Source organism: Massilibacterium senegalense (assembly GCF_001375675.1).
Taxonomy (GTDB): Bacteria; Bacillota; Bacilli; order Bacillales; family Massilibacteriaceae; genus Massilibacterium; species Massilibacterium senegalense.
Window position 1 is genome coordinate 173,015 of the sequence record NZ_LN831785.1, and the last position, 57,671, is coordinate 230,685.

Consider the following 57,671-nt stretch of genomic DNA (forward strand, 5'->3'; position numbering starts at 1 on the left):
TAATTTTTTCCTTTTCCCTAGTTGAAGAAGCCCATTTTTTCAAGGAATAGAAGAGTGATTTATATAACTCTAAACTGGTCTCTTGGCTAACGGAAAAAATATTTATGATTTTCCCCAATATTTTTTTATCTAGTTCTAGAGTATTAGGATGTTCTATCTCTACTTTGAATTTTTGAATAAACTCAATTGTTTCATTTTCATCCTCGAATACATCGATTTCCTCAAGCCAAGCTTCAAGTACATCAGACCATTCCTCATTCGGAAGATGCTCTCGCAAGGAATTTATAGACTGGATTGAACTACTAGTTTGTTGGAACCAAGTAAAGAATTCTTTAAATGATGGAACTTTTATTTTTACCTCACCTCTACTTATAGAAGTAGCACTTGTAACAGGTTCTCTATTGGTAAGCAAAGTGGCATAGCAATCTTTATCGCTTTCGCTTTTTACTTTCATCCAGCCTTTGGCAATTTTCATAAGGAGGGAATCAGATTTTTTGTCCTTTGTTAGTAAAAAAGAAAATCCTATTTTTTCATCAATTCTCGTATGTTTTACTTGTATATATTCAATCTTTTCACAATATTCACAGACCACATCATCTAGCGTATCAATACTAGCTTGAAGAGTAACCGACTTTATCTCTTCTTCGGGTATAAGCATTGAAGTGATTTTGTCTAATCCAACAGTCCATTCATAAAAATATGGATCTCCAATTCCTGAACTTATATTCATATTTATTTCTCCTTGTTTTTATTTAGTTAAACAGGGTTAGCAAGTAATTAAACGTAATAAGAATTGGTTTAATAGTAATTTTGGCCCCATGCTCGAATCCATTACTGTTATGTTTCAGCTTTGCAATTCTAATTCCTTTTGCATAAAAGAAAACGCCGCTCTGCATATCTAACCTTTTGTTCTTCTGAAATAATATTTTACTTCTTTAGATTTCCCTTGTTTTGTATCTCTAGATATGAAATCAAAATATATTTATAAGATATGTTGATTCTTCACATGAACAATTCGTAAGATTTTTATTATTGTACTTTTACACAGGTATTTACAGTGATCTGTTGTGTAAAAGTACAATTAAACTACAATGACTTTATCTGTACCTTATTAATGCAAAATTGTCCATTTACGAAAATACTATCTTAAAGGATTATTTTTATCAAACTTTTTTCAAAGTAACAAATAAAGTAAGGATACCTTAAAAAGGGTTACCCTACTAATCAAACGTTATTATGTCTAGGACATAATATTTGAGACAGTCTGCAATAGTATAAAACTTACTTCTCGTCAAAACACTGTATCGATAAAACTGACTTATTTCTTCTACAATCATCCAATTTGTATCCTTTTCTAACGTGAGTATATATTGTGAAATCTGTACAGATTTCGTTACTTCGTCAATATATTTAACAGCAACCCATACTTTTATTTGATGATCTGCTGTCTGAAATACTGGATTACTAAGTTCTGAAAATGTATAATCCTTTCCGATTACTGGTAATGCATTGTTTTTCACATAATAAGCAAGCTCTTTCTCTGTCGCAGTCGGATAAAATATAAAGATTGTCTCCAAAAACTCTGTCAATTCTTGCGCTGTATCAGAATCGACTGTGCCATTACTCTCAGGTTGTTGTGGTTCATAATCTGATTTATTCGGTATACTCCATAAAGTAGGATTTTGTGTAATAACTAAATTTCCTACATTATCCTGATGAAGCAAAATCCGATATGTGGAGCGAACCTTATCGCTATTCTTATCTTCTGTAATTTTTTGTTCTACCGAATAAACAACTGCATAATCATCATCTTCTTGTGATATCGACCAAATATCAATAGCACTTACACTCGAACTAGTAGGAATATCTGCTCTTACTGTATCAGTATTTAAAGCTTGCAATTCCTCTGTTAGATAAAGGCTTAACTTTTCTTCTCGTTGTTCAATAGACTCTTTATTATTTTGCCATGTATAGTAATCTTTCACAAAGCTTTTCGTAAAGCTTTCAATTGCACTTGTGTCCACAAGCTTTGTTTCAATGACTTCTTTTTCATGAACTGTATGCTGATCAATTGCCGTAAAGTTCTTATAAATCCCAAAGACAAGGCTACTGATTAATACAATCCACAAAACAGTCACCGATTTCTTACGTTTTCCAAAACTTTTTACTTTTGATTTCGATGACTTTGTTTCCACCGTTTTTTTTCCACTTTTTATAAATACGTTTTTCATCTATTCCAACCCTTTCTATTGTTTCATGCGTCCAGCTCCAATTAGATGTTTTTGCCAATAAGCAGTCGTTAAATCGGCATATCCAATCGGATCACCTGCGTTGTACATTTGATTGTCTCCTAGATAAATTCCAACATGGGTAACATACGTTCCAGAGTTATACGTTGAGTGGAAAAACACTAAATCACCTGGCTTTGCTTCAGATAAAGGGATATGTTCTGTAAAGTCATATTGTTGTTGTGCTGTTCGTGGTAAATTGATTCCGGCTTTTTGATAACTCCATTGTGTAAGTCCACTACAATCAAAAGAAGTGTTTGGGTTATCTCCACCAAATACATAAGGATAGCCTTCGTACTTCAACGCTTCATCCATCACTAGTTGCACAAGGTCACCATCAAATTGTGGGGCATGAAAATACTGATTGACTAGATCGACATAAAACATATTGCCATACAGGTATCGCCAACCCCCGTTCTTTTTTATGGCAATCGGATTGGAATAGGTCGTTTTACTTCCACCTGAATGTTTTTTCGCAAAGCTTTGTGCTAAGTCAAAACTATATTTTTTTCCTCTTTGTGTAACATAATCAATAAACCCACCGCCATAGTTATAAGCCTGTATGACCGTATTTCCATCTACCCCTTTAGATTCTGCTAATTGAATTAAGTCTGCAAAGTATTTTACCCCTTGCTTTATAGATGCTTCTTCCGAATCTAAAGTATTTGGTGGTAGCCCCATGGATTCACTTGATTGCATCACATCGATTAACCTTCCACCACTCTCCACTTCCATGATTGCGAGTAATGTTGACACATATTCACTAACGCCATATTCTTTCGCATATTTCTCTACCATTGGTCGGTACTTTAATACATCTGCTGACACAGAAACACTTCCCCCGCCATCCATGTCAGAATAATTTCTTCCTGATGAATCATCTTCATTAGTAATAAAGAGTGCCACAAAAACCAACAATCCAAAAAAGAGTAGAAAGCCTACTCCATACGTAATGAGCATTATTTTTAATCGCATGACCTTCATTGACGTTCCCTCCTATTTGTAGGAGCAGAACGTTTCTGAAGCTGTCTCTTCTTCATTACTTTGATTGGTTTATCTGGATACTTCATCACTTTTTGTACTTTTTGTTTACGTTCCATTTCAGGACGTTCTTTATAAACTGATATTTTTCTATTCAACTTCGACTGTATGAATTGGTCCTGCATCCCACGGGTTAAATTTTCTTGAGCGTTTATTGATGTCTTTTGTTGCTGTATAATTCTCCCCACAATCGGTTCTCTTTGAGTTACTGGTCGTATATGAGTAGACTGATCACGAGAAGGTGCACGCTTTTTATCCAATGCTCGTCGTTTATCTGCAATTGTTTGTCGATATTTCACTGTGCGTTCTTTTGCTGCTTTATTTCTTTGTTCTTTTGCCTGCACAACACCTTCTTTAAAATCATGAACAGGCTTTTTTAACTGTTCTTTTCCTTGCATCACTGCATATTTAGTGTTCGTCGGTAAATCAACCAATTGTTCTTTTCGATGTTTGATATTTTCTCGAACCTGACTTTTTACACCAAGTACCTTCCCCGTTACTTGACCAAACTTCTGACTTAATGAAGTTGGATTCGCTTGTTCGTTCGCCTTTTCCCGATTCTTTTTTGGTGATGATGTGAGTCGTTGTAATGGGCGATGTGGCGATGAACTCCCTTTTGTTTTTTTAGATTGACCAATTAATGCGCCAGCTGTCGCCCCTGCCGTTGCACCTGCAAGCGTTCGCGTAATATTACGGTGTAATCGACGTCCCCCGCGATTAAACATCCGATAAGGACGACGCATCACTTTACGCCCAACGTTTTGTGAATCATTACTTTGTAAGCTAAACATACTCATGATGTCGCCAAGTTTCATGTAAATGCCTGCAAACGTGACAATCTGCAAAAAGGCAATTAAGAAAAATGGGTAGCTCGTTGTTAAACTGTACAGCATTGATGAAATACTGAAAGCAACTGTTATGATTAACGTGATACCTGCACGAAGCATAATCACATTAAATAATTTCATAATCGCTTGTTTCCCCATGTTTTCAAAAGTTGGTATCATAGATAATAGGAAGCTAATCGGTAAGAACATCGCATAAATAATAAACAGAATTTGCGAGAAAATCATAATGCCCGATAATAAAAATACGAAAATGGATATTCCAATATTAAATAGAAACAAAAAGAAGACCATGCCTAAACGTGTCGTGGTCTTCGTAATCGTTAAATTTTTATTGTCATGATCTTCAATTTCTGCTTTAACCGCATCTTCACGGTCTTTTCCGTTATTGGCATCTGGACTAATAGAAACTAATGTATCAACACGATCTTCACCAATTGTTTCTTTATCCGAATCATCAAATTGCAACAACAACCAAGGTTGCTCCACTTGAATAGAAAAGAGATTATTTCGTATCATATCCACACTATCTCTTCCTTGACTAGTGGAACTTGGCATCAAGATTTTTGTTCCTAAATCTAAACTTGCTTGACTAATATCTGCTGAAAAATCATTGATTTTTGTAATATAAGTTGGTGCGTAAGCGATAAAGGAAGCTGATAATAGAAACACGACTAAAAAGTTTAGAATAGCTCTTAGCGCTTTCGTTGTTTCTCGTTTCATTAATCCTGTATAAGCCACGTAAATCCCAATGACTAAAATAAACAGAAGCAAGAATCCGACATAAAATCCTGAACTACTAAAACCACTTGCTGTAATCCCCGCCAATGTTTGCATATTCTTCCCAATCGCATCTGCTGTTTGAGAAATGAAATCAAGAGAATAAGCTTGTTGGATTAAGTAACCTGTGGCATTTGATAAATACAAACTGATAATCCAAATGAAGTTGGTAATCGTATAAAGTCCATACATGACTTGTTTACCAATTCCATCATTCCAGTTCCACGGCAACCAATCCCAACCTGTATCGACATAAAAATCGAGTTGGTAATGGTCAAGGGCATATTTAGAATAAAGATTGTCTTCCGATACCGTATCATCTACCAATCCAGCTGCATGTGCCAAAGTGCCGAGTAAAAGAAAACATAGAAAAACGGCAGCACCAATTAGTACTACCGTTAAAATCACTTTTTTCAATTGTCGTTTCTTCACAAGATCACCTCGTCTCTTTCTCATTTGTAGGTGACCGAGTATCAAAAGCATCAAATAAATCTTCAAAAACAGGATGGACTTGAATAATCCCCACACGTCCATATAAATCTTGAATCAAACATTGGCCGTTTTCAAGTTCACGAAGTCTTCTTTGATTTCCTTCATCTTCTTTATCGACGCCAAAAAACTCCAACGTCTTTTTAATTTCATTAATATCCCTAGAACGAAAGGCAAACTTTACACCGATATTGTTTTTTAGTTTCTCATCCGTTAAATCATCTGCGTTTTGCGTTACAAAATATACACCGGCATTCATGGCACGTCCTGCACGAACCAATTTATTCGAGAGCGTTTTCCCTTGTGCGACTTGTAAAAAACTCCAAGCTTCATCCAAATCAACAATTTTAAATATGCTTCGATCTGAATGGATAAAGTCTAATGCGAACGTAGAAATTACAATCAACATCGCGACACTAAGCAGTTCCATCGTTGTGTATTCTTCAAAACTCGTTTCCGCATCAGGTAACACTAAATCAGCCACTTGAATAATGTTTAACTGTTTCTCTAAACTAATCGAATTTTTTACCGTTCCATCTGAAAATAGAAGGTGAGCAAAATCATAATCCGTAAAACTTTCAATATGATCTGCGATGGGGCGTGCTAATGGATTAGGATCACTTCTTAATTCATGAATCACAAGAAGCAAGCCCCGTTCTTCCTGTTGACCAACGGCCCGAATCGCACGTCGCAATACAGGAAATTTTTCACCATCACGACTAGAGATACCTGTAAGAAACGTAAGAATATCAATCGCCAGACTTTCCGAATCCTTTTTCTTATTCATGATGACATACGGATCAAGCAATCCTTTATTTTTGTCATCACTTGATAAATTTACCACGTTAATTTCATGTACCATTTCCGGCAATGTTTCTTTCCAATTACCGCGTTCTGCTTTTGGATCAACGATCAGTGCTTGTCCGCCAAATAGCACGGCATAATAAACGAGTAAGTTATTTGAAAATGATTTCCCACCACCAAGTGAGCCTAAAAATGCAGAAGCAAGCGCATTGGTGACAGAACCTTTTACCCCTTGACTCGCTAAACTCGGATTCAAATAGACATTGCGTCCCGTATCTAAGTTATATCCGATGTAAATACCTTCCGTTTCGCCAAGCATTTGTGTCGCACCAAACCCGAGCCCTGCAAGAAAATCAGAAGTAACATACTGTATATAATCATTCATATACCGTTTACTAGCGGGAATAAATTCACTGTGTAAACCGATCATATCCCCAAATGGACGAACGAGTTTCACGTTTAAATCGTCATAAAAATCTTTCACTTCATTACAACGTTGTTTTAGTTCATCTAAAGTAGGTGCAGAAATGCGAATGACATAACTTAACTTATACATCGATTCTTTACTTTGATCGAGTACATCCTCTAATTCATTCACTTGTTCCAACGCTTCTAACACATTGCTTCCTGTTTCATTGTTGGATTCCCACGCATGATTATCTAAATCTTTCAGCTCTTTTTTCTTATTCCGCACAGTCGATAATGCTTTTTTATTCGTCACGATTTCCACATTCATGGATGTATCAATCGGAAAGGTGAATTGTTGTTGTTGATAATAAAAGATTTCATCTGATGGAAACTCCAAATCGCCCACAATTGAATTAATGGTAAAATAAGCAACATATGTCGTTTGTTTTTCTTGTTCGATTTTTAAATAACGTTGGTTTTCTTCAATAAGACAACGTGTTGGTTTAATGATGTCATAGCGCTTCACTAAAGTTTCCTGTTTTAATTTTTTTAGGGGAAGCACATAGTCATATTCCTCATAAGCAATATCTGATTGACCATGTAGATGTTCAATTAAATACCCAAAATCATTTTTCTCTAAAGGACGTATTTTGAAACGCCTTGAAATTTTGTTTTGCAGCAAAGATTCCATTTTAGAAAAGCGTCTCATTTCATCATGAGGCATGGAAACAAAATCACCCATCAAATGATGGTTCACATCACGAACAAAAGAAGATAGTGAATTTTTAATCGATTTCCCCATAGATTTCATACTAACCTCTTCTTCATTCAAGAGCAGTTTAAAACCGATAAAGAAACGATAGTCTACTTGATGTTCGCCAATCATCGAAACAAGCGCTTCCGTTTGATCATCAATTCGTGCATAAGCAACATCTTTTAATCGACCAGTAACTAAGTCTTTACTTCGTTCTTGAACGGAACGAATACTACTGGCCGTACTAATTTGTAGGGCATGAATTTTTCCGTCTTGATTTTGTGCAATCAATTGGCGAAAGTGATCATGAACTTGGATTTTTTCATCGGGTGATAAAAAAGAATAATTGTAAGGAAGCAATTATACTGATAGGTAATCCTTTGATGTTATCTCCAAATTTTCCCCCAGTTCACACCGTACGTGAGACTTTCACCTCATACGGCGTTCCAACAACAGTTATCTTATAGGGTTATCTCTAAATTTTCTGCGAGTAGTCTTAAAGAATTAACTTTTCTCATACCGTTTTTATCAAGGTTAAGCTCGTTTAAATATTTATTGATTGTCTTTGATTGAGTAGCGTGAACCAATTTATGAACATTGGTTTGAAGCCAAACGAGATTGGAATGTTCATCTGTCCCTCCTAAATGTATCGGGTGCTTGTGATGACATTCCATATTCCCTATCACCAAAGGTTTATTTGTGACAAAACATTTGCCTCTTTGACCAGCGATAAGGGAGATAGAGTTGTCTTTATACTCAACTGATTTATTATAGGATTTTTGTTTTAATAGATAATAGATTAAATGCCTATAACCGTTCAATTTGTCGTGAATGAGTAATCTTCCACGTTTGGTATAATTATTTATCTCCTGAGAAAATCTAGGAGGGGATAAATACTTACAGCCAAAAATAGGAAACAGGGCAATTCCTTTTATCCCTTTTGCTGGTGTATTGTAACTTCCATAGAGCTTCATATAGGTTTTTGATTTATTTGGTATGACTGTTAATTGCGATTTAAGTCTACATTCAAGGCTCTTATTGACAGAGTAATAAATTTCTTTGAAATCCATATTGCACAGCGTGGCAGTTCTATAATAGTTGTGCATGCCTAGTATCATGGCATTAAGCCGATTGGCTTCTTTTTCACTTGGATTTCGTTGAATAGTTTTAACCTGCTCTTTGAGCGTTTTCTTCATTGTTTGTTTTGCTTTATCTGAGATATTACTTCTTGTGACGTATTTATTGCGTTTCTTTTTAACGTATAATTTGAAACCGAGAAACTCAGTCTTTCCTTTTCTCACATTGGTTATTTTAGATTTTTCAGGACTAATTTCTAGTCCTAATCTTTCTTGTAACCATTGCTTAGTGGCAATAAATATCTTTTGAGCTGTTTGATAGTCTCTACAAAATAATTTAAAATCGTCCGCATATCGGACAAAGAAAAATTCTTTTAGATTTGTCGTTTTTAAAGCTCTTGATTTATTTTCCACGTTGCTATATTGGTGTCTTGGTTTAAAAGTTTCCCACTGATTGCTTAACCACCAATCTAATTCATTCAATACTACATTAGAAAGTAAGGGACTGATAATTCCTCCTTGCGGAGTTCCTTTTTCGGGAACACCTAATCCTTGTATTTCAGATTTTAGAATTTTCCTGATGATACTCAACAAGTTTTTATCTCTAATTCCAATCTGCCATAATTGCTTTGATAATTTCCCATGGTGGACATTATCAAAGAATCCTTTAATGTCAATATCTACAACATAATGCAGTTGGTTTTTCCACATAAGATAATTTGCTCTAGCTATGGCATGACTAGTTGCTCTGTTAGGGCGAAAGCCATAACTATGATTATGGAATTTTGCTTCACATATTGGTTCTAAAACTTGTTTGATACACTGCTGAATAATTCTATCGTCCATACAAGGGATACCAAGGGGTCTTATTTTTCCATTTGGTTTCGGAATTTCGACTCTTCTTACACTTTTTGGGAAATAGTTTGAAAGTTTATTTTGAAAATAGTATATAAACTTTTCTTGCCCCCAATTTTTGTAATAGGTAATATCTCGTCCGTCTGTTCCTGGCGTAGTTGATCCCTTATTAGTTTTGATGGTTCGGTAAGCTAGTAATATGTTTTTCTCAGAAGTAATTATTCGCATTAAATCACGAAAATAGTACTCATTACTGGCTTTTTCATGTAATTCATCAAATACGTCTTGTAAGTGGTAATACTCATTATTTCGCAAAATTTGTTTCTTCTTTAAGTTTCTACTGACAGTCAAGTCAACTAATCGCTTTCCACAGAAGCAACGCCTCTAATCATTAAAAGTTTTCGTTTCTTTTAGTCATACAAGAACCTTGAGTTATTTAGAGATAATTCTATTTAATAACTGTTGTCTAGTGGCTGTTACTCCATTCTCATTACAAGAACTTCATCGCTCGTGCCACCACTTTCACTAGAGTAAATGTAAGTTATAGTACAACTTTTCCTTACAAACACAACATCGGTCTGCTACCACTTTAATATTTGTGTCTCTAGCTTCCGACGTTCCAATAAATCTATCTGTACATATATCCGTAGGTGCTTGCTATGAGCCTGTATACTGGATAGTGCCTTTAACACTATAAGGTGTTTCATAATTACGAGTTTTACTCCACCTCATATACTTCACGAATGTGACCTACGCATTTCTACGTAATCGCCTTATAGACCCGTACATTCACAAGTTCGTCAGTTCCGTAAGAACATTCTCACCATAGATATTTTATAGACCCCCGGCATATAGGATACACAGACTACCTCTAGTCCGTTTTCGATTGTTACATAACTTTCGGTACCTCTCTGCCGACTTCACCTAGCTTTACACAATAATTTAGTAGCAGTAATTATTGCATATAGGAGTATCAGGGAGAGCGTTTCAAGACGTTACTCTATCATTCCACTCCTCGATTTATCAGTTCTCACAATAATAATTGTGAGTTTCATTTCCTGCTTTTAGGCAGTTATAGAAAAACATCTCACACCATAATAGGCAAAACATTCTCCGTCATGATTAAAGACAAGATTGTTTTCCATATATTTAATCGGATAACGCATGGACTTCACTCCTCACAGCCGTAATACTCTCATTCACTTTTACCCGTTTTAATTTGATTGGCTTCCCTGCATAAGTCACTTTGGAACGAAAAAAGTAAGTGATGACGGATTTCAGAAAGCTATATGGCTTTTTGCCATCAAACGTTTTTTGACTCATAAACCATGTTAAGCCAACAGGAATTCCCACATATTTTAATAACGCCCCATTGATCAATGAGAGTGGCGGAAGATTCCCAAGTAACATGACAAGTAGTAAAGAAAGTACAAACCAAGACATTTGATTGAATGTCACAGGAAAGGGTAAACGAAAATCATTAATCGCATAAATCACTTTTTCAACCGACCAAATACGTGTATAACTTTTTAATTTTTTCATAGGTTTTCCTTTCAAGAAGAAAACAGCCTGCATGTACACAGACTGTTTTCGCATTTTTATATTTATTTATCCAACATATTCAAACACACCATGTGATGTAACAAGAAAACTCCCGTTTATTTCTAAATCTCTCCCAAGCGCTTGATAATCAATATAGTTCTGTAAATTAGTAGGGACTTCGCCAAGCATACCTGTTTCTTCAACATAGTAACGAGCCACATCTTCCATGTCTTCACAATCTGCATAACAGATAATATCATCTTGATTCTCTAGCAATTCTTCTAAGCTATCAAACCAGTAGCCTTGAATTTCGGATAGTTCATGATAAATCGGCGATCCTTCTAATTCTTCTACCATCGCACATAACCGGTTAATTTCAGAGATTGGAGTGTATTCACCAACCTCAAATGGCAATTCATAATCATGTATGGCGTATTCTTCATATTCACTATTTAAGCCAATTCGTTCTTTCATATCTTCCATATCAATCGGTGGTGTAAACCAATCTCCAACCAATTCACCCTCATTATATTTTCCAAGATTGGCGATATATACTTGCATGTCCATTAATTTTTCACATCCGTTTTATTAAAAATGGGCATAAAAAAACAGCAGACAATAAATGTCCACTGGAAAATTTAACTTATCTCTTTGCAAATGTCCTCTTAATTTCTGGGTCGCTTTTACAATCAGCTTTTTCTGTTGAAAAGTAAAAGCTCAAATTAGTATCTTTACGAAATGTTTCATATAGTTCTGGTCGAAGCATTTCTGCTTTATTACTATTAGCAATAGTGCGCTTTTTCGATGTTCCATCAGCTTTTTTACCATTACGACGAACATCATAACAATACACCGCTTTTGGATTATTCCCTTCTGCACGACTACCTATTATTTTTTGTATCCTCTCACTTTTCTTTATTATTTTTTCTTCAGGTATAAAATTAGAGAATATATCGGCAAAATCTACAAATAAATTTCTCCCCGCATTTCTACTTTCTACACCGAAAAAGTCACAAAATTCTTTAAAATCATCAAAATGAACTTCATAAAAGTCAATAAATCCTTTAATTGAGTGGTCCGTATTGTTATCTTTTATAAATTCTACTTTAGCTTTAGCATACTTATCTGGTTTTCTTTCTTTTTCATTATACAAAGTTAATATAACAATATATTGTTCACTTTTATATTCAAAGAAAAAAGAGTCTATCATCCATTGTTTTTTCTCCATATCCTTTAATAAAAACGGCAATTTATTAAAACGTATTTTCGTTTTCTTATTCGTCAAAATTACCAAGACCTTTCCACTTTTAAATCTATTATATCATCCTCCATTCTCTAAATCTAACTACCACATTCAGAATAATGATTCTACTATTTGAATAAACCAATCCAGATATCACGCTCCAATAATCCGATTGAATAAGTTTAACAATACATCCTTCACGCCGCTTGCATTAAAGACCAATCCTACTGCAACCAACGCAACAATTAAAAATCCAATCAATTTGGAGAACTCTCGTTTAAAGCCTAAATAAATACCAATTACTACGATTGCCATTAATACCAATGACTGTGCATTACTTAAAAACCAGTTGTATAAATTTTGTCCAAAGTTCATCTCTCATTCCTCCTTCCATCTTCTAATACTTCGTTACTTGCCGCATGCATTCGATGAACCATAATACGATACCGCCTATGATGGTAATAAAAATGAATTTTACGAATTTCATGGAAGTCCTCCAATCCGTCATTTAATGACATCTTCTGTTTTAAGCGCCTGTTGCATTAATAATTGTTGATGACGTTTGGTTAATTTCGCTTGATCTAACATATCTTTAATCACTGTTGTTTGATTGATTTCATCAAGTTTAGTTGCAAGTTTCCAAGTAGGGGCTACTTGACGAGCCAACCACCTAAGTGTTTTATCGAATGTGTAAGGTTCAGGTTTTGTTGTTAAATAAATTTTTCTGTTTTCACCTAAATCTAAAAAACGTTGCCATTCCGCATTCATTGGCCAACTACTTCGTCTTTTTTTCTCATCTTTATCAACAAATCGAATGTAGCGATTAATAATAGAAAAAGCTGTTCGTCCCGCATCCTCATACGTCATTAAATCAACAACTGCATGGTATGCACGGTCATTTTTCAATCGAATTTCAAAACGATTTTTAATGTCTGTATCTTCAAGTGATGCTCCATGTTTTACATACTGTTCATAATCTTTTTCATACACGCAAAAATACACATCACTTTTCAAGGAACCAATATATAACGTATTTCCCATATCACGTTTTTCTTCTCCATGAACCAATTCGCCAGAACGATAACTTTTAAAGCTACGAAAAACGGAAATACATTCTTCATTTCGGCATTTGTTCGTTAGAAATGGAATATCCAATATGCCTGTCTTATCATTGATTGCTAAGTCAACTCGCTTAAAGACACCATTCACTCGAAATACATCCATAAAGAAATCAAACCATGTACGTTGCTGGACTAATAAAAAGTTTTCAAATTGACGGCAACCCTTGCCTTTGAGTTCAAGTAAACAACCTTTATCTTCATCTGGCGAAACCATGACGACAATGTCACCAAAAACATATTGTTCCAAGTAAGAATAAAACGCATAATCTTCATGGATCATATACTCCATTTTCAACCGTAAAATTTCTTCAATAACAGGTTTCGGGTTCGTTGTTAAAAAACGTATTCGCATATAATCAAATAAGATTTCTAAAGGTGCTTCTGGATTAAATTGTTCCAAAATATCAAACATCGCACGTTGTAATGTTTGGGTCGGTGTAATTTTTCCTGTTTCAATCTCGCTAATATATTGCCTTGAAATTCCTACATGTACCGCTAGTTTGTTTTGTGATACGCCATATGCCAATCGTTTTTCTTTTAATTGCTGATACCAAGGTACTTCATTCATGTGCATTCCTCCCAACACAAAAAAGATGTCAACTAAAGCATAAAAGCTGACATCTTCGTAATATGCCCTAAACCCTTGATGCATCAGGGTTTTCAGGCTTTTGAAACAGTTTCTTATTGTTTTTCTACCCCCCTGTTAGAAACGGGGGGGAAAGCGTGGCTGTCGCCACGCAGGCTTTGCCCAGCACATCGGCTTACGCTTCGCACGCCGCCGCACTGGGACAGCCTTTATGGAGCTAGTTTCTCTATCTCTTTTAAAAAGTCATGATCCTTTGGCACAAGTGGTGTGTAAAATTCGGTAATCACATTATCTCCTTTATCGACATACCCGCGTCCTTTGATTTGTTTTAGGAAAAATTGTTTTTGGACATCCGATCCGAACATCATGCCATATCCTAGTTCGGACATTCTTCCTAAAGCAACCCGAAAATTAAATTGATCACGAATCCCATCCCCTAAATATTTTGCATCTGGCCGTTGACAAGCAAGAATAAGAAAGAATCCAGCTTGACGTCCTAACATGACAATCTGTTTTAATTTCGTTAATACAGCCGTACTTTCTTTAGATGCAAGCATTTCCATAAAAGCCACGTATTCGTCAAAAACTAAAAAATGAGGAGCTAAGCCCAAATAAGCATAGTTTTCCCCGGTTTTATACCCTTGCATCTGTTTCATTTTTTCACTTCGATCCATCATCGCTTCATAAAATTGATCAATACATGTCATCATGTCTTCCTTTTTGTAATACACATCGGGCATGACAGTATTTAAATCCGCTAAATCCGCATTTTTCGGATCTAAGATGTATAACTTCGCATTGGTTTTTAACAGTGCTTCAATCAATGTAAGAATAAAATATGTTTTTCCACCACCTGTTCCGCCGGCAATCAACATATGTGGCAGCTGATTGTATTCCCAATCCATTGATTTCATGAGCTTTAAGCTACCGTTTTGTGCAATGACTTCATCAATCGAAATACGATTCGCAATCATATCATAGAACAGGACATACTCAACATAGGAATCATATAATTCCTTCGATATCAATTCACAGTACAGACCACTTTCTAACTTCTTTTCTAAATTTAACAGTGGCTCTTGATATTTACCAAGCGTTATTTCTACTTGAATATGAATCATGCCTTTTTCATACCGATAATACATCTTTGGAAAATGACTGATTTTTTCCTTTGCCTTACTAGATGGGATATCTTTGAAAAACCCTTTATTCATCACTTGTTTTGTTTCATACCACTGATTGTCTAAAATCATTTTTGCGAGCTTTTGTCGATGCATCAATTGTTTTAGATGGTTGTAACGATACCGATAATAAACAAAAGCACATATTACCACCATTACCAAACTAATAATTAATGAAGTTACTCCATACATACTTACAAAATGCGTTTGAAATAGATCAAGTTCCCACGTTGTAGAAAGTAAAAATTTTACATGAAAAGGGATAAAGAAAACAAGCCATACACCAAACAGTCCAAAGAAGATAAATTGAAAAAAGAGAAAGGCGTCACTCGGTCGGATTCGCTTCCCTCTTTTTCGGTAAAATTTCATTATTTATCTTTGTTAGGAGTGGATTTTTGATTATTAGTGCTCGGCGATGTCGTTTTCCCTTTTAAAACCAAGTCATCTGCCTTGATATACCAATCCACATCTGCCCCACGAAAAGTTGCATTTGCGACTGTATCTGCAACAGGATTAATTAGTTCTACTTCTGCATTATAATCAAAGTCTTTTAATGAAACGGATGCAGGAATACTTACTTGAATCATACGTCCTTGTTCACGAGACTTTAAATCATACGTGCGTTCTTTTACTTCCGTTGATACTGTGCCATCTTCATTCTGTAAGAACACTTCCCGACGTAATGACGAAAATTTTAATAATCCGAATGTCTTTTCTTTATCAATGACAATTCCTTCCGCTAATCTCATGTTTTTCCCTCCTTATGCTTTAACCATATCGTCAGCATGTAAAATGTATTTTGTAAAACCACGATCACCAATTTTATAACCTTCTGCGGTAATTTTAGCATTGACCAACTTCACTTTTTCCTCATGATCAAAGAATTTCTCTCCTGCTTCCTGTGGCAAGATTACCTCAATATCATCCGCACGTTGAATATCGGAATACAAATTATAACTACGTGACAATTGTAACCGTCAAGTAGAATTGAACAGTTTTTGCTAATTTCCTCTGAACACTTTCACTTAAAAGATTGTTTGCCGATTTTTCATTCTGTAACTATCCTCATTCATGTTTATAACTTCTACGCGATGTAATAAACGATCGAGAATCGCTGTCATCACACCTTCATCACCGACTAATTCTGCCCATTCCTCCGGATTTTTGTTTGACGTTAAAATAATCGAACTTCGTTCATATAAAAAATGAATGAGTTGAAAAAATAGATTAGCCTCTCTTTGATCCATGGCCATATACATTAAATCATCAATTATAACCAAATCAGATGCTTGAAGACGTTTGATTTGTACTTGCGATTTATGTGTAAATTCTTGCGTTTTTAACAGTTGAATTAACTCTCCCATGGTAACGAAATAGACTTGAAACCCTTTTTGAATCGCTTCTATTCCTAATCCCACCGCAAGATGTGTTTTTCCTACCCCAGGTGGCCCCAACAGAATCAAATTATAGGACTGTTCAAGCCAACTTAATTCTTGTAGCTGCGCAAGTTGACGCTGACTCAGCGCATTCTGCGCAGCTACGTTAAAATCCTCTACTGTCTTTTGAGAAGGGAAGCGGGCCCATTTCATGCGTCGTTCCATGCTCTTTCGTTCTCTTTTATCCAATTCAAACTGTGTAATTGCACCGAGAAACTCAAGGTATGTCCAAGACGCTTTCTCAGCCTCTCTTAGAAGTTGTGGTAACTCCTGGGCGGTCTCTGCTAAGCGCAATTGTTTAAAGTGTGATTGTAGCTTTTTCACCGTTTCATTCATAATGCATCACCCCTAAAATACTTGTATAAGCACTCATGGGGCGTGTTTCAACCTGTATATTAATTCTTTTTCCTGAACCGGGCAGAAAGTCGTTCAAACTTGATACTTGTCCTTTCGATTGCTGTTTTAAATAAGAGACAACGTCTCTAAAATCGTTAGCGCTGTATAGCTTTTCTTCTACACATTTTTTCAATGCTTCCTCCATCCATACTGGCTCCTGTAAAGCCACTGAACAAAGGAGTTCTAATTGATCACGACGGTAACGAGGATAACGAGCGAGAACCTCATCGATGTATTCACTCGCCAGTGGGGCATATTCCAACACTTCCAACACATCTTGCTTCAATCGTTCGATCCCTTTGGAACGGTCTCGACTGTGATTTCGATTTTTTATAAGGACACCTTTTTCATGGCTAATCGTATGTTCGGCAAGAACGTCACCGTTCTTATTGCTTCTAATGATCAGTTTGTCGCTATGGGTGCCACTCACTTCAATCCATACTGTGTTGTTCCCACTTGATTGATACGTACCGAGAGGAACTGAATATCGATTTGATTGATAACGTATGGTATTGTCCTTGTTCACATTTCTTGTTATACTAACCCCATTGGTACTTTCGTAAGAAAGTAAGGGAGAGACAGGCTGTAAGTGTTGCTTTTCGAGGAGAAACACTTCTGCAGGTCTCTTTTTTGTTGTGTAGTGAACTTGATGATTGCCTGTACGAGAAAGCCACTGAATCGCACGTTCATTCCAATCATCGATATCCTTAAAAACACGGCTATCTGCGAAGTTCCCCTTGATATATTTCACGACATTTTCAATCATTCCTTTTGACTCTGGATCTGCCTTTCGGCATAAGTGAACACAAAACTTTCTCTCTTTCACATACACTTGAAAATCCGTTGTCAAAATAAGATCTCCTGCGTTTTCGCTCACGGTCAGTAAATGATCTTGATCATAAACGATTTCTTCGGGTATCCCTCCAAAAAATTGAAAAGCATTTTCATGACAACGAATCGCATCCTTTGTCGTAAACGGGCGATCTTGCCATTCCATATATTTATAACGAGAATGGGCTAAGACAAAAGCGATAAAATAGAGTTTCACTTCCTTGTTATGTATCGTTTTTTGTTTCGTTTCACCCCAATCTACTTGAATCTGCCTTCCCATCGGTTGTAGCGGAACGGCCTCATAGTGACGTATTTTCGCTTTCTTTTCAATTTGATATTTTTCACGTACTTCTCGAACATACAAGCGAACTGTGCTGTCCCCAACCTTTAATTGCGGAAACTTTTCGATTAGCCAGTCTTTGATTTGAGCAGCACTAAGATGTGGGAATTCTTCTAACCAAGCCAAAATCCAGTCAAGGTATTCATCCAACTTTTTTGTTTTCTTCATGCCCATCCCAAACCATTCTTGAACTTCTTCGAAAGTCATATCTAAGTATTTATAAACCGTTGTACGTGAGATTTTAAGTTGTTTAGCGATTTGTGAAACTGTAAAGTTTCGCTTATACATTTGATGAATTTCTATATAGAGCATGAATTTCTCCTCCAATTTTCCAACCCCCAATAAACGAATACTAATAGTTTACTAGAAGTGGATAAAAGATTGTCGAATGTGTTCAATGCATCTTAGCAGAAACTGTTCACTCTATTTTAGCGTTTACAACAATGTTGTCATACGCCCATTAATACGGCGTTGTTCCATCTTACCTTCACCAGCATATTCTAAATTTCCAAATGTCTTTTCCATGTTGGGAATTACATATTTTAGTTCCACAATACATACCTCTTTTCTTCATTTTAGTTTTATTTATGTGCAAAAGTAACAAACTAAATAAATGGGAGGGGAACGGGAATAAAAGGGACACATAATTAATCACTCCTAAATTCTCACAACAAAAAAACGCCATCTATTGGTAGATGCCGTTCAAATGACGATTTTGATGTGATTAATGGTTTATTTATCAATATTTAGAATCATTTTTTCTAACTTTGTAAAAATAACGATTGCAAAAAAATTTAAAAAACAAATAGACAGATCTTGATGTAAATATGCTAACGAAGAATACTAAGTTTCCCTTCAAAGATTTCAATTTAACCGAATAGAAAAACAATAGAATATATAGTACTTTTGAAGTTTATTTCTTAATGGAATAAGGAGTGGTGAACATCCTTTTGCCTTCAGAACTTTGTTGATATATTTTTAATTTATAATTAGAAGATCTATTCCCTGTCTTAAAGCATTTCTCAGCAATTTCATAATTATGTTTGGTATTTGTAGTCGCATATATATTTAATTCACTTAATTCATTTTCATATTCATATACCTTCTTTAAAACTAAGTTCACAAGACTTTTACTATATTTTCTTACTCTACCATCAACATTGGCTCTGCTGATTATTATAAGAGGAAAATCTCTTTTGGCTTCAGGTATCTGTTCAATTGAAATAGTGTACGTATCTTCTATTACTAAATTTACCTTTGAAAAGTCTTTGTTATTATCAAATATCTTGGCACTTGCTTCATTACTATCTATGTCTAAATCATCGCTATATATAAGTTCATCAAAGGTATCAGCTATTATGATAGAGTATTGAAGCCAAATTGGAATTCTAACTAAATTTATTTTACTATAATTCAATATTTTTCCTGCTATAAAAAAATATGCATAAGAACAATCAATGTAATTATTACCCTTGTTTACAAATTTGTTTTGATTCCACGCCCGAAACTTAACTAACAATAAATAGGACAATGCCATTGAAACAGCTATTACTACAATATTACTATTAATTTTCAATGAAGATATTATAATTTCCACTTCTGTTATAATATCGGAAAAATATTTTTTAATTAAAATGTTCTTTATCCCATTAAATGCTTGGCTATTATAATATACCATAATGGGAGTAGCTAAAAACGGTAGGATAATAAGAATAATTTGAATAATAATTTTTGATTTAAATATCTTCAATTTCCATGACCCTTTCCATTTTAGTTATTTTAAAACTTTTATTACAACTCCAAGCATTGATTGTATTTATGCCTACAATAATAAAAATATAGTTATTTTCATCATTTTGTTTTTTTACATTACGTATCCAACTACTTTTATCTACACTAGATGGAGATGGTATGCCCTCTGGATGTGTGTGCCACTCACCAATACAAATAATTTTTTTCTCACTATTCATCCATATTGCATCAGATAGCTGTTGATGAATAATTCTATTCTTTTTAAAGTAATTACGACTACATTCATCTTCCGGTTGCGGTAAAGTTACATCAGTAATGACAATATTTCCATTCCTCAGTCTCTTCCCCATAAGGACACCCCCAGATTCACTCATTTCGGAATCAATCTGAACATACCCCTTAAAAAGATTCTCAACTTGAGAAGTTAACTCAACAGCTAAATGATAATTTTCAAAAATGATCATGCCGTACCCCACAAATTTTACATTTATTATTTCTAAAATTAGACTGATAGCTATTTATTTTATTTAAACTAAAATACCTTTGACTAAATCTATAGCCTTTAGACTCAAAAGTAGACGTTTCTCCAAGCCAGGTCTTAATACCATTCTCTACCTCTTTATAAACCGCTTTTTGAAATAGTTCAACAACTTCCAAGGCACCACGACTGGAAGTCAATGAACCATAGGGGATAAAAGCAGATCTACAACTAGCTAAGTTCTTTTCAAACTGTTGCCCTTCTTCTGCAAGGGATGCTCTGTTGGGAGTCAAATTCCCTGTTATTGGATCAGTGTATAGGCATTCATAACATCCTTGGCTTGAATAATCTATATATAAAGAATGACCTCCAATACCTAGAGGTTCTACCCATGAATAAAATACTCTATATTTTCTCATAGAGAACAATTGGTTTAATTGTAAGCTTGTCATAGTATCACCTATACAAATAAAAATGTAATCAAATGTATCAAAATAATTTTCTTCCTTTTCCAAAATGTCTAACACATTCATTGCTTCATATTCCACAGTTAAAAATGGTGAATCCTTTTCCAAACTTTCTGCTAATGCCTCGCACTTAAATATCCCCTTACTTTTCCCATGAAAACTACTAGCTCCGAGCGAATGTCGATACAGATTATCAACTGAAAATATATCCGGATCAATAATAGTCATTTTTCTAATCCCAAACTTTGACAACTCCCACGCAACTTTACTCCCAATTGACCCCGCTCCAACTAAAGCAATATTTAAATTAATAAAACTATGGTCTCCACTTGTTCTTTCAAGTAAATATTCTAAATCGAGTCTCTTCACTAATAGCGGGGTAATATTTCCCGTAAATTTTTTAAATGAAGTATTTCTAGTCTTCAAAAAAACACCTATAATAATATCATTATTTTCTTCGATTGGAATACTCAGTAGAATCATTTTACCTTTTTTGCCGTTTTTTAACTGAATCCATTTATTAAAAAATACTTTATTGGATTGTGATAAGTTTTTAGTAATAACTGCTTTTAGTTGCTTCTTACTCCAACCTTGTCTTGGATTTGGAGGCAAAACATTATTATTGTCTCTTAAAGGTATAAAAAGAGCATCTATCGAAGATATCTGCTGAATTTTGTTTGGATAAAATCTCTCAATTTCATCAGGAATATATCCGTCATCTAGCTTATCACATACAATCAAATGTTCACCATCACCGAGAACATCAATAGCCTTAATTGAGTTATCAGGGCTAACGAAATTACTTACAGTATTTATGTCTTTTTGTGCATCCCAAAATGCAACGAACTCTTTCCTGAAGTCTGAAATGTTAGTTTTCGAAATTCCAGATTCTATTGTCTCTATCGCTTTCATTAAAGAAGCTAAAACTAATGTTTTGGGTGTTGTTCTATCAAATAAAATGTTGTTCTCTGTTGAAAAACAAATAAATCCATTTTGTTCAACATGTGGAATAAATATTTTTAATTCCTCTATATTTTGAATGAAAATCTTGGGGAGCACTACCGGAAACAATTTAGGTAAGGTAATTTTCAAAACTATAACTTTTCCATTGCTGCTTGAATATTCTCCTAAAATGCCCGTGTCATCTGCTTGTCTAACATTACTTAATTTCTCTTTTACTAACTCAATATATTCATCCAACATTATATCACCTAAGCACTTGGATAATCTGAAACAAACGCATTTCTTTCCGCTTTTGAAACAACATCTTCTTCAGAAACTATAATAAAATCATCCCCAAAATGTTTATTCATTCTTTTAGTTGCTTCATGTTCATCTAATGTATTTTTAGCATATTCCAGATCTTCTGATAGATTTTTAAGCTTATCTTTGAAATCATTCATCTGCTTATCAGTCATCTGTTCGTATATATCTGTTCTAGGTTTAACTGGAAGGTAAACCTTTAATCTTGAATACCATGTATCCTCTTCGAAATTATAGGTTTCGGCAAAACTATTTAACATATTCTTTACAAAGTTCTCTAGAGCATCTAAATCATTGTATGTTTTCTTTCCTGAAAACGCATCTGTAACAGAATATGGATAAAAATTTTCTAATGCAGAGACAGTAATACCAATACCATTTGGTCGATTTTCTTGATTAAATTTCTCATCTTTCCACCTTTTTAAATATCTTATACATCTTCTGAATTGTTTTCTATCGTCAACACCATCATAACTATTAGTAATCTTATTTTTTAACTCCTTTGGATCCGCTTCTTCCCAATATCTATTTTCGCTTGAACTAAATTCTTTTCCTTTTGCCAAAAAGTAGTTTCCATCTTCATTTGCATAAATAGCTATATCTACATGAACATTTTCGTCATTTGAATCGCCAGCAAAACTAATGGTCACACATGGTTTTTTTATTTTTATTTCAGCTGAAGGAAATTCCTTCTCCATCGCTTCTTTCACCCATTTTTTTGCAGTGACTGGATTAATGCAATCCTCTCTTTTCATATCAATACTTAAAGCTATATCAATGTCAAAATCAATGTTTTCATCGATACTTTTAATTCCAGTATGCATAGCATAACTACCTTGAAGAAAATGACTAAATGAATGATCAATATCTAAATGATCTTCTAATCCACTAATAACTTGGTCACGATAATCCCTTAACAATGAATTATCTTCGTAATCCAATTTAATTTCATCATGAAAATTTGTGAAGTGTTTTTGCATATCAACCATTTATTTCCCTCCTAATGTTATCTTTGCTATTATTCTATCTTATATAACATCATCATTCAACCATATATAGTAACGACAACTAAATACCACACAATATATAGTGATTTAATTGTATTATTTAGGGGGATAAACTAATAAAATTCATTACTTTATTTTAGTCTCACACTTAATGATAAAAAAACTATAGTTTTCGCAACATTCAAATCATACTACATTAAACATAAAAATAGTGATGGTGATTTAATAAATCACCATCACTATTTTATAAATTTACCGGTAAATCTTTCTTTTCTTAATTATCTCTTGTATTCCCACACCCCAGATCAATTACCACTGAAACGGTAATGTGGTTTTTCAGTACTTTATTTCTCGTTTTTTCACCTTCTCCTACAAACACGAAATGCTTGTGAAAGTGTTTAAAACTAAGGATTTCTATATAGTTTCTCTTTGTAGCAACGATACACATTCCACATGATTCGTTTGTGGAAACATGTCCACAGGTTGCACATATTCTACGTTAAAACCACCATCTACCAATATCCGTAAGTCCCGCGCTAATGTTGCCGGGTTACAGGAAACGTACACCATCCGTTTCGGTTCCATGGCGATGATTGTTTCTAACAAGTTTGCATCGCATCCTTTTCGTGGTGGATCGACAACGATGACGTCTGCGTGGATGCCGTCTTCTTTCCATTTTTCTAATACAAGTTCTGCTTTTCCAACGAAAAATTCAACATTATGAATATCATTTAATGCAGCATTTCGTTTGGCATCTTCAATTGCTTCTGGAACGATTTCCACACCGTATACTTTATTTGCTTGTTTTGCTAAAAATAAAGAAATCGTGCCAATCCCTGAGTACGCATCAATGACTGTTTCTTTTCCTGTTAATTGTGCTGCATGTAATGCTTCTTTATACAATTTTTCTGTTTGCACCGGGTTTACTTGGAAAAAAGAATGTGGTGAGATTTCAAAGTAAATGTCGCCAATATAGTCTTGAATAGTGGCTGAACCATATAATACGTTATTTTTTTCTCCTAAAATAACGTTTGTTCGTTTTGCATTGATATTTTGAATAATTGATGTCACATTCGGAAAACGTTCGACTATTTTTTCAATAAACAGTTCTTTCATCGGTATTTTTTGCGCTCTTGTCACAAGTACAAGCATCACTTGATTTGTGTTTACACCAATCCTTGTCATAATATGACGGATCACACCACGGTGGTTTTCTTCGTCATACGGTTCGATATGTAGTTCTTCCATCACATCACGGACAAGCTGAATGAGCTCATCATTTTCTTCGTGTTGAATGTAACACTTTTTCATGTCAATAATATCATGGCTTCTTGGTCTAAAAAATCCAGCAGCAATTTTCCCATCTTGCATTCGTACTGGTACTTGTGCTTTATTTCGATAATGGAGACTCTCTTCCATCCCAATAATCGGACGAACTTCTACATCGTCAAAATGACCAATTCGTTCTACATTGTTTTTTACTAAATTTTCTTTAAAACGAAGCTGTTCTTCATACGACATATGTTGTAACTGACAGCCACCGCAAGTACCATACACATCACAAATTGGTTCTACCCGTTCTTTGCTCGGTTCGATTACTTCCATTAATTTTCCGTAGCCAAATCCTTTGTTTGTTTTTACGACTTTTATCTTAACGCGTTCTCCAATTAATACATTCGGAATAAAAAGAGCGTAACCATTTACTTTTGCTACACCCATCCCTTCATGCGTTAAATCATCAATAACAACTTCATATTGTTCATTTTTATTCACTGGTAACTGCTTCATCCGTTTTAACCCCATTTTCCGCTTCTTTTTTCTGAAAAGCTTCTGCTGTTTCTTTTGGTACTAACATACAAAAATGCCGATATAAATTTTCAAATTCAGCTGGAAGCATGCCACCGAACTCACCATCTAAATTTAATTGCATTTTTTCTTCTTGTGGATATACTTTAATCCGGTTTGCTTGTTCATAAATGACATTTGGATCATTTAAATGTTCCCCACGAACAGCAAGTGAGACAAGTCGAACAAATTCAGCTAAATTTGTTTTCTTTAAAATAATTAAGTTAAACATCCCATCATTCAAAGAAGCATCTGGTGCCAATTTTTCAAAACCGCCGACTGAATTTGTATTCGCAACTAAAAACAACATAATTTCATCTTCAAATTCTTTTCCATCATACTCAATTCGTACTTTTGTCGGACGAAAAGAAGGTAATAATTCAATACCTTTAATAAAATATGCTAGTTGTCCTAATACTGTCTTTAGTTTACTCGGTACGTCATAGGAAACTTCCGTTAATTTTCCACCACCAGCGATATTAATAAAATATTGTTCATTTACTTTTCCGATATCTACAGGCATATTGTAGCCTTCACAAAGAACATTACAAGCTCCTTCAATTGTTCTCGGAATTTGTAATGCACGAGCAAAGTCATTCGTTGTTCCAACAGGGATAATTCCAAATTTTGGATAGTAATCTTGCTCTGCAAGCCCATTAATGACTTCATTAATCGTACCATCTCCACCTGCTGCAATGACTAAATCAAATCGTGCTTCTACCGCACGACGCGCTTCATTGGTTGCATCCCCCATTTTTTTAGTCGCAAACGCACTTGCTTCATATCCAGCCGTTTCGAGGCGGTCTAATATATATGGCAATTCCTTTTTTACTTGTTCTCGACCAGAGGTTGGATTATAAATTAATCTTGCTCGCTTTCTCATCTTTCATCATCCTATCATCATAAATTCATACCTATCCATATTAATCATTCGTTCCCTCTATGGATTTCAGATGGTGCATATGCTAAATATGTAACATTTTGTACGAAAAACGGTTCAAAAAACGAGTTTTTTCGCGATTGGTGCACACCCATTTACTTTTTGTATATTCGAAAAAAGAATTCCTGCTTAAACAGGAATTCCTTTCTCATCATTATTCACTTACCGTTTTTTGATTTCTTCTAGTAAGATTTTATTTACCATTGGTGGGTTTGCTTTCCCTTTTGTTTGTTTCATTACTTGTCCAACTAGGAAGCCGATTGCGCGATCTTTCCCGTTTTTGAAGTCAATAATCGATTGTTCATTTTCGTCTAAAATAGCTGTAATGATTTTACGTAATTCGCCTTCATCTGAAATTTGAACAAGACCTTTTGCTTTTACTACTTCTTCTGGGTCTTCTCCTTTTTCAATGACATCAACGAATACTTTTTTCGCAATTTTAGACGAAATAGTACCTTTTTCGATTAATTGCACAAGTTTTGCAAGTAATTCAGGTGTTAACGCCACATCTGTTAATTCTTTTTGCTCTGCATTTAAATAAGCAGAAACATCCCCCATTAACCAGTTAGCAGCAAGTTTTGCGTCCGCTCCTGCTTTTACTACTGCATCGAAGAAATCAGACATTTCTTTCGTTAATGTTAAGACGTGTGCATCGTATTCTGGTAATCCAAGTTCTGATACATAACGTGCACGACGCGCTTCTGGTAATTCTGGAATTGATTTTCTTACGCGTTCTTTCCACTCATCGTCAATGTATAACGTTACTAAATCTGGTTCTGGGAAATAACGATAGTCGTCTGAACCTTCTTTTACACGCATTACGATTGTTTGTTTTTTCGCATCGTCCCAACGACGAGTTTCTTGATAAATTTCGCCACCATTTAAAAGTTCTTGAATTTGACGTTGTTCTTCATATTCAATCGCTTTTTTCACGAAGTTAAAAGAGTTAATATTTTTTAACTCTACTTTTGTTCCGAACTCTTTTTGACCAACAGGACGAACAGAAATGTTTACGTCCGCACGTAAAGAACCTTCTTCCATTTTTACGTCTGATACGCCTGTAAATTGAACGATGGAACGTAAATTTTCTAGATATTGATATGCTTCTTCTGCAGAACGCATATCTGGTTCTGAAACGATTTCAATTAATGGTGTTCCCGCACGGTTAAAGTCTACTAATGAATACGGTGCACCAGCTGGATGTGTTAATTTACCAGCATCTTCTTCCATATGAATCCGTGTAATACCGATTTTTTTCGGTTTCCCGTCTACTTCGATTTCCACCAAACCATGTTCTGCAATTGGTTGATCAAATTGAGAAATTTGGTATGCTTTCGGGTTATCTGGATAGAAGTAGTTTTTACGGTCAAATTTCGTTTCTGTTGCGATTTGACAATTTAATGCCATTGAAGCACGCATCGCATAATCGACCGCTTTTTCGTTTACGACAGGTAACACACCTGGGTATGCTAAACAAACAGGACAAACGTGTGTATTTGCATCTCCACCGAAGTGAGCTGGGCTATCACAAAATAGTTTTGTATTTGTTTTCAGTTCTACGTGAACTTCAATACCGATAATTGTTTCAAAATTCATGATTGATTCCCCCCTTACAGTTGTGGTTTTGCTTTATAGTGGCCAGCTTCTTGTTCGTACGCATGAGCTACGCGATAGACAGTACTTTCATCAAAGTATTTCCCAATGATTTGTAAGCCGATTGGTAATCCTTCACTTGAAAGTCCGCATGGTACAGAAATTGCCGGTACACCTGCAAGGTTTACTGGAATAGTTAAAATATCGTTTGTATATAATTTCAATGGATCATCAATCATAGAACCAATTTTGTACGCTGTTGTAGTAGTTGTTGGTCCAATGATTACATCATATTTTCCAAAAATATCATCAAAGTCTTTTTTGATTAACGTACGTACTTTTTGTGCTTTTTTGTAATAAGCATCATAGTATCCAGAGCTAAGCGCGAATGTTCCAAGCATGATACGACGTTTTACTTCATCACCGAATCCTTGACTACGAGATTTTTTATACAAATCTACTAAGCCTTCTGCTTCTGCACGTACACCGTAACGAATACCGTCAAAACGAGCAAGGTTCGCACTAGCTTCTGATGAAGCAAGTAAATAATACGTTGCTACTGCATATTTAGAATGTGGAAGAGAAACTTCTTCCCATGTTGCACCTTGTTTTTCTAATTGTGCTAACGCTTTTTTCACCGCGTCGCGAATTTCAGGGTCTACCCCTTCTCCGATATATTCTTTCGGAACGGCGATTCTTAATCCTTTTACATCGCCTGTTAACGCTTTTGAATAATCAGGAAGATCAATATTTGCACTTGTAGAATCGTTTTTATCATGCCCTGCAATGGTTTGTAATAAATACGCATTATCTTCTACTGTACGTGTCATTGGTCCAATTTGGTCAAGAGAAGAAGCGAATGCTACTAATCCAAAACGAGAAACTAGACCGTATGTTGGTTTTAACCCTACTACCCCACAAAACGCAGCTGGTTGACGGATTGAACCGCCTGTATCAGAACCAAGAGAGAAAAATACTTCTCCTGCTGCTACAGATGAAGCAGAACCACCACTAGAACCACCTGGTACACAATCAAGGTTCCAAGGGTTACGTGTTTTTTGATAACTTGAGTTTTCTGTTGTAGAACCCATCGCAAACTCATCCATGTTTAATTTACCGATTGTTACTGTTTCTGCTTCTTGTAATTTTTGCATAACAGTCGCATCGTAAATTGGGTCAAAGTTAGATAAAAATTGACTCGCACATGTCGTACGTAAGTTTTTTGTCACGATGTTATCTTTAATACCGATTGGCATACCAAATAGTGAGCTTACTTCTCCCCCACGTTTTTCATCTAGAGCTTTCGCTGCCTCACGTGCACGTTCTTCATCTAATGTAATAAAAGATTGTACTTTATCTTCTACCTCATTAATTCGTTTATATGACTCATCTACTAAGTCTGTTACAGATAATTCTTTATTATGTAAAGCTTCTTGAATTTGTTTTAATGATTGATCAAAAAGAGACATCTTTTTCCCTCCCTTAGTCTAAAATTGCTGGTACTTTAATTTGACCATCTTCCGAATCTGGTGCATTTTTCATCATTTCTTCATGCGTTGTTGTTTCGCCAACTTCATCTTTACGCAGTACATTTTTAATATCTAATACGTGTGTCGTTGGTTTAATGTTTTCTGTATCTAATTCATTTAGTTGTTCTGCATATTGAATAATAGCATCTAAATGGTTTGTAAACATTTCTACTTCTTCTTCTGTCACTTCTAATCTTGCTAAGTGAGCAACGTGCTCTACTTGTTCTTTAGTAATTCTTGACATACTCTTCACCTCCAAAAATTCGTACAACACAATACTTTGATAATACCAAAAATTCACTTGAATTAGCAATATTCGAATACAATTCGACAAAAAGATGTATGCAGTTGCACACATCTTTTTATTTTACCACCACTTTGAATCATACGGCTAATTTATACATCATTTCTTTTAAATTTAATAATAAATATGCACAGTCGGTTCGCCAGCTCCTGCTTCCCTTACAATGACGGCTTCTTGCTTTTCAATAGACGTAATATAAACTTGCACAGAAATATAGTTATCGATGCCACTGATCGTATCTGCGACATATTGGGTAAAGGCGATTACTTCTGATTTTCCGTAAAATTGCATTGGAATTTCAATTGTTAATCGTTTTATTTCATTATTTTCATAATACCCTCGTCCGATGACTCCTACATAACTTGGGAAATAGTCACCAATTTTTCCTTTAATATTATTAAACGTACGAGATAATGCAGGATCAAATTCATTGGCTTCTTTAGAAGGGAATAATAAATGCTTTTCATTTACCTTATCCCAATTATTAATAGCAGTGCTAGAAGAACCCACCTTTGTTTTTAAGAAAAAATTTCCTGGTGTTAAAGATTGACTTTCTTCTTCTTTAAACAATCCAATGACTATTGGGACATCCGGAATATCTTTGTCCGTCCGAATTCGTCGCACGACTTCTTCCGCTGCTTTTTGTCCTTCTTTTTCGAGTTGTTCGTTACTTATTTTTACATCCCCGAAGTGCAATAATCCATTTTCATCTATAACTTGGAAGGCATATTTAGAATTAAGCGCAATTCCAATTGAAATTCCTTTTAACTCTAAATCCTCACCTTTTTGTTTCAAATAGTTTTGTTCTAAAATATAAGAAACAACTGCTGGGTTTTGTTTATATGCTTCTAACTTTTGATCAATGGACATTCCATCTGTGTTTAATGGTTTATTTAATCCTTCTGGATATTTTTCTGAACTTCGTTGCAACCAAGATTTCACTTTCTTTTTACTCAAATATTGACCATCTTGATAGACAAAATCGTCTGGATCAAATTCTGATTGAGACATTCTCATTAAACCCATTTCTAATTCGTCAATATCTAAACGATTTTCTACCCATTCACTCACAAGACCACGTGAGTTTCCAGGCTTGTACGGTAAAACGGTCGCATAGTAATTTTCTTCTGTATTAATTTTTTCACTTACTTCTACTTTTTCTTTTTTCCCCTCTTTATTCTCCGATGTTAACCCGCTATCTTTTTTCCCCGGTAAACAACCGCTTAATAAGAGAGTTGTTATCAGCAAAACGATGGTAAGCCGTTTAACCATCCACTATTCCTCCTCATCCGTTTAGTTCTTCTGCTAAACGAGCTTCATCCCACACTTCAATTCCTAATTCTTCTGCTTTTTTCAATTTTGAACCTGCCTTTTCACCAGCGATGACTAAATCGGTACTTTTGCTTACACTGCCTGTCACTTTTCCACCGAGCAATTCGATTTTTTCTTTTGCTTCTTCTCGTGTAAACTGTTCTAATTTTCCGGTCAACACAATTGATTTTCCATTAAAATAATGGTTTTCACTTTCTTTCGGAAGATCCACAGGACCTAAATAGGTTAAATTTACCCCAAAATCGCGGAGTTCTTCTATTAATTCATGCACTTCTTCTTTGTGAAAGTAGGCTGTAATTGATTCTGCCATTTTTTCGCCAATTTCATCAACAGTAATTAATTCTTCTAATGTTGCTGTTTTAAGTCTGTCGATAGTCATAAAGTGTTTAGCTAATGTTTTCGCAGCTTTCGCACCTACATAACGAATGCCTAATCCGAATAATAGTCGCTCGAGAGAATTTTTCTTAGATGTTTCAATTGCTTGTAAAAGATTATCTACCGATTTTTCTCCCATTCGTTCTAGTTGGATTAATTCTTCCCGTTTTAATCGATATAAATCTGCTACATCTTTAATAAGCCCGTGATTAAATAATTGTGTAATGACTTTTTCACCAAGACCGTCAATGTTCATCGCATTTCTGGAAACGAAGTGAATCAGCCCTTCCCGAATTTGTGCCGAACATTTTGGATTGATACAACGAAGTGCCACTTCATCATCAAGACGAACTAATTCACTTTCACAAGCCGGACAATGAGTTGGCATATAAAACTCTTCTTCTTCGCCTGTTCGTTGTTCACTTAACGCGCGAACTACTTCTGGGATGATGTCTCCTGCTTTTTTAATCACAACACGATCCCCAATTTTAATCTCTTTTTCCCGAATAAAATCTTCGTTGTGTAACGTTGCTCGCTGTACGGTTGTTCCTGCTACTTGTACTGGGTCTAACATAGCAGTTGGGGTGACAACACCTGTTCGTCCTACATTTAATTCAATGCCACGTAATGTCGTCACTACTTCTTCCGCTGGAAATTTATACGCAATTGCCCAACGTGGACTTTTTACGGTTGCTCCAAGGTTTTCTTGTTGAGAAAGTGCATTGACTTTAATGACAATTCCATCAATTTCATACGGCAAATTCGGTCGTTGTTCCGTCCAATGCGAAATAAAAGTAAAAACTTCTTCTATCGTATCGCATTTTTTTCGTTCTTGGTTCGTTTTAAAACCAAGTTCGTCTAAGAAATCTAATCCTTCGCTATGACTTGCAACCGGTACATCTAACGTATCCACTGATGCAATACCATATAAAAATATATCTAAATGACGACTGGCTGCTATTTTAGGATCTAATTGTCGTAAAGAACCAGCAGCTGCATTCCGCGGATTGGCAAATAACATTTCGTCTTGTTTTTCACGTTCTTCATTTAAACGTTCAAATGAACGCTTCGGCATAAACACCTCCCCGCGCACTTCAATCGTTACCGGTTGTTTTAAACGAAGTGGAATCGATTGAACTGTCCGTAAGTTAACAGTAATGTCTTCTCCTGTCGTTCCGTCTCCACGTGTCGCCCCTTGAACAAAGGAACCATTTTCGTATTTTAAAGAAACTGCAAGCCCGTCAATCTTCAATTCACAAACATACGAAATTTCTTCTCCAACACCTGAACGAACACGACGATCAAAATCACGCAAATCTTGTTCGTTAAAAGCATTGGCTAAACTAAGTAAAGGGATATCATGTTGTACTTTTGTAAAAGCAGACAACGGTTCTCCCCCAACACGTTGTGTTGGGGAATCTGTTGTAATCAATGCTGGAAATTCCTTTTCAATGTGAATAAGTTCTTGCATCAAGCGGTCATACTCACTATCTGGGACTGTTGGGGAATCCAATACGTAATACTCATATCCATATTGATGCAATAACGCTCGTAATTCTTGTGCTCTTTTTTGTGCAAATGCTTTATCCACCAGAATCGTTCCTTTCTTATGCTTTCGTAATAGGAGCAAATTTTGCCAGCAATCGTTTAATACCAATCGGCGATGGGAATGCAATGTCTAGTTCTAGAGAATCTCCTTCTCCTTTCGTACTAACAACCGTTCCGATTCCCCACGTTTTGTGGCTAGCTTTATCTCCTACTTGCCAGCTAATTTTTTCCCCGCCTGTAGTCGTTGTGACAGGCATCGTTCTTCTACTTCTAACTGGTGCTGTTGTCTTTTTCGATGTTTCCCAAGGCACTGTTTTCTTTTCATTTAAATATTCCATATTCTCCTCAGAAATCTCTTTAATAAACCGTGACGGAGGATTCATAGTCGTTCTTCCGTAAAGCGTCCGAGAGCGTGCGCTCGTCATATAAAGATGTTTTTCTGCCCTTGTTACCCCAACGTACATTAATCTTCTTTCTTCTTCCATTTCCTTTTCTTCAAATAAAGATCGATTATGTGGAAAGATTCCTTCCTCTAATCCAATCAAAAAGACGACTGGAAACTCTAATCCTTTCGCAGAGTGGAGTGTCATTAACGTAATCTTATCTTCTGTTTCTTCTTCATCTAATCGATCAATATCAGAAATCAATGCTAAATCTGTTAAAAATCCAATTAATGATTTATCTTCTGTACTTTCTTTTTCATAGTTTTGCGTAACAGATAAAAACTCTTCGATGTTTTCTAAACGACTTTGCGATTCGAGTGTATTTTCTGCACGTAACATATCACGGTAACCAGTTTGTTCTAATACATCTTCTACTAACTCGGTTGCAGTTACATACTCCATTTTTTGTATCAATGATTCAATTAATAATGTAAATTCATGAATCGGCTTCACTACGCGGTTCGTTAAGCCGATTTGGTCAATTTCTTGTATTGCTTCAAACAAACTAATTTGTCTATCTGATGCATAACTCATCATTTTATCCATTGTAGAATCACCAATGCCCCGCTTCGGTACGTTAATGATTCGACGAAGACTTTCATCATCGTATGGATTTGCAATCAACCGCAAATATGCCAGTAAATCTTTAATTTCTTTACGGTCATAGAACTTCATGCCTCCAACGACTTGGTACGACATATTTGCTTTTAATAAACTTTCCTCCATCACCCGCGACTGGGCATTAGTTCGGTAAAGAACCGCCATATCTGCATTGGAATATCCTTCTTTTCGTAATTCTTTCATTTTATCAATAACGAAATAACTTTCTGCTCGTTCATTGTCTGCTTCAAAATATTGAATTTTTTCCCCTGTTACATTTTCCGTCCATAATTTTTTTGGTTTACGATTCATGTTATTTTCAATCACATCATTCGCTGCAGCTAAAATTCGCTTTGTTGACCGATAATTTTGTTCTAACATAATAACTTCTGCGTCGGGATAGTCATTTTCAAACGATAAAATATTTTGAATATCCGCACCACGCCATGCGTAAATAGATTGATCTGAATCCCCAACAACACATAAATTACGTAATTTTGCACTTAACATATTAACTAAAATATATTGTGCTTTATTCGATATGGATAGGTAAGCCTTTGAAATTATCTCTAACTTTTCCCCCCATTCACACCGTACGTGAGAGTTTCCCCTCATACGGCGTTCCATCCGTTTACGACTCTTAAATGAACATTTCATTTTCAGCTTTGACAGTCATACTCGAACCTGAAAATGTATGAAATGTTCATTTAATGTTCCGTCAACTGACTAATGGCTATCCCTCCACCGCTTATTATCACGATTTCATAGGTACTGTGCCATCGCTTTCACTGATTTGAAATGAAGTTATACTTACGCTTTCCTTCATACCGCTTCACCGAGTGCAATCTCTCCACGTAACCAGCTTCCCACGTTCCAAGAATCATATCTGTACATACAAAGTCGTTAGGTCATTCCTCTAGCCCTGTTAGCTGGATGATGCCTGTAACATCATAAGGTGTTTCATAAAGACAAATCTTACTCCACCTCACTAACCCAAACATTGTTGGACTGCCCTTTCGAACAGCTATACCTCTAGAGCCGTACATTCGGAATTTCGTCAGTAAGTAGTTGTATTACTTACATTCTAACCATAGACTTTCTTATAGAACCCCAGTCTATCCATCACACAGAGTACCTCTACCCCCATTTTCCTTCTTGCGATTAGGGTGATGTTCAACTGTCTTCACCGAGCTCATAACCTCAACTTTATTGCACAAGTTGACGCTATTCGGAGGATTAGGTCGAGCCTTTCAGAGCGTTACCTCATCATTCGACTCATCTGATTTCTTAGTTCTCCTAGCTAATGAGCTAGTGGCTAATCTTTTCAATTAGCAACGTGTCGCACTATCTTGATATTCATCAACAAGAACATATTGAAATTTGTATTGATAATGTTCTAACACTTGCGGATCTTTTTTAAATAGTTCAATCGTCATCATAATTAAATCATCGAAGTCTAACGAATGACTCATCATCAAGCGACGTTGGTATTCTTTATATACTTGCGCAACTGTTTGTTGATACATATCGCCAGCTGTTTCTGCAAAATCTTTTGGTTTTTTTAATTCATTTTTTGCTCCACTTATTGTTCCTAGAATACTACGTGGATCAAATTTTTTCGGATCAATGTTTTGTTCTTTTAAAATTCGTTTAATCACCGATAATTGATCGGTTGTATCTAAAATAGTAAAGTTTCGATTAATGCCAATTCGATCGATGTCTCGTCGTAAAATACGTACGCACATCGAGTGAAATGTGGAAATCCAAATATCTTCTGCAACAGGACCGACAATTTTAGCGACCCGCTCTTTCATTTCTCGAGATAGTGATAGGTAAGAGTCATCCTCATCTTGTTTATGTTAGGAACTCTTTTCCCCCACTTCACACCGTACGTGATAGTTTCCCATCATACGGCGTTCCATCCATTAAAACGATGTTAAAAATCTACCTTTCCTATTTAAACGAAGACTTTAACATGTTTCAGTGGACTATGCCCCTTTGCTCCACAGGCATTACCCTGCTTCTTCACTACTACGGGCTGCTGTCCTACAGATTCAACAATCATTTCCTCCTGTTTAGGAACATCTGGTCTTACACCCATTCTCATTTCCTTCTGTAGTTCCTCTGTTCCCTATATCCTAGCTTTTCACCGATGCCTTAGCCTCCTACTCTGACTCGTCAGCCATCCTTTTATCCGCGGTTGGTGGACGCAAGGACATTAATTTTTTATATTAATACCGTTATCGCAAAGCAGCATACAATAACCGCGACTGAACCTTATAAACTAGGCATGTACTTTTTCGCACACATTGCATCTACGAGTCGTTCCTCCGCAGGTTCGTTCCAATATTCTAAGAATATTCTCTAGACATAGCATCGTTATAGCACCCCGACTACTCATCACCATCACAGGTTACCTTTTCGCCGACTTCAGCGAGCTCTCGTACCCTTATTTTGTAAGAAACAAGCGCACGTCGCAGGACTTAGGCAAGATTTCCAACCTTAAATCAAGGAAAGGAGTTTCACCTTTCTTCTCGGATATAGAGTTAGGGAATCATTTCCCCCTCACTTTTCCTGTTCATTTCTGAATCAGATTGTGTAAGAACAGAGCGCACCTGCTTTATTTGTAAACGTAATCGCTAAAATGTTATAAGGAGCAACGTGTTTTTCTGCCATTAAATACGCAATTCGATGCGTTAACACACGTGTTTTTCCACTTCCTGCTCCAGCCATAATTAAAAGTGGACCATCTGTTTTTTTTACAGCCATTTGTTGGGGCTCATTTAGCCCTTCTAGTAAGTAATCACTTAAATGTGACAACCGTATCACCTCATTCATTTTATTCCGTTTCTTTTACAGCTTTTACAGTTTCTAATGCTTGATCTATGTTTTCATAAATCACATTTCCAACTACGATTATATCAGCAAAGCGCGACATTTTTTTAGCTTTTTCATAACTATCAATGCCACCACCGTATATAAACACCGTGTCTCCTTCTAATGCATAGGACACTTTTTCTACAATGGATTCATCGCCGTACACGCCGCTATACTCTAAATAAAAAATAGGTAATCGGAAAAGTTTTGAAGCAAGTTCTGCATAGCTAACGACATCCTCTGCATCTAACGCTGTATTCGCTTCTGTTGCTTGTGCCACTTTCGAATTTGGATTTAAAATGCAATAACCTTCCGCTACGATTTCATCCCAATTCATAACACCGCTAAATTGTTTCAATGCTTGTTGATGGTTTGCTGTAATCCATTGATGGTTCGTGCTATTTAATACAGTTGGAATCAAATAAACATCAAAACCTGGTGTCACCATTTCTACAGAGGACACTTCTAATGCTACTGGAACCGTATATCGACGAACACGTACAAGTATATCTAATGTATTATCTAACGTAACGCCATCTGTTCCACCTACAATAATAGCATCTGTACCAGATTCGCAAATCCGTTCTAATTGTTCATCTGAAATTGGTTTATTTGGATCCATTTTAAAAACGTGTTTCCATTCACGATAATCCCACATCATATCTAACCTCTTTTCTTCTTCCATCTGTCACATTTCCTTTATACAAAAGATTTGTTTCTATCCATTGAGATGGTATGGTCTTCTTTTTTATTGTACAGACTTAGTTGGTAAAAACAACTTTCTTCTGCTTCTTTTTGGATTTTTTTGTTTGGAATGATTGATGGTTCTGAAGAATATAAAAAAAGGCATCGTAGATTGAAGAAGGAACGTCGACGTTCCTAGATAGAAGTTATTCCTCTCCAATATAGAACATATGTTTTCCTTTTTCAAGTTTTTTTCATGATTAGGTAAAGAAATCTTCCATCCATGAGGGTTTCGCACTCCTCCACTGATGGTTAGATGTATGGATTCCCACTTAATTGTTTTTTAGCGCTGCCTTTAGGAGTCTTACTACCGTTGATGTAGAATAAAAAGAAAAGGACCTGCAACAACGTGTTACAAGCCCTCCTCTTCCTCGTTTCCTCGTTTATATAGTCGTTCTAATGCCATCTCATAGCCATCATTCCCGTAATTCAAACAACGTTTTACTCGAGATATAGTTGCTGTTGATGCACCTGTTTCAGTCTCGATTTTATGATACGTATTCCCTTCACTGAGCATACGTGCTACTTCTAAACGTTGTGCAAGAGATTGAATTTCGTTCGCTGTACATAAATCATCAAAAAATAGATAACACTCCTCTAACGTTTCTAATGATAAGATCGCATTGAACAATTGGTCTAGTTCTCTGCCGCGAAGTTTATCAAGTTGCACGATTATCCATCCCTTTCCTTCTACATAATCTATTTCACACATATCCATGATTGTTTTCAAACAAAACGCTTTCATTCCGTTTTTATTGTATCATGAAATAATATTTTCCGCTTTACTATTTTAACGCATAAGAGAAGGAAATAAAATAGTTTGCTTCATTACATCATACATTCCCACTGGTGTAATACGAATATAAGGTAAATGAGTAGAGGATAAAAACAATAATGTATAAATAGGATCTTCAAATGGATAACCCAACTCGCGAATCGCGTGTACAAATGATTCATGTTTCGTTATTAAATGTGGAACAGATTCAAACGACATCCCGCCGCCGAGCGGTAGTTCAATTTCAGCACACACTTCCCCATCTCGGATTAGACAAATGCCACCTTTCATTTCTTTCACTCGTTGAAATGCTTTTACCATATCTTTTTTGCTTTTTCCAATGAATAAAATATCGCCGGTAGTGGAATATGTACTACAAAGTCCCCCAACATCCGTAGCAAACCCTTTTAAAATCGTATTCACACGCCATTTGCCATGTCGGTCTAGGAGCACTAAAAAGTTTTCATCGTGGTCGTTGCTTAATGCTTCTGTCGAAACATCTATCGCATATTGATAAGGTTTCGTAATCACAGAATTAATCATTCTTATTCCAAATGGCATCGAAAAGTGTAAATCATCCATCGTCACGTCAAAATCGAGTTCCACACCTTTCTCCATTCCTTTCCAATCAATATTTATCGACGGAAACGTGTCTTCCCCATCTCGTTTCACCCATACCCCTTTTGCTATTACGCTATCTGGTATAGGATTTTGCAACGAGGATAATACATTTAAATGAGCTAATCTGCCTGGAGCGATAATTCCTAACATGTCATCTAATCGAAAGTGACGAGCTGGGTATAAACTAGCCATATTGTACGCTTCAATTGGATTAATGTTTTCTTGCAAAGCCATCGCAATCATCGCATCAATCATACCTTCTTTTAAAAATAAAGGCATCGAACCATCTGTCGTGTACATAAATGATTCATAGCTCGTTAAGTCATATGCTTGCAGTTCTTTTAATACTATTTGCGCATCTGGACGGATAGAGGAATAACGAAGCGTTGTCATAAGCCCCATTGTTGCTCGCATATACGCTTCTTTTCCCGTCATTGCTTCGTGATCACTCGTCACACCGAGCAATTCCATCATCGTTAATGTTTTTTCGGATGCTCCCGGCAAATGTCCATCGATTGGTTTACGCAATGATTTCATTTCTTGCATCCAATGTAACATCATATCATTAGAGTGAAGCACTTTCGGCCAAGCCGTTAATTCTCCGCCTTGAATCACATCAGGATGATTCATCCATTCTTGAACTCGCGTTGTTTGAAAATACTGTTCATTATTTCTTAATTCTGTTTGCGCATCAAAACGACTCCACCAATATACCGATGTTGGTAATCGTCTGAAATCCTCGATAAATGGTAGCGCTTTCTCATTTGGCAATAATAAAAAAAATGGCATGTTATCATTCACCAATGTTGTCGTTCCACCTTGGGATGCATAATGCGCAAGTGATTGGGGATTATAAAGTTGAAATGGATGTGCATGTGGTTCCACATAGCCTGGTACAATAAAGTAATTTGTTACATCAACAACTTCTGTCTGATGCATATGATCCGGCATTTTTTCTCCAACATAAACGATGCGATCTCCATAAATCCAAATGTTCCCTTTCATCCATCGTTTTAATGGTCCATGTAAATATGTTGCATGTTGCAACACCATTGTCGGTTCTAGTTGTCCTTTCACAACACTTACTTGCTCTCGCAATTGTTTTTTCGTCCAGTAAACCATCCTTTCACCCCCGAATTTCTTTTTTTTATCCTACCACACATTACGTGATTTCACTAATTATTTCATACAAAAAGGAGTTGTAAAAATGAAACCAAATATTGGATTTTTAAATGCATTTATTCGATTAGTGCTCGGGTTTACGATGATCAGTTTTGCTATCGCTCGATTATCGAAACGACCATCTTGTACAAAAAATCAATTGTTTGCCTTTTTTAGTGCAAAAACAATTGCAGAAGGGTTGATGCGTTACTGTCCAGTTACGGCATGGATTAAATCATCCTCAACATCCACGCAAGAAAAAGCAGAAGGTAGCGATAGCGACGAAGCATTTCAATTAATGACAGACTTTATAAAAACAGTAGCTTCGCCTAAAACAGACGAAGCTACGAGTGTAAATCAGGATGTGAATATATAAGATGACAGAATATTTTACAGATTCTATCTTTGTGATTGGTATAATTATCGCTTGTATTTTAGCTGTTATTGCTGTCTATGTTAGAAAGCGTCGCGTTCTGAAGAAATAGCACGATATCCAATATCACTACGATAAAAGGCATCATCACAACTAATTTTTTTCATTTCTTCATATACAGCTGTTTGTGCTTCTTGTAACGTTTTGGCACGACGAGCTACTAATAAAATGCGCCCACCATTTGTCACAAGGGCGCTTTCTTTTTCTTTTGCGCCTGCAATAAACAAGAGTGTGTCATCATCTAATGATGATAATCCATCGATTGCTTTTCCTTTTTCATACGCCTCAGGATAACCACCAGATGCTAATACGACACCTAGTACCGCATCGTCACTCCACGTTAATGTTACGTCACGTCCTGCTAAAATATCTAATAACAGCGTTGCTAAATCATTTTCAAGTCGAGGAAGAACGACTTGTGTTTCAGGATCGCCAAAACGAGCATTAAACTCGATTACTTTTGGTCCTTCTTTTGTTAAAATCAGTCCCGCATATAAAATTCCTGTAAAAAAACGATCTTCTTTTACCATTGCTTCTGCTACTGGATGAACAACCGTTTGAAGGGCTGTTTGAACAGCTTCTTCCGAAATTTGTGGAACCGGAGAATAAGCACCCATACCACCTGTGTTTGGTCCTTTGTCCCCATCAAACGCACGCTTATGGTCCTGTGCAATGACCATTGGATATACATTTGTGCCGTGTACAAACGACATGAGCGAGAACTCTTCTCCTTCTAAAAATTCTTCAATGACGACTTGCGCGCTTGCATCTCCAAATTTTTTATCTTCTAACATCATGCGTAATGCATCAATTGCTTCTTCTTCCGTCATCGCAACCGTAACGCCTTTTCCTGCTGCGAGACCGTCTGCTTTAATAACAATCGGTGCTCCTTCTTTTTCTACATACGCTTTTGCATCTTCAAAGTTTGTAAACTTTTCGTACTTTGCTGTTGGAACGTTATATTTTACCATTAATTCTTTTGCGAAAGATTTGCTACCTTCAATTAAAGCTGCGTTTTTCTTCGGACCAAAAACCGTTAATCCTTCTTCTTCAAAGCGATCCACAATTCCTTCTAATAAAGGGTTTTCCGGACCTACAAATGTTAAAGCGATGTCTTGTTCTTTTGCGAATGTAACGAGCTCATCTTGATTTGATTCGGCAATCGGTACAATTGTTGCTATATTTTTCATTCCTGCATTACCTGGGGCAACAAACACCTCTTCCACTTTGTCGCTTTGGGCAAACTTCCATGCAATCGTATGTTCACGACCACCTTGTCCAATGACTAATACTTTCATAAACGTTCCTCCATTTCATTCATGATTAATGTTTAAAATGACGTACTCCTGTAAATACCATTGCAATACCGTACTCGTCTGCTTTTTTAATGGAATCTTCATCACGAATCGATCCACCTGGTTGGATAATAGCGGTTACGCCAGCTTTTGCTGCTGCTTCTACTGTATCATCCATTGGGAAAAATGCATCAGAGCCAAGCGCAGAACCAGTTGCTTTTTCTCCTGCTTGTTCAATCGCAATTTTTGCAGCACCGACACGGTTCATTTGACCTGCACCTACACCGATTGTCATTTGATCTTTTGCAAGTACAATCGCATTTGATTTCACATGTTTAACGACTTTCCATGCTAATTTTAAATCTTCCCATTCTTTTTCTGTTGGTTCACGTTTTGTAGCCACTTTTAATTCTGCATCGTCGATTGTGTATGCATCTTCTTCCTGTACTAAAAGACCACCAGTAATCGATGTTAATTGAATTTCTTTTTCATCTTTTGCAGCAAAATCAACTGTTAATAAACGTAAGTTTTTCTTTGCCGTTAAAATTTCTAATGCTTTTTCACTAAAGGATGGCGCGATGATGATTTCTAAGAAAATTTCTTTCATTTTTGCAGCTGTTTGTTCATCGATTTCACGGTTCGCACAAATAATACCACCAAAAATAGAAACTGGATCTGCTTCATATGCACGATCATATGCTTGTTCAATTGTTCCAGCTGTACCAACACCACAAGGATTCATATGTTTTACTGCAACTACTACTGGGTCTTTAAAGTCTTTTGCAATACGTAATGCTGCGTTTGCATCATTAATGTTGTTATAAGAAAGTTCTTTTCCGTTTAATTGTTTTGCGTTTGCAATCGAACATTTTGCACCTAATGGTTTTTGATAGAATGTTGCTTTTTGATGTGGATTTTCTCCGTAACGTAAAGACTGTACTTTGTTGTATGTAACGGTTAATGATTCTGCATCTTTTTCGCCAACTGCGTTTGTTAAATATTGAGAAATCAAAGCATCGTATGCAGCTGTATGACGGAATACTTTCGCTGCTAATTGACGTTTTGTTTCTGCTGTTGTATCACCGTTTGCTTTTACTTCTTCTACTACTTTATCGTAATCTGCTGGATCTGTTACTACTGTTACGTAAGCATGGTTTTTCGCTGCAGCACGTAACATACTTGGTCCACCGATATCAATATTTTCAATCGCTTCTGGGAATGTTACATCTGGCTTTTCAATCGTTTGTTGGAAAGGATAAAGATTGACTACGACTAAGTCAATTGGAGTAATATTATGTTCTTTTAATGCTTGCATATGCTCTTCTTTATCACGAATGGCAAGCAACCCACTATGGATGTTTGGGTGTAATGTTTTCACACGACCATCTAAAATTTCTGGAAAACCAGTTACTTCTGAAATACCGATTACTGGAATACCCGCTTCTTGAATTGCTTTTTTTGTACCTCCAGTTGATACTACTTCTACTCCTAAATCAACTAGGGCTTTCACAAAAGGAATAATCCCCGCTTTATCAGATACACTTACTAACGCACGTTTCATTGCCAACGTCTGTCATCCCTTTCTAAGAAAATAATTTCACTAATGTTTTTGGATATAACTCATATTCAATTTGATGAATTTTTTCTTCTAACGATTCTCTCGTTTCATCGTCTTCTAATTGTACTGCTTGTTGCGCGATAATCGGACCAGTATCCATTCCTTCATCCACATAATGCACCGTTATTCCTGCAACTTTGACACCTGCTTGAAACGCTTGACCAATCGCATCTTTTCCTGGAAAAGCTGGTAATAACGACGGATGAATATTAATAATTTTCCCTTCGTACGCAGCTAATAGGGTGTGACCAATTAAACGCATATAACCTGCTAATACGATAAATTCTACTTGTTTTTCTTGCAACGCGCGTAAAATTTCTTGTTCATACGCTGCTTTATCCGCAAAATCTTTAGGAGAAAGTGCGAGCGAGTCAATCTGTAACGCTTTTGCTCGCTCTAACACTTTTGCTCCCGGTTTATCACAAATTAACAATTCAATCGAACACGGGATGTTTAATGGCTTCACATTTTTTGCAATATTTTCGAAGTTCGTTCCACTTCCCGATGCAAAAATAGCGATCTTTTTCATTCGTTCGCACCTACCATTTTAATACCTTCACCTTTTACCACTTTCCCAATAACAGCCGGTGTTTCACCTAGTTCATGGAAAAGATTCATTAGTGGCTCTACTTCTTCTTTCGGTACCGCACATATCATGCCAATTCCCATATTGAACACATTGTACAATTCGTCTTCAGGAATGTTTCCTTTTTCTTGAATGAAACGGAAAATGTGTGGCACATTCCATGTTCCTTTTTCTACTTCTGCACCGAATCCTTCTGGTAACATACGTGGAATATTTTCATAAAAACCACCACCAGTAATGTGTGCTAAACCATGAATCGTATGCTTTTTCATCGCTTCTAGTAATGCTTTTACATAAATTCTCGTTGGAGTTAACAACACTTCTCCTAATGATTGGTCAAATCCTTCGTATGTTTCATGTAAGTCTAATTTATTTTCTTCTAGTAATACGTAGCGAACTAGAGAATAGCCGTTACTATGAATACCGTTAGAAGCAAGTCCAATTAACACATCGCCGTCTTGTACTTTTTCTCCCGTTAATAAGTTTGATTTTTCTGCTACTCCGACAGAAAATCCAGCTAAGTCATATTCTTCGTCTCCGTACATGCCTGGCATTTCTGCCGTTTCCCCGCCAATCAAGGCACAACCTGCTTGCACACAACCTTCTGAAACCCCTTTAACGATTTGCTCGATTTTTTCAGGTTCTGCTTTTCCGCAAGCAATGTAATCAAGGAAAAAGATTGGTTCCGCTCCTTGTACGACAATATCATTAACACACATTGCCACTGCATCAATTCCGATTGTGTCGTGCTTATCCATCATAAAAGCAAGCATAAGCTTTGTTCCTACACCGTCTGTTCCTGATACTAAAACAGGCTCTTTATATTGAAAAGAAGAAAGGTCGAATAATCCACCGAACGATCCTAATCCACCTAATACTTCTTTACGCATCGTTTTTTGAACGTGCTTTTTCATTCGTGAAACAGCTTCATATCCAGCTTCAATATTAACGCCTGCTTTTTTATACGATTCTGACATGCTATTTTGTCCTCCTTCGCTTGCCTTCTTTTTTAATCTTTTTCATAGGGCGGAAGGGAATCCGGATAAATTTCTGTTGGATATTTCCCTGTAAAACAAGCTAAACATTGTCCGCAGTTTTTTTGTTCTTTTGGTCGTCCGATTGCTTCCATTAACCCTTCTACCGATAAGAAGGTTAATGAATCCGCTCCGATAATTTCACGCATTTCTTCTACGGAATGATTAGCACCAATTAACTCTTCCTTTGTAGACGTATCGATACCGTAAAAACAAGAATGCGTAATAACAGGTGAACTAATACGAACGTGTACTTCTTTTGCACCTGCTTCTTTTAATAAACGGACGATACGTTTACTTGTTGTCCCGCGGACAATCGAATCATCAACCATGACAACGCGTTTTCCTTCCACGATGCCACGGACAGCAGATAATTTCATTTTTACCCCTTTTTCTCGTAATTCTTGAGAAGGTTGAATGAATGTACGTCCAACATAACGGTTTTTAATTAATCCTAATTCGTATGGAATACCCGCCTCCTCTGCGAATCCAATCGCTGCTGAAATACTTGAATCTGGTACTCCTGTTACGACATCTGCTTCTACTGGTGCTTCTTGCGCTAATTTTTTTCCAAGGTTTTTACGTGCAAAATGAACATTAATTTTTTCTAAGTTACTGTCTGGTCTTGCAAAGTAAATATACTCCATACTACACATTGCCCGGTCTTGCATTTGTGTAAATTGTTCCGAACGAGCACCATCTTTTGTAATAATAAGCAATTCACCAGGTTCAATATCGCGCTCGTATTTAGCACCAACCACATCAAATGCACATGTTTCACTTGCTACGACATACGCATCTCCAATTCGACCAAGCGATAAAGGACGTAAGCCGTGTGGATCTAATGCCACCATTAATTCATTCTCTGTCATTACTAAAAAGGCATATGCACCTTTTACCATAGAAAGAGCATTTTTCATTTTCTCTTCCAATGTCATATACCCGCTACGACGAATTAAGTGTGCTAATACTTCTGTATCAGACGTTGTTTGAAAAATACTACCTTGCGCTTCTAATTGATGGCGAAGTGCAGTTGCATTTGTCAAATTCCCATTATGTGCAAGCGCCAAACTACCACCTGTTTGTGATTTAAAAAAGAGCGGTTGAACATTATGGTATCCGCCACCCCCAGCTGTTGAATAGCGAACATGCCCGATAGCTGCCGAACCTTTCAGGCTTTTAATAATATCATTATTAAAAATTTCTGTAACAAGTCCTAACCCTTTGTGTGCTTTTAATTCTTTTCCATCACTTACAACAATCCCGGCACCTTCTTGGCCGCGATGTTGTAAACTATGCAAACCGTAGTACGTGATTTGGGAGGCATCTTCATGCCCCCAAACCCCAAATACACCACATTCTTCGTTTAAGCCTCTTATTTCACCGAGCATGGGATTGCTCCTTTCCAAGCGTTAACAAGTTCTTTTGCGTCCGCACGAATGACTTCTTTTGTTCCATCATTTACAGTCAACACTTCTTCTGCCACCACTGTACCGATTTGTTTACTATCTTTCACAATTGCTTCAAATGCTGCTTTATTTTCTTCTTTTACAGAAACGATAAAACGTGATTGTGATTCACTAAATAATTGAGCAGTGGCATCGCCTGCTAATGTTACGTCTGCACCAAAACCTGTTTCCATCATACTTTCTGCTAAAGCAACCCCTACGCCACCTTCTGAAACATCATGTGCTGAATCCACAAGACCAGCTTGAATTGCTTCTAACAATTGATCAAGACGTGCTTTTTCCACTGTTAAATCAATTTCTGGAGCACGTCCAAAAATTTTACCTTCTACCATTTTTTGAAGTTCACTACCACCGAATTCTGCTTTTGTTTCCCCAATTAAATAAATACCATCTCCAGCTTGTTTAAAACTTTGTGTTGTAACATGTGCCAAATCTTTTACAAGCCCTACCATTCCAATAATTGGTGTTGGGTAAATAGCTTCTCCATTTGTTTCGTTATATAAAGAAACATTTCCGCCGATAACCGGAGATTCTAATACACGACAAGCTTCACTCATTCCGTCTGTTGCTTTTTCAAATTGCCAGAAGATTTCTGGGCTTTCTGGGCTACCGAAGTTAATTCCGTCTGTAATTGCTAGCGGTTCTCCACCAGAACATACAATGTTACGAGCTGCTTCTGCTACAGCAATTTTCCCACCAACTTCTGGATCTAAATAAATATAACGAGCGTTACAATCCGTTGTCATCGCAATCCCTTTATTTGTACCACGAACACGTAACACAGCTGCGTCGCTTCCTGGTGCTACAACCGTATTTGTACGTACCATATAATCATATTGATCGTATACCCATTCTTTTGATGCAATAGTTGATTGACTCAATAATTGAAGTAACGTTTCTTTATGATCTTTTACTTTTGGTTGATAGTCGATTGCTTGGTACTCACGATAATACGCTGGTTCAGATGAAGGTTTATGATAAACAGGTGCATCTTCTGCTAATGCATCCACTGGTACTTCTGCTACGATTTCACCTTTATGGAATAAACGATACATTTTATCGTCTGTTACAACCCCAACTTCAACCGCTAATAAGCCCCATTTATCGAAAATCGCTTTAATTTCATCTTCGCGACCTTTTTGGACAACTAAAAGCATCCGTTCTTGTGATTCAGAAAGCATCATTTCATATGGTGTCATTCCTTCTTCACGTTGTGGAATGTTATCTAAGTATAATTCCATACCAGTTCCTGCTTTAGATGCCATTTCACTAGAAGAAGAAGTAAGCCCTGCAGCTCCCATGTCTTGAATTCCGACTAATGCATCACATTTTACTACTTCAAGACAAGCTTCTAGTAATAATTTTTCCATGAATGGGTCCCCAACTTGAACTGCTGGACGTTTTTCCTCCGAAGCTTCTGTTAATTCTTCTGAAGCAAATGTTGCCCCGTGAATGCCATCACGACCAGTCGCTGCACCAACGTACATAACTGTATTTCCAGTTCCTTTCGCGACCCCTTTTTGAATGTCTTCGTGGTTAATTAATCCAACGCACATCGCATTTACAAGTGGATTTCCTTCGTAACAAGGGTCAAATTGCACTTCCCCACCAACAGTTGGAATCCCGATACAGTTTCCGTATCCTGCAATTCCATGTACCACTTCTGAAAATAAGTATTTTACTTTATTGGAATCTAACTCACCGAAACGAAGAGAGTTAAGCATCGCAATTGGACGAGCTCCCATTGAAAATACGTCACGGATAATTCCACCTACACCTGTTGCAGCACCTTGGTATGGTTCAATTGCAGATGGGTGATTATGACTTTCAATTTTAAATACAACTGCTTGGTTATCCCCGATATCTACAATCCCAGCACCTTCCCCAGGTCCTTGTAGTACGTATTTTCCATCTGTAGGAAACTTTCTTAATACAGGTTTTGAGTTTTTATAACTACAATGTTCCGACCACATCACAGAAAAAAGACCTGTTTCTGTATAGTTTGGTAAACGTCCTAAAATTGATTCAACCATTCCAAACTCTTCATCGGTTAAACCCATTTCACGATAAATTTTTAAGTCTTTAATTTCTTGAGGATTTGGTTCACGATGTTTGTTTGACATGATTTTCCCTCCAGTTTCGTAAAATTGATTTAAATAAAGCTAATCCGTCGTCACTACCTAATAATGCATCCACAGCGCGTTCCGGATGTGGCATCATTCCAAGCACATTTCCTTGTTTATTCACAATACCAGCAATATCTGCTACCGAACCGTTTGGATTATCTTTGTAACGGAAAACAATTTGTTTCTTTTCTTCTAATTCTTTTAACGTTTGCTCATCACAATAATAGTTTCCTTCTCCATGAGCAATCGGAATCGAGATAATTTGTTTTTCTTCGTATTCTGTTGTGAACATTGTTTGATTATTTTCAACAATTAAATCAACCGGACGACACATGAATTTTAAATTTTTGTTACGAAGCATTGCACCTGGAAGTAACCCTGATTCTAGTAAAATTTGAAATCCATTACAGACACCTAAAACAGGTTTACCTGCTTCTGCCGCTTTTTTTACAGCGTCCATTGCATCAGAAAAACGAGCAATTGCGCCGCAACGTAAATAGTCTCCGTAAGAGAATCCGCCTGGAAGTAAAATTCCGTCATACTCATCCAGATTTTCTACGTTATGAAAAACATATTCTACTTCTTCACCAAGTTCATCACGAATCGCATGATACATATCTACATCACAGTTTGATCCTGGGAAAACGATGACAGCAAATTTCACGATTAGTTGACCTCCTCGATTTCAAAACGGTAATCTTCAATAACCGTGTTCGCTAATAATTTTTTACACATTTCATCAATACGCGCTTCTAAATTTTCTGTATTTTCTAACGTTAATTCTAAGTATTTTCCGATACGAACATCTTGTACTTCTTCAAAAGATAAACGATGTAATGAACCTAACACTGCTTTTCCTTGAGGATCTAACACACTTTCCTTTAACGTAACAAACACTTTTACTTTTACCATTGCTTTGCGCCTCCTAATCGTTTTAACTTCCTTTTTTATGAATAAACAACTAGATTCGTTTATTATTTTAAAAATGATGGAAAGAGAACACACTCACGAAAGCATGTCCTCTTATGTAATTAATCATCTAAACCTAGTCGTGTAAAAATCGTATCTACTTGTTTTAAATGATAGTGATAGTCGAAACAATCATCTATTTCTTCTTTCGATAAATAAGAAGTAATTTTTGAATCAGCTTCTACTAAAGAACGGAATGGAATTGCTTTTTCCCACGCTTCCATCGCTTTCGGTTGTACTGTATCATACGCTTCTTCGCGAGCAAGACCTTTATCAATTAACGCTAAAAGTACACGTTGTGAATAAATCAGTCCGTACGTACGATCCATGTTGCGTTTCATGTTTTCAGGGAACACCGTTAAGTTTTTCACAATATTTCCGAACCGATTTAACATATAGTTAATCGCAATCGTTGCGTCCGGTAAAATAATCCGTTCTGCAGAAGAATGAGAAATATCTCTTTCATGCCATAACGAAACATTTTCATACGCTGTCATCATGTAACCGCGAACGACACGAGCCATTCCAGACATATTTTCTGATCCAATTGGATTTCGTTTATGTGGCATGGCAGAAGAACCTTTTTGACCTTTTGCGAAAAATTCTTCTACTTCGCGTGTTTCTGATTTTTGTAATCCACGAATTTCTGTCGCCATTTTTTCAATAGACGTAGCAATTAACGCTAAAGTAGCCATATAGTGAGCATGGCGATCACGTTGTAACGTTTGTGTAGAAATTGGTGCACGATGTAATCCCAAATGTTTACATACGTATTCTTCTACAAACGGATCAATATTGGCATACGTTCCAACAGCACCAGATAATTTTCCGTAACGAATTCCATCTGCTGCTTGTTTAAAACGCTCTAAGTTACGTTTCATTTCTTCATACCATAATGCTAATTTCAACCCAAATGTCGTCGGTTCTGCATGAACCCCATGTGTCCGCCCCATCATAACGGTATATTTATATTCTTTTGCTTTATTTTTTAAAATATCGATAAAGTTTTCAATATCTTTTAAAATGATGTCATTTGCTTGTTTTAATAGATAAGATAATGCTGTATCGACAACGTCTGTTGAAGTTAAACCGTAATGTACCCATTTACGTTCTTCCCCTAACGTTTCTGACACAGCTCTAGTAAAAGCAACAACGTCATGTCTTGTTGATTTTTCAATTTCTGCAATTCGTTCTACATCAAAAGAAGCATTTTCTCTTAATTTCTTTACATCTTCTTTTGGAATGGCTCCTAATTCTGCCCAAGCTTCACATGCAAGTATTTCTACTTCCAACCATGCTTGATAACGGTTTTCTTCCGTCCAAATTTTCCCCATCTCAGGGCGTGTATAACGTCCGATCATGTGATTTCCTCCAGTTCAAAAAATATAAATGACTTATCACATCTATTGTACCATTTACCATATTTTCAATGTATCCACTTTTTGCAAAGCTTCTTCTGTTGTATCCGCTAAAATATTTAAATGTCCCATTTTTCGCTTTTCTTTTGCTTCTTTTTTTCCGTACAAATGAAGCTTACAATCTTCGTAAAATGGAATTTTTTGAATCGATGGTTCTAAATGTTCACCTAAAATATTGACCATCACTACTGGTTTTAAAAGTGTTGTTTTGCCTAAAGGCCAGTTACAGATAGCCCGAATATGCTGTTGAAATTGTGATGTTTCACAAGCATCAATTGAAAAATGCCCAGAGTTATGCGGACGTGGTGCCATTTCATTCACGAAAATAGAACCGTCTGATTTTACGAACATCTCAACTGCAAGCGTTCCGACAAGCGCTAAATCTTTTGCAATCGTATAAGCGATTTCTTTTGCTTTTTCTTCTGTTTTTTGACTAATCCGAGCTGGTACAATCGTTTCGTGTAAGATATTATCTTTATGAATATTTTCTGCTACTGGAAAAGTGGAAATATCTCCATCTGTATTTCGAACGACAATCACAGAAATTTCCTTTTTAAATGGTACCCATCGCTCTAAAATTAATTTTTGCGTCCCGATTAATTCTTTTGCTTTTTCGATATCTTCATTCGTACGAATGACTACTTGTCCTTTCCCGTCATAGCCCCCACGGCACGTTTTTAATACAGCAGGCATTCCTAATGTAGCTATCGCTTGTTCTAATTCTTTTTCTGTATAAATAATTTCAAAAGGTGCAACATCAATACCTAATGATTGCACTTCTTTTTTTTCAAACTCCCGATCTTGTGTAATGGCTAATAATTGAAATCCTTGCGGTAAGTTGGCGTTTTTTTCTAAATATTCTGCCACGTGAGCATCAATGTTTTCAAATTCATACGTTAAAACATCACTCACTTCACTTAATTTTTTGGCCGCTTCCATATCATCAAACGGAGCAACAATTTCGATGTCACTAATTTGACCACATGGAGAATCTTTTGATGGATCTAATACAGCAATTCGATACCCCATCTCCCGTGCTGCGATTGCCATCATTCTCCCTAATTGTCCTCCACCTAAAATTCCGATTGTTTTTCCTGGTTCGATAAAGTTGCTCACAATGTGTCACTACTTTCTATGACTTGTTGTTTCGTTGCTTCTCTACGTTTTTCTAAGCGTTCTTTTACATCCTCATCGAAAGCACTAATGATTTGTGCTGCTAAAAGCCCTGCATTCGTTGCTCCTGCTTTTCCGATAGCTACTGTTGCCACTGGAATTCCTCCTGGCATCTGTACAATAGAAAGCAATGAATCTAATCCATTTAATGCTCTTGATTGCACTGGTACACCGATAACTGGAAGTGTCGTTTTTGCTGCAGTCATTCCTGGTAAATGCGCAGCGCCACCAGCTCCTGCAATAATGACTTTCAACCCTTTTTCACGCGCTTTTTCTGCATATTCAAACATTAAATCTGGTGTCCGATGTGCAGAAACGACTTTTTTCTCATAAGGAATAGAAAGTTCCTCTAGTACATCACAAGCATGTTTCATTGTTTCCCAATCTGATGTACTTCCCATAATTACTCCTACTAATGGTTGTCCCACTTTTACATCCTCCTTATCGATGGTGTCACAAAAAAACTTGATATAGATGCTATTCCCCAAATTAGATGGAAGAATTTCTATATCAAGTCACTTTTTAAAAATTCCAAAAAAATTGAAATTTTGACCTGCAAATATATCTTAAAGAAATACTTCCCTCATAGTCTAGTAATTTATGGTTACTAGGTAGAAACTTTTGGGCCATATCCCCAATATTATATGAGGTCATTTACTGTTATTTAACTTTCTTTATCTTAACAATGAATAAGACGAACGTCAATAAAATATCGAACATTATTTTTTTATCTTTTTTAAACGTTCGGTTTTTACTAATTCCATCATCTTTCTTATCTCTATTCTTCCTCTGTTTGTGTAATTTTATGATCATTTACGAATAAATCGACCGCATCTTCCTCCATTTGAACTTCTCCATTTGTTCCGATTGTTAACGTACCACTTAACGTACCAATATGCATTTCTTGAATTTTATAATGCACTTGTTGCGGTTGTCTTTTCACTTCTTCTTCTAATTGATGAATTTTTTTCGTTAATAGTTGCACTCGTCGTTCTAATTGTTGCAAATATACATATAACGACTGCATTCTTTCACCCCTTTCATCCGCCTAACATACACTACATTAACAAAATCATGTAAAGGAGCTGTTCTAACATGGAAAAATTTGAGCACTATAACGATTGGAAAAAAGCTGCTTCCTCTTTTTTAGGAGATGAATTTTGGTTAGAATTTCGAGATTTTTTTCACGTCCATACTCCTTTGGTTAATATGTATGAAACGACAGACGAACTTATCTGTGTAATTCATGCACCAGGCAAACAAACAGTACACGATTGGAATATTTCTGTGCATCAGCAAGAATTATTTCTTTCAGGAGAGATTGAGTTTGGTGTAAATGGCTATAAAATGCTGCATGAAGAAATGAGCCCTGGTCCTTTCCGTCGAAAAGTAACGCTACCTTATCCCGTACGAAATGATAAGGTCGATGCCGTTTTTAAAAATGGGATGCTCTTCGTTTATTTATATCCAGATCGTCAAACTATCCATGCCCAACAAACAATCCCGATTAAAACAGAAAATGCTTCATTATAAGCAACTAGTTATCAGGCCATGAAATGAATCTAGCATTTCAAATTTTTAAATGTAATATTTTAGTGAAGTACGTGTTTAATCTTACTTGCCACTCCTTGCTTATTTTTATAGTAAATATGAGATGATAGGAAAAATAAAAAACTTCTTCATTTGAATCGATTAAAAAGAAAGAAGCTAAATTTCTACTATACGTAGGATATTAGCTTCTTTTTTACATCTAGATGATAAAAATGAAACAGCTCTCATTATGTTTTACTTTTTAATATGGAGCAACCACCACTTAATTTGGTGGTGGTGCAGGCGGAACGGGTGGTACGGTTGAAGGAGCAATAGGCGGAACGAAATATGTCGTTTGTGGAGGTAATTGCTTAAAGCAATCCTTTTCGATTACTTTTTCATTGGAAACAGGACGAACAATTAATGTTTTTCCAATATTAAAAGAACCATTAGATGCAATTGAATTAATTTTAATATTAATTATAGAAACCTTCATAGCAAGCCTCACTTCGAATTAAAAAAAGCATTTTGCTGATTTGATAAATCACCTTGATCTAGAAAATCATCATCTATCTTTTTATTATGGGAAATAATGTTTGTTGGGGAATGGGTACCATAATTAAAGTTTGCCCCTTGTGTCTTTTCTGAAAAGGTAAATCCGTTATATAGACTTTGACCAAATGATATTTTTCCGTCTATAAAAACTTGATTGATATCGATTTGATGAAATTGATTTATCACACTCACCTTTAGTGTCACTCCTTTGCTATTTTCACTATAAAACAAAGAATGGGTAAGCTTAAATATTTCCAGAGATTGGACTAGAGGGGTTACCGATTTGATCTTGATCGCTTACATCGTTGTCAATCGTATGATTATTAGTCATCGCACTTGTTGGAGAAAAGTCACCGATAGAACTATTTGTTCCTTGAAGTTTAGAGTTAGAAGTGTGGCTATTGTGTAAAGTATTACCGAAACTAATCGAACCATTAGAGGAAACATTATTTACCTTAATGTTAAAAATGTTATTAACAACTGGCATATCGCTCACCCTTTATCAAGGATACTTCATTTCAATCTTTCCATGAACGAACAAAATACTTAGATAATATTAAGATATGAAAAAGCAAGTCGTTTGGTGAAACAAATAGAAAAATTCTTTCATTCATAAAGAAAAAAGACAAAAAGAGAGTTAGTGAATGTTCACTAACTCTCTTTTACAGTTGCCTGGCAACGTCCTACTCTCACAAGGGGAAACCCCTCACTACCATCGGCGCAAAAGAGCTTAACTTCCGTGTTCGGCATGGGAACGGGTGTGACCTCTTTGCCATTATCACCAGACAAAGTTATTCTTTCAAAACCAAATAACGAATGTTGTACAACCAATTTAGTATTAGGATAAGCCCTCGACCGATTAGTATCTGTCAGCTACACGTGTCACCACGCTTCTACACCAGACCTATCAACCTCATCATCTATAAGGGGTCTTACTAGCTTACGCTATGGGAAATCTCATCTTGAGGGGGGCTTCATGCTTAGATGCTTTCAGCATTTATCCCGTCCACACATAGCTACCCAGCGATGCTCCTGGCGGAACAACTGGTACACCAGCGGTGTGTCCATCCCGGTCCTCTCGTACTAAGGACAGCTCCTCTCAAATTTCCTACGCCCGCGACGGATAGGGACCGAACTGTCTCACGACGTTCTGAACCCAGCTCGCGTACCGCTTTAATGGGCGAACAGCCCAACCCTTGGGACCGACTACAGCCCCAGGATGCGATGAGCCGACATCGAGGTGCCAAACCTCCCCGTCGATGTGGACTCTTGGGGGAGATAAGCCTGTTATCCCCAGGGTAGCTTTTATCCGTTGAGCGATGGCCCTTCCATGCGGAACCACCGGATCACTAAGCCCGACTTTCGTCCCTGCTCGACTTGTAAGTCTCGCAGTCAAGCTCCCTTATGCCTTTGCACTCTACGAATGATTTCCAACCATTCTGAGGGAACCTTTGGGCGCCTCCGTTACCTTTTAGGAGGCGACCGCCCCAGTCAAACTGCCCGCCTGACACTGTCCCCAAGCCGGATTACGGCTTCAGGTTAGAATTTCAGCACAACAAGGGTAGTATCCCACCAATGCCTCCCTCGAACCTAGCGATCCGAGTTCTATGGCTCCTACCTATCCTGTACAAGCTGTACCAAAATTCAATATCAGGTTACAGTAAAGCTCCATGGGGTCTTTCCGTCCTGTCGCGGGTAACCTGCATCTTCACAGGTACTATAATTTCACCGGGTCTCTCGTTGAGACAGTGTCCAAATCGTTACGCCTTTCGTGCGGGTCGGAACTTACCCGACAAGGAATTTCGCTACCTTAGGACCGTTATAGTTACGGCCGCCGTTTACTGGGGCTTCGATTCAGAGCTTCTCCTAATGGATAACCCCTCCTCTTAACCTTCCAGCACCGGGCAGGCGTCAGCCCCTATACTTCGCCTTGCGGCTTTGCAGAGACCTGTGTTTTTGATAAACAGTCGCTTGGACCTATTCACTGCGGCTTTCCTAGGCTTGCACCCAAGAAAGCACCCCTTCTCCCGAAGTTACGGGGTCATTTTGCCGAGTTCCTTAACGAGAGTTCTCCCGAGCGTCTTAGAATTCTCATCCCGCCTACCTGTGTCGGTTTGCGGTACGGGCACCATCCACCTCGCTAGAGGCTTTTCTTGGCAGTGTAGGATTAGGAACTTCGGACCATATGGTCCTTCGCCATCACAGCTCAGCCTTTGTGGTAAGCGGATTTGCCTACTTACCAGCCTAACTGCTTGGACGCGCATAACCAGCAGCGCGCTACCCCTACCTTCCTGCGTCCCCCCATTGCTCAAATGGTGACGTGGTGGTACAGGAATATCAACCTGTTCTCCATCGCCTACGCCTTTCGGCCTCGGCTTAGGTCCCGACTAACCCTGAGCGGACGAGCCTTCCTCAGGAAACCTTAGGCTTTCGACGGAGGGGATTCTCACCCCTCTTTTCGCTACTCATACCGGCATTCTCACTTCTAAGTGCTCCACCAGTCCTCTCGGTCTAGCTTCGCTGCACTTAGAACGCTCCCCTACCACTGTCCGTTAGGACAATTCGCAGCTTCGGTGATACGTTTAGCCCCGGTACATTTTCGGCGCAGAGTCACTCGACCAGTGAGCTATTACGCACTCTTTAAATGGTGGCTGCTTCTAAGCCAACATCCTGGTTGTCTAAGCAACTCCACATCCTTTTCCACTTAACGTATACTTGGGGACCTTAGCTGGCGATCTGGGCTGTTTCCCTCTTGACTACGGATCTTATCACTCGCAGTCTGACTCCCAAAGATAAGTCTATGGCATTCGGAGTTTGACTGAATTCGGTAACCCGAGATGGGCCCCTAGTCCAATCAGTGCTCTACCTCCACGACTCTTCCTTTGAGGCTAGCCCTAAAGCTATTTCGGGGAGAACCAGCTATTTCCAAGTTCGATTGGCATTTCACCCCTACCCACACCTCATCCCCGCATTTTTCAACATACGTGGGTTCGGGCCTCCATTCAGTGTTACCTGAACTTCACCCTGGACATGGGTAGATCACCTGGTTTCGGGTCTACGACTACATACTAATTCGCCCTGTTCAGACTCGCTTTCGCTGCGGCTCCGTCTCTTCAACTTAACCTTGCATGCAATCGTAACTCGCCGGTTCATTCTACAAAAGGCACGCCGTCACCCATTAACGGGCTCCGACTAGTTGTAAGCACACGGTTTCAGGTTCTCTTTCACTCCCCTCCCGGGGTGCTTTTCACCTTTCCCTCACGGTACTGGTTCACTATCGGTCACTAGGGAGTATTTAGCCTTGGGAGATGGTCCTCCCGGATTCCGACGGAATTTCACGTGTTCCGCCGTACTCAGGATACATTCTGGAGAGAATAATGTTTCAATTACAAGGCTGTTACTTTCTTTGGCGGACCTTTCCAGGTCGCTTCACTTACATTATTCCTTTGTAACTCCGTATAGAATGTCCTACAACCCCAAAAAGCAAGCTTCTTGGTTTGGGCTCTTCCCTCTTCGCTCGCCGCTACTAAGGGAATCGATGTTTCTTTCTCTTCCTCTGGGTACTTAGATGTTTCAGTTCCCCAGGTTACCTTCTTTACGCTATGAATTCACGTAAAGATACTATCCGATTAAGGATAGTGGGTTTCCCCATTCGGAAATCTCCGGATCAAAGCTTACTTACAGCTCCCCGAAGCATATCGCTGTTCGTTGCGTCCTTCATCGGCTCCTAGTGCCAAGGCATCCACCGTGCGCTCTTTATAGCTTAACCTAAATAATTCTAAGATCGGTTTTTGT

Annotated in this window: 49 protein-coding genes, 2 rRNA genes, 4 pseudogenes and 1 riboswitch (1 of these 56 cut by a window edge); of the genes and pseudogenes, 3 read left to right on the forward strand and 52 right to left on the reverse strand. The window is 37.0% G+C overall.

From position 1 onward, the window contains the following. The 35 genes and pseudogenes from BN1372_RS01580 to BN1372_RS01745 all read right to left on the reverse strand — a co-directional run. On the reverse strand, positions 1-730 hold the start of the coding sequence (locus BN1372_RS01580) for an AAA family ATPase (RefSeq protein ID WP_062197145.1). The gene continues 4,994 nt to the left of window position 1, outside the view; only the first 730 of its 5,724 coding nucleotides appear in the window; it begins with the start codon at positions 728-730; its stop codon lies beyond the left edge, outside the window. A 490-nt stretch (positions 731-1,220) separates the two neighbouring features. Continuing rightward, on the reverse strand, positions 1,221-2,231 hold the full coding sequence (locus tag BN1372_RS01585) for a conjugal transfer protein (protein WP_082418910.1): 1,011 nt from the start codon (positions 2,229-2,231) through the stop codon (positions 1,221-1,223). A 15-nt stretch (positions 2,232-2,246) separates the two neighbouring features. Continuing rightward, entirely contained in the window at positions 2,247-3,263 is a 1,017-nt protein-coding gene (locus BN1372_RS01590) for a bifunctional lytic transglycosylase/C40 family peptidase (RefSeq protein WP_062197437.1), read from the reverse strand. 5 nt (positions 3,264-3,268) lie between these two features. Then, complete coding sequence (locus tag BN1372_RS01595; RefSeq protein ID WP_062197146.1) at positions 3,269-5,386, reverse strand: CD3337/EF1877 family mobilome membrane protein; 2,118 nt, start codon at positions 5,384-5,386, stop codon at positions 3,269-3,271. Positions 5,387-5,390: 4 nt separating this feature from the next. Continuing rightward, a pseudogene (gene tcpF, locus BN1372_RS01600) lies at positions 5,391-7,769 on the reverse strand (conjugal transfer ATPase TcpF); the annotation flags it as partial. Between the two features lie 101 nt (positions 7,770-7,870). Further along, entirely contained in the window at positions 7,871-9,655 is a 1,785-nt protein-coding gene (gene ltrA / locus BN1372_RS01605) for a group II intron reverse transcriptase/maturase (protein ID WP_230198778.1), read from the reverse strand. An 834-nt stretch (positions 9,656-10,489) separates the two neighbouring features. Next, positions 10,490-10,882, reverse strand: a complete 393-nt coding sequence (locus BN1372_RS01610) for a conjugal transfer protein (RefSeq protein WP_062197148.1) — start codon at positions 10,880-10,882, stop codon at positions 10,490-10,492. 66 nt (positions 10,883-10,948) lie between these two features. Continuing rightward, positions 10,949-11,449: an antirestriction protein ArdA gene (locus BN1372_RS01615; RefSeq protein ID WP_062197149.1), complete on the reverse strand. Its 501-nt coding sequence runs from the start codon at positions 11,447-11,449 to the stop codon at positions 10,949-10,951. A gap of 76 nt (positions 11,450-11,525) precedes the next feature. Beyond that, on the reverse strand, positions 11,526-12,176 hold the full coding sequence (locus BN1372_RS01620; protein WP_222704663.1) for a DUF6037 family protein: 651 nt from the start codon (positions 12,174-12,176) through the stop codon (positions 11,526-11,528). Between the two features lie 102 nt (positions 12,177-12,278). Continuing rightward, positions 12,279-12,500 (reverse strand): hypothetical protein, encoded by a 222-nt coding sequence (locus tag BN1372_RS01625; protein WP_050349780.1) that lies wholly within the window; start codon positions 12,498-12,500, stop codon positions 12,279-12,281. 129 nt (positions 12,501-12,629) lie between these two features. Next, the gene (gene mobT, locus BN1372_RS01630; protein WP_062197439.1) at positions 12,630-13,829 is read right to left on the reverse strand and encodes a MobT family relaxase; all 1,200 of its coding nucleotides are present in this window, start codon (positions 13,827-13,829) and stop codon (positions 12,630-12,632) included. Positions 13,830-14,041: 212 nt separating this feature from the next. Next, positions 14,042-15,382, reverse strand: coding sequence for an FtsK/SpoIIIE domain-containing protein (locus tag BN1372_RS01635; protein ID WP_062197150.1), 1,341 nt, complete (start codon positions 15,380-15,382; stop codon positions 14,042-14,044). After that, a complete protein-coding gene (locus BN1372_RS01640; protein ID WP_062197151.1) occupies positions 15,382-15,762 on the reverse strand; it encodes a YdcP family protein in 381 nt (126 codons plus the stop codon). Before BN1372_RS01640 ends, BN1372_RS01635 begins: the two co-directional genes overlap by 1 nt. Positions 15,763-15,774: 12 nt before the next feature. Beyond that, a complete protein-coding gene (locus BN1372_RS01645) occupies positions 15,775-15,981 on the reverse strand; it encodes a DUF961 family protein (RefSeq protein ID WP_456085395.1) in 207 nt (68 codons plus the stop codon). A gap of 57 nt (positions 15,982-16,038) precedes the next feature. Beyond that, on the reverse strand, positions 16,039-16,785 hold the full coding sequence (istB, locus tag BN1372_RS01650; RefSeq protein WP_062197152.1) for an IS21-like element helper ATPase IstB: 747 nt from the start codon (positions 16,783-16,785) through the stop codon (positions 16,039-16,041). Then, positions 16,778-18,328, reverse strand: a complete 1,551-nt coding sequence (istA, locus tag BN1372_RS01655) for an IS21 family transposase (protein WP_147515318.1) — start codon at positions 18,326-18,328, stop codon at positions 16,778-16,780. The genes istB and istA overlap by 8 nt, the downstream gene beginning before the upstream one ends. A 123-nt stretch (positions 18,329-18,451) precedes the next feature. Beyond that, the gene (locus tag BN1372_RS01660) at positions 18,452-18,568 is read right to left on the reverse strand and encodes a DUF961 family protein (RefSeq protein WP_456085396.1); all 117 of its coding nucleotides are present in this window, start codon (positions 18,566-18,568) and stop codon (positions 18,452-18,454) included. Positions 18,569-18,929: 361 nt separating this feature from the next. Next, positions 18,930-19,766, reverse strand: coding sequence for a hypothetical protein (locus tag BN1372_RS01665; RefSeq protein ID WP_062197154.1), 837 nt, complete (start codon positions 19,764-19,766; stop codon positions 18,930-18,932). Then, positions 19,753-20,232, reverse strand: a complete 480-nt coding sequence (locus BN1372_RS01670; RefSeq protein WP_062197155.1) for a Mov34/MPN/PAD-1 family protein — start codon at positions 20,230-20,232, stop codon at positions 19,753-19,755. Before BN1372_RS01670 ends, BN1372_RS01665 begins: the two co-directional genes overlap by 14 nt. Beyond that, entirely contained in the window at positions 20,219-21,913 is a 1,695-nt protein-coding gene (locus BN1372_RS01675) for a ThiF family adenylyltransferase (RefSeq protein WP_187118381.1), read from the reverse strand. The genes BN1372_RS01670 and BN1372_RS01675 overlap by 14 nt, the downstream gene beginning before the upstream one ends. An 11-nt stretch (positions 21,914-21,924) precedes the next feature. Continuing rightward, positions 21,925-22,965: a nucleotidyltransferase domain-containing protein gene (locus BN1372_RS01680; protein ID WP_062197157.1), complete on the reverse strand. Its 1,041-nt coding sequence runs from the start codon at positions 22,963-22,965 to the stop codon at positions 21,925-21,927. 432 nt (positions 22,966-23,397) lie between these two features. Then, complete coding sequence (gene rlmD, locus BN1372_RS01685; RefSeq protein WP_062197158.1) at positions 23,398-24,771, reverse strand: 23S rRNA (uracil(1939)-C(5))-methyltransferase RlmD; 1,374 nt, start codon at positions 24,769-24,771, stop codon at positions 23,398-23,400. Beyond that, positions 24,749-25,711 carry a diacylglycerol kinase gene (locus BN1372_RS01690; RefSeq protein ID WP_062197159.1) on the reverse strand — a complete coding sequence of 321 codons (963 nt, stop codon included), beginning with the start codon at positions 25,709-25,711 and terminating at the stop codon, positions 24,749-24,751. Before BN1372_RS01690 ends, rlmD begins: the two co-directional genes overlap by 23 nt. A gap of 219 nt (positions 25,712-25,930) precedes the next feature. Then, positions 25,931-27,364: an Asp-tRNA(Asn)/Glu-tRNA(Gln) amidotransferase subunit GatB gene (gene gatB, locus BN1372_RS01695; RefSeq protein WP_062197160.1), complete on the reverse strand. Its 1,434-nt coding sequence runs from the start codon at positions 27,362-27,364 to the stop codon at positions 25,931-25,933. A 14-nt stretch (positions 27,365-27,378) separates the two neighbouring features. Continuing rightward, the gene (gene gatA / locus BN1372_RS01700; RefSeq protein ID WP_062197161.1) at positions 27,379-28,830 is read right to left on the reverse strand and encodes an Asp-tRNA(Asn)/Glu-tRNA(Gln) amidotransferase subunit GatA; all 1,452 of its coding nucleotides are present in this window, start codon (positions 28,828-28,830) and stop codon (positions 27,379-27,381) included. Between the two features lie 13 nt (positions 28,831-28,843). Further along, positions 28,844-29,134, reverse strand: a complete 291-nt coding sequence (gatC, locus tag BN1372_RS01705) for an Asp-tRNA(Asn)/Glu-tRNA(Gln) amidotransferase subunit GatC (RefSeq protein ID WP_062197162.1) — start codon at positions 29,132-29,134, stop codon at positions 28,844-28,846. Between the two features lie 174 nt (positions 29,135-29,308). Then, positions 29,309-30,466, reverse strand: coding sequence for a CamS family sex pheromone protein (locus BN1372_RS01710; protein ID WP_062197163.1), 1,158 nt, complete (start codon positions 30,464-30,466; stop codon positions 29,309-29,311). A gap of 13 nt (positions 30,467-30,479) precedes the next feature. Further along, positions 30,480-32,492 (reverse strand): NAD-dependent DNA ligase LigA, encoded by a 2,013-nt coding sequence (ligA, locus tag BN1372_RS01715; protein ID WP_062197164.1) that lies wholly within the window; start codon positions 32,490-32,492, stop codon positions 30,480-30,482. 16 nt (positions 32,493-32,508) lie between these two features. Next, positions 32,509-34,032: pseudogene (locus BN1372_RS01720) on the reverse strand (3'-5' exonuclease); the annotation flags it as partial. Between the two features lie 803 nt (positions 34,033-34,835). Beyond that, a pseudogene (locus BN1372_RS01725) lies at positions 34,836-35,315 on the reverse strand (UvrD-helicase domain-containing protein); the annotation flags it as partial. 134 nt (positions 35,316-35,449) lie between these two features. After that, positions 35,450-35,593 carry a hypothetical protein gene (locus BN1372_RS15440; RefSeq protein WP_222704664.1) on the reverse strand — a complete coding sequence of 48 codons (144 nt, stop codon included), beginning with the start codon at positions 35,591-35,593 and terminating at the stop codon, positions 35,450-35,452. A gap of 515 nt (positions 35,594-36,108) precedes the next feature. Continuing rightward, a pseudogene (locus BN1372_RS01730) lies at positions 36,109-36,330 on the reverse strand (UvrD-helicase domain-containing protein); the annotation flags it as partial. A 1-nt stretch (position 36,331) separates the two neighbouring features. Further along, positions 36,332-37,027 carry a heptaprenylglyceryl phosphate synthase gene (gene pcrB, locus BN1372_RS01735; RefSeq protein WP_062197440.1) on the reverse strand — a complete coding sequence of 232 codons (696 nt, stop codon included), beginning with the start codon at positions 37,025-37,027 and terminating at the stop codon, positions 36,332-36,334. Positions 37,028-37,465: 438 nt separating this feature from the next. Beyond that, positions 37,466-37,783 carry a YerC/YecD family TrpR-related protein gene (locus BN1372_RS01740; protein WP_062197441.1) on the reverse strand — a complete coding sequence of 106 codons (318 nt, stop codon included), beginning with the start codon at positions 37,781-37,783 and terminating at the stop codon, positions 37,466-37,468. Between the two features lie 120 nt (positions 37,784-37,903). Next, positions 37,904-39,631: an adenine deaminase C-terminal domain-containing protein gene (locus tag BN1372_RS01745; RefSeq protein ID WP_062197168.1), complete on the reverse strand. Its 1,728-nt coding sequence runs from the start codon at positions 39,629-39,631 to the stop codon at positions 37,904-37,906. Positions 39,632-39,716: 85 nt separating this feature from the next. Here BN1372_RS01745 and BN1372_RS01750 point away from each other — a divergent pair, with 85 nt between their 5' ends. Both BN1372_RS01750 and BN1372_RS15795 read left to right on the forward strand, forming a co-directional pair. Next, positions 39,717-40,046, forward strand: a complete 330-nt coding sequence (locus BN1372_RS01750) for a YgaP family membrane protein (RefSeq protein WP_062197169.1) — start codon at positions 39,717-39,719, stop codon at positions 40,044-40,046. 1 nt (position 40,047) lies between these two features. Beyond that, the gene (locus tag BN1372_RS15795) at positions 40,048-40,155 is read left to right on the forward strand and encodes an EYxxD motif small membrane protein (RefSeq protein ID WP_407656425.1); all 108 of its coding nucleotides are present in this window, start codon (positions 40,048-40,050) and stop codon (positions 40,153-40,155) included. Here the strand turns inward: BN1372_RS15795 and purD are convergent. The 12 genes from purD to gerPC all read right to left on the reverse strand — a co-directional run bounded on the left by purD (position 40,127) and on the right by gerPC (position 52,818). Next, complete coding sequence (purD, locus tag BN1372_RS01755; protein ID WP_062197170.1) at positions 40,127-41,401, reverse strand: phosphoribosylamine--glycine ligase; 1,275 nt, start codon at positions 41,399-41,401, stop codon at positions 40,127-40,129. The two genes, BN1372_RS15795 and purD, sit on opposite strands and share 29 nt — an antisense overlap. A 25-nt stretch (positions 41,402-41,426) precedes the next feature. Next, entirely contained in the window at positions 41,427-42,965 is a 1,539-nt protein-coding gene (purH, locus tag BN1372_RS01760; RefSeq protein ID WP_062197171.1) for a bifunctional phosphoribosylaminoimidazolecarboxamide formyltransferase/IMP cyclohydrolase, read from the reverse strand. A gap of 16 nt (positions 42,966-42,981) precedes the next feature. Next, positions 42,982-43,545, reverse strand: coding sequence for a phosphoribosylglycinamide formyltransferase (gene purN, locus BN1372_RS01765; protein ID WP_062197172.1), 564 nt, complete (start codon positions 43,543-43,545; stop codon positions 42,982-42,984). Beyond that, entirely contained in the window at positions 43,542-44,579 is a 1,038-nt protein-coding gene (gene purM / locus BN1372_RS01770; RefSeq protein ID WP_062197173.1) for a phosphoribosylformylglycinamidine cyclo-ligase, read from the reverse strand. The genes purN and purM overlap by 4 nt, the downstream gene beginning before the upstream one ends. A gap of 32 nt (positions 44,580-44,611) precedes the next feature. Continuing rightward, positions 44,612-46,027, reverse strand: coding sequence for an amidophosphoribosyltransferase (gene purF / locus BN1372_RS01775; RefSeq protein WP_062197174.1), 1,416 nt, complete (start codon positions 46,025-46,027; stop codon positions 44,612-44,614). Then, entirely contained in the window at positions 46,012-48,228 is a 2,217-nt protein-coding gene (gene purL, locus BN1372_RS01780) for a phosphoribosylformylglycinamidine synthase subunit PurL (protein ID WP_062197175.1), read from the reverse strand. The genes purF and purL overlap by 16 nt, the downstream gene beginning before the upstream one ends. After that, positions 48,209-48,895 (reverse strand): phosphoribosylformylglycinamidine synthase subunit PurQ, encoded by a 687-nt coding sequence (gene purQ / locus BN1372_RS01785; RefSeq protein WP_062197176.1) that lies wholly within the window; start codon positions 48,893-48,895, stop codon positions 48,209-48,211. Before purQ ends, purL begins: the two co-directional genes overlap by 20 nt. Before the next feature lie 2 nt (positions 48,896-48,897). After that, the gene (gene purS, locus BN1372_RS01790) at positions 48,898-49,143 is read right to left on the reverse strand and encodes a phosphoribosylformylglycinamidine synthase subunit PurS (protein ID WP_062197177.1); all 246 of its coding nucleotides are present in this window, start codon (positions 49,141-49,143) and stop codon (positions 48,898-48,900) included. A gap of 119 nt (positions 49,144-49,262) precedes the next feature. Next, positions 49,263-50,561, reverse strand: coding sequence for an adenylosuccinate lyase (gene purB, locus BN1372_RS01795; protein ID WP_062197178.1), 1,299 nt, complete (start codon positions 50,559-50,561; stop codon positions 49,263-49,265). A 54-nt stretch (positions 50,562-50,615) separates the two neighbouring features. Next, entirely contained in the window at positions 50,616-51,737 is a 1,122-nt protein-coding gene (purK, locus tag BN1372_RS01800) for a 5-(carboxyamino)imidazole ribonucleotide synthase (RefSeq protein WP_062197179.1), read from the reverse strand. After that, positions 51,731-52,192, reverse strand: coding sequence for a 5-(carboxyamino)imidazole ribonucleotide mutase (purE, locus tag BN1372_RS01805; RefSeq protein ID WP_062197442.1), 462 nt, complete (start codon positions 52,190-52,192; stop codon positions 51,731-51,733). Before purE ends, purK begins: the two co-directional genes overlap by 7 nt. 165 nt (positions 52,193-52,357) lie before the next feature. Continuing rightward, positions 52,358-52,459, reverse strand: a riboswitch (purine riboswitch). Positions 52,460-52,569: 110 nt separating this feature from the next. Beyond that, entirely contained in the window at positions 52,570-52,818 is a 249-nt protein-coding gene (gene gerPC / locus BN1372_RS01810; protein ID WP_062197180.1) for a spore germination protein GerPC, read from the reverse strand. A 68-nt stretch (positions 52,819-52,886) separates the two neighbouring features. Between gerPC and BN1372_RS01815 the strand changes: the two genes are divergently transcribed. Next, positions 52,887-53,324, forward strand: coding sequence for an Hsp20/alpha crystallin family protein (locus BN1372_RS01815; RefSeq protein WP_062197181.1), 438 nt, complete (start codon positions 52,887-52,889; stop codon positions 53,322-53,324). 280 nt (positions 53,325-53,604) lie between these two features. Here the strand turns inward: BN1372_RS01815 and BN1372_RS01820 are convergent, their stop codons facing one another. The 5 genes from BN1372_RS01820 to BN1372_RS01840 all read right to left on the reverse strand — a co-directional run bounded on the left by BN1372_RS01820 (position 53,605) and on the right by BN1372_RS01840 (position 57,645). Next, positions 53,605-53,817, reverse strand: coding sequence for a spore germination protein (locus BN1372_RS01820; RefSeq protein ID WP_062197182.1), 213 nt, complete (start codon positions 53,815-53,817; stop codon positions 53,605-53,607). An 8-nt stretch (positions 53,818-53,825) separates the two neighbouring features. Beyond that, positions 53,826-54,068 carry a spore germination protein gene (locus BN1372_RS01825; RefSeq protein ID WP_062197183.1) on the reverse strand — a complete coding sequence of 81 codons (243 nt, stop codon included), beginning with the start codon at positions 54,066-54,068 and terminating at the stop codon, positions 53,826-53,828. A gap of 52 nt (positions 54,069-54,120) precedes the next feature. Further along, positions 54,121-54,363: a spore germination protein gene (locus BN1372_RS01830; protein ID WP_062197184.1), complete on the reverse strand. Its 243-nt coding sequence runs from the start codon at positions 54,361-54,363 to the stop codon at positions 54,121-54,123. A gap of 183 nt (positions 54,364-54,546) precedes the next feature. Continuing rightward, positions 54,547-54,662, reverse strand: a 5S ribosomal RNA gene (gene rrf, locus BN1372_RS01835). Between the two features lie 53 nt (positions 54,663-54,715). Next, a 23S ribosomal RNA gene (locus tag BN1372_RS01840) occupies positions 54,716-57,645 on the reverse strand. Positions 57,646-57,671: the final 26 nt, after the last annotated feature.

Excerpts from the sequence above, each read along its gene's own strand:
- BN1372_RS01585 (WP_082418910.1), bottom strand. The coding sequence starts at position 2,231 with ATGAAAAACGTATTTATAAAAAGTGGAAAAAAAACGGTGGAAACAAAG.
- BN1372_RS01590 (WP_062197437.1), bottom strand. The coding sequence starts at position 3,263 with ATGCGATTAAAAATAATGCTCATTACGTATGGAGTAGGCTTTCTACTC.
- BN1372_RS01610 (WP_062197148.1), bottom strand. The coding sequence starts at position 10,882 with ATGAAAAAATTAAAAAGTTATACACGTATTTGGTCGGTTGAAAAAGTG.
- BN1372_RS01615 (WP_062197149.1), bottom strand. The coding sequence starts at position 11,449 with ATGGACATGCAAGTATATATCGCCAATCTTGGAAAATATAATGAGGGT.
- BN1372_RS01625 (WP_050349780.1), bottom strand. The coding sequence starts at position 12,500 with ATGAACTTTGGACAAAATTTATACAACTGGTTTTTAAGTAATGCACAG.
- BN1372_RS01635 (WP_062197150.1), bottom strand. The coding sequence starts at position 15,382 with ATGAAATTTTACCGAAAAAGAGGGAAGCGAATCCGACCGAGTGACGCC.
- BN1372_RS01640 (WP_062197151.1), bottom strand. The coding sequence starts at position 15,762 with ATGAGATTAGCGGAAGGAATTGTCATTGATAAAGAAAAGACATTCGGA.
- istB (WP_062197152.1), bottom strand. The coding sequence starts at position 16,785 with ATGAATGAAACGGTGAAAAAGCTACAATCACACTTTAAACAATTGCGC.
- istA (WP_147515318.1), bottom strand. The coding sequence starts at position 18,328 with ATGCTCTATATAGAAATTCATCAAATGTATAAGCGAAACTTTACAGTT.
- BN1372_RS01670 (WP_062197155.1), bottom strand. The coding sequence starts at position 20,232 with ATGATCATTTTTGAAAATTATCATTTAGCTGTTGAGTTAACTTCTCAA.
- BN1372_RS01680 (WP_062197157.1), bottom strand. The coding sequence starts at position 22,965 with ATGGTTGATATGCAAAAACACTTCACAAATTTTCATGATGAAATTAAA.
- rlmD (WP_062197158.1), bottom strand. The coding sequence starts at position 24,771 with ATGAAGCAGTTACCAGTGAATAAAAATGAACAATATGAAGTTGTTATT.
- BN1372_RS01690 (WP_062197159.1), bottom strand. The coding sequence starts at position 25,711 with ATGAGAAAGCGAGCAAGATTAATTTATAATCCAACCTCTGGTCGAGAA.
- gatB (WP_062197160.1), bottom strand. The coding sequence starts at position 27,364 with ATGAATTTTGAAACAATTATCGGTATTGAAGTTCACGTAGAACTGAAA.
- gatA (WP_062197161.1), bottom strand. The coding sequence starts at position 28,830 with ATGTCTCTTTTTGATCAATCATTAAAACAAATTCAAGAAGCTTTACAT.
- gatC (WP_062197162.1), bottom strand. The coding sequence starts at position 29,134 with ATGTCAAGAATTACTAAAGAACAAGTAGAGCACGTTGCTCACTTAGCA.
- BN1372_RS01710 (WP_062197163.1), bottom strand. The coding sequence starts at position 30,466 with ATGGTTAAACGGCTTACCATCGTTTTGCTGATAACAACTCTCTTATTA.
- BN1372_RS15440 (WP_222704664.1), bottom strand. The coding sequence starts at position 35,593 with ATGGGTGTAAGACCAGATGTTCCTAAACAGGAGGAAATGATTGTTGAA.
- pcrB (WP_062197440.1), bottom strand. The coding sequence starts at position 37,027 with ATGTGGGATTATCGTGAATGGAAACACGTTTTTAAAATGGATCCAAAT.
- BN1372_RS01745 (WP_062197168.1), bottom strand. The coding sequence starts at position 39,631 with ATGGTTTACTGGACGAAAAAACAATTGCGAGAGCAAGTAAGTGTTGTG.
- BN1372_RS01750 (WP_062197169.1), top strand. The coding sequence starts at position 39,717 with ATGAAACCAAATATTGGATTTTTAAATGCATTTATTCGATTAGTGCTC.
- BN1372_RS15795 (WP_407656425.1), top strand. The coding sequence starts at position 40,048 with ATGACAGAATATTTTACAGATTCTATCTTTGTGATTGGTATAATTATC.
- purD (WP_062197170.1), bottom strand. The coding sequence starts at position 41,401 with ATGAAAGTATTAGTCATTGGACAAGGTGGTCGTGAACATACGATTGCA.
- purN (WP_062197172.1), bottom strand. The coding sequence starts at position 43,545 with ATGAAAAAGATCGCTATTTTTGCATCGGGAAGTGGAACGAACTTCGAA.
- purM (WP_062197173.1), bottom strand. The coding sequence starts at position 44,579 with ATGTCAGAATCGTATAAAAAAGCAGGCGTTAATATTGAAGCTGGATAT.
- purF (WP_062197174.1), bottom strand. The coding sequence starts at position 46,027 with ATGCTCGGTGAAATAAGAGGCTTAAACGAAGAATGTGGTGTATTTGGG.
- purL (WP_062197175.1), bottom strand. The coding sequence starts at position 48,228 with ATGTCAAACAAACATCGTGAACCAAATCCTCAAGAAATTAAAGACTTA.
- purS (WP_062197177.1), bottom strand. The coding sequence starts at position 49,143 with ATGGTAAAAGTAAAAGTGTTTGTTACGTTAAAGGAAAGTGTGTTAGAT.
- purB (WP_062197178.1), bottom strand. The coding sequence starts at position 50,561 with ATGATCGGACGTTATACACGCCCTGAGATGGGGAAAATTTGGACGGAA.
- purE (WP_062197442.1), bottom strand. The coding sequence starts at position 52,192 with ATGGGAAGTACATCAGATTGGGAAACAATGAAACATGCTTGTGATGTA.
- gerPC (WP_062197180.1), bottom strand. The coding sequence starts at position 52,818 with ATGCAGTCGTTATATGTATATTTGCAACAATTAGAACGACGAGTGCAA.
- BN1372_RS01815 (WP_062197181.1), top strand. The coding sequence starts at position 52,887 with ATGGAAAAATTTGAGCACTATAACGATTGGAAAAAAGCTGCTTCCTCT.
- BN1372_RS01820 (WP_062197182.1), bottom strand. The coding sequence starts at position 53,817 with ATGAAGGTTTCTATAATTAATATTAAAATTAATTCAATTGCATCTAAT.
- BN1372_RS01830 (WP_062197184.1), bottom strand. The coding sequence starts at position 54,363 with ATGCCAGTTGTTAATAACATTTTTAACATTAAGGTAAATAATGTTTCC.